Source organism: Zobellia sp. 1_MG-2023, from assembly GCF_030549125.1.
GTDB classification, from domain to species: Bacteria; Bacteroidota; Bacteroidia; order Flavobacteriales; family Flavobacteriaceae; genus Zobellia; species Zobellia russellii.
Map to the genome: position 1 here is coordinate 57,672 of NZ_JAUOSY010000001.1, position 57,671 is coordinate 115,342.

General features: G+C 40.7%; 46 protein-coding genes and 1 tRNA gene (1 of these 47 only partly in view). 14 read left to right on the forward strand and 33 right to left on the reverse strand.

The window, feature by feature from the left end:
- Positions 1-79: 79 nt before the first annotated feature.
- Together Q4597_RS00225 and Q4597_RS00230 are read left to right on the forward strand one after the other, a co-directional pair.
- Positions 80-226, forward strand: coding sequence for a hypothetical protein (locus tag Q4597_RS00225; RefSeq protein ID WP_215438012.1), 147 nt, complete (start codon positions 80-82; stop codon positions 224-226).
- A gap of 53 nt (positions 227-279) precedes the next feature.
- Positions 280-1,308, forward strand: coding sequence for an AraC family transcriptional regulator (locus Q4597_RS00230; RefSeq protein ID WP_303404315.1), 1,029 nt, complete (start codon positions 280-282; stop codon positions 1,306-1,308).
- A gap of 221 nt (positions 1,309-1,529) precedes the next feature.
- Here the strand turns inward: Q4597_RS00230 and Q4597_RS00235 are convergent, their stop codons facing one another.
- Entirely contained in the window at positions 1,530-2,024 is a 495-nt protein-coding gene (locus Q4597_RS00235; protein WP_215438010.1) for a ferritin-like domain-containing protein, read from the reverse strand.
- Positions 2,025-2,250: 226 nt separating this feature from the next.
- On the opposite strand from Q4597_RS00235, the gene Q4597_RS00240 reads away from it, so the two are divergent.
- The gene (locus Q4597_RS00240) at positions 2,251-2,751 is read left to right on the forward strand and encodes a Dps family protein (protein WP_215438009.1); all 501 of its coding nucleotides are present in this window, start codon (positions 2,251-2,253) and stop codon (positions 2,749-2,751) included.
- 72 nt (positions 2,752-2,823) lie between these two features.
- Here Q4597_RS00240 and Q4597_RS00245 read toward each other — a convergent pair whose 3' ends face one another.
- The 6 genes from Q4597_RS00245 to Q4597_RS00270 form a co-directional block, all read right to left on the reverse strand.
- A complete protein-coding gene (locus tag Q4597_RS00245; RefSeq protein ID WP_303404316.1) occupies positions 2,824-3,261 on the reverse strand; it encodes a BLUF domain-containing protein in 438 nt (145 codons plus the stop codon).
- Positions 3,262-3,466: 205 nt separating this feature from the next.
- Entirely contained in the window at positions 3,467-5,788 is a 2,322-nt protein-coding gene (locus Q4597_RS00250) for a BamA/TamA family outer membrane protein (protein ID WP_303404317.1), read from the reverse strand.
- Between the two features lies 1 nt (position 5,789).
- Entirely contained in the window at positions 5,790-10,790 is a 5,001-nt protein-coding gene (locus Q4597_RS00255; RefSeq protein WP_303404318.1) for a translocation/assembly module TamB domain-containing protein, read from the reverse strand.
- 135 nt (positions 10,791-10,925) lie between these two features.
- Positions 10,926-11,681, reverse strand: coding sequence for an alpha/beta fold hydrolase (locus tag Q4597_RS00260; RefSeq protein WP_303404319.1), 756 nt, complete (start codon positions 11,679-11,681; stop codon positions 10,926-10,928).
- Positions 11,678-12,127: a hypothetical protein gene (locus tag Q4597_RS00265; RefSeq protein ID WP_303404320.1), complete on the reverse strand. Its 450-nt coding sequence runs from the start codon at positions 12,125-12,127 to the stop codon at positions 11,678-11,680. The genes Q4597_RS00260 and Q4597_RS00265 overlap by 4 nt, the downstream gene beginning before the upstream one ends.
- 167 nt (positions 12,128-12,294) lie before the next feature.
- The gene (locus Q4597_RS00270) at positions 12,295-12,804 is read right to left on the reverse strand and encodes a peroxiredoxin-like family protein (RefSeq protein ID WP_303404321.1); all 510 of its coding nucleotides are present in this window, start codon (positions 12,802-12,804) and stop codon (positions 12,295-12,297) included.
- 242 nt (positions 12,805-13,046) lie between these two features.
- Between Q4597_RS00270 and Q4597_RS00275 the strand changes: the two genes are divergently transcribed.
- The 10 genes from Q4597_RS00275 to Q4597_RS00320 all read left to right on the forward strand — a co-directional run bounded on the left by Q4597_RS00275 (position 13,047) and on the right by Q4597_RS00320 (position 23,872).
- Positions 13,047-13,865: an SDR family oxidoreductase gene (locus Q4597_RS00275; RefSeq protein ID WP_303404322.1), complete on the forward strand. Its 819-nt coding sequence runs from the start codon at positions 13,047-13,049 to the stop codon at positions 13,863-13,865.
- Positions 13,866-13,903: 38 nt separating this feature from the next.
- Positions 13,904-14,722 (forward strand): SDR family NAD(P)-dependent oxidoreductase, encoded by an 819-nt coding sequence (locus Q4597_RS00280; protein WP_303404323.1) that lies wholly within the window; start codon positions 13,904-13,906, stop codon positions 14,720-14,722.
- Positions 14,723-14,766: 44 nt separating this feature from the next.
- Complete coding sequence (locus Q4597_RS00285) at positions 14,767-15,243, forward strand: hypothetical protein (RefSeq protein ID WP_303404324.1); 477 nt, start codon at positions 14,767-14,769, stop codon at positions 15,241-15,243.
- A 9-nt stretch (positions 15,244-15,252) separates the two neighbouring features.
- Positions 15,253-15,384 (forward strand): hypothetical protein, encoded by a 132-nt coding sequence (locus Q4597_RS00290; RefSeq protein ID WP_256439093.1) that lies wholly within the window; start codon positions 15,253-15,255, stop codon positions 15,382-15,384.
- A 936-nt stretch (positions 15,385-16,320) separates the two neighbouring features.
- Positions 16,321-17,676 carry an exopolysaccharide biosynthesis polyprenyl glycosylphosphotransferase gene (locus tag Q4597_RS00295; RefSeq protein ID WP_303404325.1) on the forward strand — a complete coding sequence of 452 codons (1,356 nt, stop codon included), beginning with the start codon at positions 16,321-16,323 and terminating at the stop codon, positions 17,674-17,676.
- 220 nt (positions 17,677-17,896) lie between these two features.
- A complete protein-coding gene (locus tag Q4597_RS00300; RefSeq protein WP_303404326.1) occupies positions 17,897-19,288 on the forward strand; it encodes a methylmalonyl-CoA mutase subunit beta in 1,392 nt (463 codons plus the stop codon).
- Positions 19,289-19,316: 28 nt separating this feature from the next.
- Positions 19,317-21,425 carry a methylmalonyl-CoA mutase gene (gene scpA / locus Q4597_RS00305; RefSeq protein ID WP_303404327.1) on the forward strand — a complete coding sequence of 703 codons (2,109 nt, stop codon included), beginning with the start codon at positions 19,317-19,319 and terminating at the stop codon, positions 21,423-21,425.
- Positions 21,426-21,669: 244 nt separating this feature from the next.
- Positions 21,670-23,232: a sensor histidine kinase gene (locus Q4597_RS00310; protein ID WP_303404328.1), complete on the forward strand. Its 1,563-nt coding sequence runs from the start codon at positions 21,670-21,672 to the stop codon at positions 23,230-23,232.
- 4 nt (positions 23,233-23,236) lie between these two features.
- Positions 23,237-23,632 carry a response regulator gene (locus Q4597_RS00315; protein WP_303404329.1) on the forward strand — a complete coding sequence of 132 codons (396 nt, stop codon included), beginning with the start codon at positions 23,237-23,239 and terminating at the stop codon, positions 23,630-23,632.
- Positions 23,633-23,798: 166 nt separating this feature from the next.
- Positions 23,799-23,872 (forward strand) — tRNA-Arg (locus Q4597_RS00320).
- 394 nt (positions 23,873-24,266) lie between these two features.
- On the opposite strand, the gene Q4597_RS00325 is transcribed toward Q4597_RS00320, so the two are convergent.
- The 20 genes from Q4597_RS00325 to Q4597_RS00420 form a co-directional block, all read right to left on the reverse strand.
- Entirely contained in the window at positions 24,267-26,648 is a 2,382-nt protein-coding gene (locus tag Q4597_RS00325; protein WP_303404330.1) for a GumC family protein, read from the reverse strand.
- A 115-nt stretch (positions 26,649-26,763) separates the two neighbouring features.
- Positions 26,764-27,975, reverse strand: coding sequence for a glycosyltransferase family 4 protein (locus Q4597_RS00330; protein WP_303404331.1), 1,212 nt, complete (start codon positions 27,973-27,975; stop codon positions 26,764-26,766).
- Positions 27,972-28,802: a glycosyltransferase family 2 protein gene (locus Q4597_RS00335; protein WP_303404332.1), complete on the reverse strand. Its 831-nt coding sequence runs from the start codon at positions 28,800-28,802 to the stop codon at positions 27,972-27,974. Before Q4597_RS00335 ends, Q4597_RS00330 begins: the two co-directional genes overlap by 4 nt.
- Before the next feature lie 45 nt (positions 28,803-28,847).
- Positions 28,848-29,834 carry a hypothetical protein gene (locus tag Q4597_RS00340; protein WP_303404333.1) on the reverse strand — a complete coding sequence of 329 codons (987 nt, stop codon included), beginning with the start codon at positions 29,832-29,834 and terminating at the stop codon, positions 28,848-28,850.
- 11 nt (positions 29,835-29,845) lie between these two features.
- Complete coding sequence (locus tag Q4597_RS00345; protein WP_303404334.1) at positions 29,846-30,982, reverse strand: EpsG family protein; 1,137 nt, start codon at positions 30,980-30,982, stop codon at positions 29,846-29,848.
- Between the two features lie 87 nt (positions 30,983-31,069).
- A complete protein-coding gene (locus tag Q4597_RS00350; protein ID WP_303404335.1) occupies positions 31,070-32,023 on the reverse strand; it encodes a glycosyltransferase family 2 protein in 954 nt (317 codons plus the stop codon).
- A 1-nt stretch (position 32,024) separates the two neighbouring features.
- Entirely contained in the window at positions 32,025-33,125 is a 1,101-nt protein-coding gene (locus Q4597_RS00355) for a polysaccharide pyruvyl transferase family protein (protein WP_303404336.1), read from the reverse strand.
- Positions 33,119-33,883, reverse strand: coding sequence for a hypothetical protein (locus tag Q4597_RS00360; protein ID WP_215913871.1), 765 nt, complete (start codon positions 33,881-33,883; stop codon positions 33,119-33,121). The genes Q4597_RS00355 and Q4597_RS00360 overlap by 7 nt, the downstream gene beginning before the upstream one ends.
- Complete coding sequence (locus Q4597_RS00365) at positions 33,876-35,402, reverse strand: hypothetical protein (RefSeq protein WP_215913870.1); 1,527 nt, start codon at positions 35,400-35,402, stop codon at positions 33,876-33,878. The genes Q4597_RS00360 and Q4597_RS00365 overlap by 8 nt, the downstream gene beginning before the upstream one ends.
- A gap of 98 nt (positions 35,403-35,500) precedes the next feature.
- Positions 35,501-36,229 (reverse strand): WecB/TagA/CpsF family glycosyltransferase, encoded by a 729-nt coding sequence (locus Q4597_RS00370; RefSeq protein ID WP_303404337.1) that lies wholly within the window; start codon positions 36,227-36,229, stop codon positions 35,501-35,503.
- 252 nt (positions 36,230-36,481) lie between these two features.
- Entirely contained in the window at positions 36,482-36,958 is a 477-nt protein-coding gene (locus Q4597_RS00375) for a UpxY family transcription antiterminator (protein WP_303404338.1), read from the reverse strand.
- An 800-nt stretch (positions 36,959-37,758) separates the two neighbouring features.
- Positions 37,759-39,921: a molybdopterin cofactor-binding domain-containing protein gene (locus Q4597_RS00380; RefSeq protein WP_303404339.1), complete on the reverse strand. Its 2,163-nt coding sequence runs from the start codon at positions 39,919-39,921 to the stop codon at positions 37,759-37,761.
- On the reverse strand, positions 39,921-40,418 hold the full coding sequence (locus Q4597_RS00385; protein WP_303404340.1) for a (2Fe-2S)-binding protein: 498 nt from the start codon (positions 40,416-40,418) through the stop codon (positions 39,921-39,923). The genes Q4597_RS00380 and Q4597_RS00385 overlap by 1 nt, the downstream gene beginning before the upstream one ends.
- 15 nt (positions 40,419-40,433) lie before the next feature.
- A complete protein-coding gene (locus tag Q4597_RS00390) occupies positions 40,434-41,048 on the reverse strand; it encodes a hypothetical protein (protein WP_303404341.1) in 615 nt (204 codons plus the stop codon).
- A gap of 99 nt (positions 41,049-41,147) precedes the next feature.
- Entirely contained in the window at positions 41,148-42,581 is a 1,434-nt protein-coding gene (locus Q4597_RS00395) for a c-type cytochrome domain-containing protein (RefSeq protein WP_303404342.1), read from the reverse strand.
- A 3-nt stretch (positions 42,582-42,584) separates the two neighbouring features.
- Positions 42,585-44,045, reverse strand: a complete 1,461-nt coding sequence (locus tag Q4597_RS00400; RefSeq protein WP_215437978.1) for a DUF1501 domain-containing protein — start codon at positions 44,043-44,045, stop codon at positions 42,585-42,587.
- A 3-nt stretch (positions 44,046-44,048) separates the two neighbouring features.
- Positions 44,049-46,382, reverse strand: coding sequence for a PSD1 and planctomycete cytochrome C domain-containing protein (locus Q4597_RS00405; protein ID WP_303404343.1), 2,334 nt, complete (start codon positions 46,380-46,382; stop codon positions 44,049-44,051).
- Between the two features lie 186 nt (positions 46,383-46,568).
- Positions 46,569-47,756 (reverse strand): M20 family metallopeptidase, encoded by a 1,188-nt coding sequence (locus tag Q4597_RS00410; RefSeq protein WP_303404344.1) that lies wholly within the window; start codon positions 47,754-47,756, stop codon positions 46,569-46,571.
- 42 nt (positions 47,757-47,798) lie between these two features.
- Complete coding sequence (locus Q4597_RS00415) at positions 47,799-48,332, reverse strand: YceI family protein (protein WP_303404345.1); 534 nt, start codon at positions 48,330-48,332, stop codon at positions 47,799-47,801.
- A 47-nt stretch (positions 48,333-48,379) separates the two neighbouring features.
- A complete protein-coding gene (locus tag Q4597_RS00420) occupies positions 48,380-49,429 on the reverse strand; it encodes an SUMF1/EgtB/PvdO family nonheme iron enzyme (RefSeq protein ID WP_303404346.1) in 1,050 nt (349 codons plus the stop codon).
- Positions 49,430-49,635: 206 nt separating this feature from the next.
- Here Q4597_RS00420 and Q4597_RS00425 point away from each other — a divergent pair, with 206 nt between their 5' ends.
- Positions 49,636-50,316: a head GIN domain-containing protein gene (locus tag Q4597_RS00425; RefSeq protein WP_215437974.1), complete on the forward strand. Its 681-nt coding sequence runs from the start codon at positions 49,636-49,638 to the stop codon at positions 50,314-50,316.
- A gap of 2 nt (positions 50,317-50,318) precedes the next feature.
- On the opposite strand, the gene Q4597_RS00430 is transcribed toward Q4597_RS00425, so the two are convergent.
- From Q4597_RS00430 to Q4597_RS00455, 6 genes are all read right to left on the reverse strand, one after another.
- A complete protein-coding gene (locus Q4597_RS00430; RefSeq protein ID WP_215437972.1) occupies positions 50,319-50,501 on the reverse strand; it encodes a CPXCG motif-containing cysteine-rich protein in 183 nt (60 codons plus the stop codon).
- 10 nt (positions 50,502-50,511) lie between these two features.
- On the reverse strand, positions 50,512-51,531 hold the full coding sequence (locus Q4597_RS00435; RefSeq protein WP_303404347.1) for a Gfo/Idh/MocA family protein: 1,020 nt from the start codon (positions 51,529-51,531) through the stop codon (positions 50,512-50,514).
- A 105-nt stretch (positions 51,532-51,636) separates the two neighbouring features.
- On the reverse strand, positions 51,637-53,001 hold the full coding sequence (locus Q4597_RS00440) for a TolC family protein (protein WP_303404348.1): 1,365 nt from the start codon (positions 52,999-53,001) through the stop codon (positions 51,637-51,639).
- A gap of 2 nt (positions 53,002-53,003) precedes the next feature.
- Positions 53,004-56,309 (reverse strand): efflux RND transporter permease subunit, encoded by a 3,306-nt coding sequence (locus Q4597_RS00445; RefSeq protein ID WP_303404349.1) that lies wholly within the window; start codon positions 56,307-56,309, stop codon positions 53,004-53,006.
- Positions 56,309-57,445: an efflux RND transporter periplasmic adaptor subunit gene (locus Q4597_RS00450; RefSeq protein ID WP_303404350.1), complete on the reverse strand. Its 1,137-nt coding sequence runs from the start codon at positions 57,443-57,445 to the stop codon at positions 56,309-56,311. The genes Q4597_RS00445 and Q4597_RS00450 overlap by 1 nt, the downstream gene beginning before the upstream one ends.
- A 172-nt stretch (positions 57,446-57,617) precedes the next feature.
- Positions 57,618-57,671, reverse strand: the end of a protein-coding gene (locus Q4597_RS00455) for a hypothetical protein (protein ID WP_215437965.1). 819 nt of this gene lie beyond the right edge of the window; the window shows 54 of its 873 coding nt (coding positions 820-873); the start codon falls outside the window, past its right edge; it ends in the stop codon at positions 57,618-57,620.

The window sequence follows — 57,671 nt, forward strand, 5'->3', positions numbered from 1 at the left end:
ACAAAGCGAAAATTGTGTAAGAGAAAATGAGGCCTTCTCCATGATCTTTGTACCAGAACAAATAATTAATCTGGTATCTATGAAAAATCTAATAGAAAAAGTATCTGAGCAGCTGGCAAGAGTCGGTCGTGTTAGACCTATTAATGAGAGTCCTTCTCATAGTATGAATCCAGAAAGCTTTACAGTAGGAATGGCCCAAAGCGGTCAACAACAGAGAAAAGGATAACCACTTGGTTACATCCTTAGCGTAAAGAAATTAACAACCTTAAAAAGAACACTATGACAACTATTAACTTATCATCTGCAGCAATTAAGAATATGTTTCAACAACTACACCAAAATTTTGGTGGGTCATTGGACGTGAATGTTAAAGAACACATTTTAACTTTGGACAACGAATTAGGTAGGGGACATATTAGAGGTATTACGTTTAAAGGTGGAATTTCTTATTTGGAATTTGATATGGAATTCGCCAATGACTTTACCATAAGAACAGGTTGTGAAGAAAATGCACCTATTTGTTTCGCTTATTGCTCCGGAGGTAGAATTGCGCACAGCTTTAATGACGAAACCAAAAAGAACGTTTTAGAGAACTTTCAGACAGGTATCTTAACCAATGAGAGCAATGCAAGCAACGTTCTATATTTTCAAAAAGATGTACGGGTAAAAACATCTCTTATAGTAGTAAGAACGGTAGCAAGTAACGAGACCGCTAAAAAGAACGGTTTAAACTATAGACTACAGGAGCTTATATTGAAAGGTAAGCCTGCTCAAAATACCATCTACATAGGTTCTTATAACTTAAAAATCGCTGATCAGATTGCTCAGTTAAAAGCTATCAAGCAAGAAGGTATCGTAAGAAGCCTTTTGATAGAAGGATTGGTACATATGATTTTGGCCTTAGAGGTTCAACAACATACAGACGACCTTAAGAACAGAGAAAATCAGACTGGAAGCCTTAACACAAGAGAAATGGAGGCTGTAAAGGATATTTCGGACTTTGTACACAACTATCCTGAAAGACAATTATCCATCTCTGAACTTTGTCGTAAATCAGGTCTTTCTCCTTGTAAATTACAAGAAGGCTTTAAGTTGATGCATGGTACAACGGTTACGGATTACATCCGTGAGGTACGTATTGCAAAAGCCGAAGAACTTATTAAAAACACAGATTTAAATATATCCGAAGTAGTATATAGCATTGGATTTACAAGCCGTAGCTACTTCTCCAAAATATTCAGAAACAAATACAACTGTAGCCCAAAGCAGTATAAAGATAAGCAGAACGTAATGGCAGCTTCTGCATAAAAAACTTACAGGAATAGTTTGGTTGTTGATAAGAAACCGGTATAGTTTATACCGGTTTTTTTATACCCCTAAATGAACTTGGAACATGACGGGTTATATATTTACGATTAAAACGTACGATTTAATCCTTTCACTTTCTTGCAATTATTACAGCACATTAAAAAGCCCAAGCAAGTGTTTAAACACTTGCTTGGGCTTTAATTCTTAAACCAACACAGTAACTAAGCGTTATCTCCTATGGCCTTTTTGTTCAAACGGGTTTCTGCCAGTTTCTCCAAAGTATTGTCCGCGTCATACTCTTCATTAAGCGTCTCCTGTAAGGTTTTGGCAATATCCCTATATCCAAGTTCTTTGGCAAATCTAACCGCCGTTCCATAGCCGGAAATTTCATAATGCTGTACGCGCTGTATTTCCGCAATAAGACCTACATCCATTAACTCATCACCCTGCGCCTTGTCTATAAAATTCTTGGCTTCGTTAATGAGCCCTTTCATTGCTTGGCAGGTTTCACCGCTAGGTGTAATATTCAATTCGCGACAGATATTTTCAATTCTACTCTTTTGCTCTTTTGTTTCCTCCAAATGATTCTCAAAAGCCTGTTTTAAACGCTTGTCGTTTGCATGTTCCACAATATTGGGCAAAGCTGCCAATAACTGGGTTTCCGCACTGTAAAGGTCCCTCAATTGATGTTCGAATAAATCGTTCAACGTCTTCATATTCCTTCTCTTTACAAAGTTTAGTACTCCTTATTTTCTTTTTCCTCACTAAAGTAGTCTTCATTGGTGCAGAATGTTGACCCAATACAAAAAAAGAATGTTGTAATTCATAAAATGAACTACCCCATTTTAGTCTTTACCTTTTGGAGCAATTAATAAACTTTTCCGGTCAACCTACGCAGCCCTTCTGGTGTAAATTGTATGTGTAATCAAAAAAGAAAAAATTATGGAAGTTCAAGAAGCACAAAAAACCGAGATAGGTATAAAAAAATCAAACCGTGAAGCTGTAGTAAAAATGCTTCGCCAATTATTGGCCGATGAGTTTTTACTTTATACAAAAACGCGTAATGCACACTGGAATGTAGAGGGAATTGATTTTCACACTAAGCACGTATTTTTTGAGGAGGAATATGGCAAATTGGAAAAATTTATTGATGAAGTAGCAGAACGTATCCGTATGCTCGGGTTCTATTCCCCGGGTACTCTAAAAGAGTTTTTAGAGCTGTCTCATTTGGAGGAAAACAACCCAGACCAAACCGATAGCGCAAGCTTTATGACGGTCTTGCTAAAAGACCATGACAAAGTCATCAAATTTATAAGAGAAAGTATTGGCGAAAATGCCGAAGCTCATAATGATGAAGGTACTGCAGATTTTATTACCGGTATCTTACAGGCACACGAACAAATGGCTTGGATGTTAAGAGCATCTCTTAAGCAATTTGATTAATAGTAAGTTTAAAGACAAAAAAAACGGCGATATCATTTATCGCCGTTTTTTTTGTCTTTAATTTAATACCCCCTAGATTTCATCCGGGGGTGCAGTAATGAGCAATTTCATACGCTTCCAGAAAAGAATGGCAGTTTTGTTGGAATGCACCGTTAAATCGGCCAGTAAAAACAAGTTTCTTTTAAACTGTTCGTATTCATTTTTGTTCAGGTCATTCTCATCTATGGGATAGTAGACCATGCCCCAATTGGGAAAATTACGTTCCGACACTTCATTTTCCGATAACTGATATACATTGGTATGCCTAGAATCGTTCTTAATATTCTCAAAAAGTGATTGTACCTTTTCCTTCTCACCTTCTAAAATTTGAATAAATCTTCTTTTATAGAATATAAGGCATCCGGTAAGATTGTTCGCACCGTTAAAATTACGGGCCGTCTCCAAAATGGTCTCGATATCTGCGTTCGTAAGTTCTTTTACCGCTTTTGATTCGTAAGTAAGTGTATACATCAATAGAATGGGGATGATTAGCCTGCCCGTGAGTCCCTCACAACACAATATAAATTCTAAATAATTTTATTCTCAAGCTTACCGTTAAGAATACAGCCTTTTTCAGCTTATGTTAAGATAGCAAAAGTAATTAGAATTTACCACTAATCGCTGATAAAACCCCCAAAACGCAGTCGTAACATAAATCCATTCCTCAGAAAAATGCTTAAAAAGGGTAACCAATAGCAAAATTAAAAATAACATTTCCGCTTCCTCCATCTATGAACGGAGTCCGTATGCGCTCGCCTTCCGGTAAGTACGGCACTTGTAAAGGGGAAGCAAAATCAAACCTTATGACAAAACTTTGAATATCTACGCGAAGTCCAAAACCTACCCCAATACCCAATTCTCTTATCCAATCCGAACCAAACTTGCCTTCTGTAGTTAATTGCCGATTAAAAGCTATACTTTCTTCCGATTCTCCTTCGCCGGCTTCGGCCTCATTCGTCAACCATACATTACCCGCATCTACAAAAAGTGCTCCTTTAAGATAGGACCATATAGGAAACCTATATTCTAGGTTTGCTTCCAACTTAAGATTTCCGGACTGATCAAAGAAGGAGCTGGTACTATCCTCGTCACTACGGAACGTACCGGGCCCTAAAGATCGTATCTGAAATGCCCTAACACTGTACGGACCTCCCGAATAGAATTGTTTTACAAAAGGTAAGGTAGATGAATTACCATACGGAATTCCCCAACCGGCATACAATCTGCTGACCACCGCGTTTTCCTTTCCCCACTTTAAATAATACCTAAAATCTATATCCGCTTTGGCGTACTGTGCATATTCCAAACCAAATGCCGTGCTCTTTCCTCCGTTCAACAAACTCAAGGTGTTCCCCGCTACATCCAGCGTTGTGGATGCATAAATGGGGCGGTCCTTATTTTCATCTACCAACTCGTTATAAGTAAATGTATAATTTAGGCCCGCTATAAATTGCTGTTCAAAACTGCTGCTCAAATACGAATTGTTGGCTAGGATTTCCTCGAATTCCTCTGTGGTATCGGTAAGGTTTACGTAGGTTATACTTATAGGGTTTAGCTCATGATACACAAACTTATTTGCATTCCAAGTATACCCAAAAGAGCCGTTAAAAGAGGTTAGCGTATAAAGTTTGCTCCGTTTAAGAATATCACCACCCAAACTTATTTTGGTCTTGGGAACGGCATAGTTAAATCTGCTGGGCGAGAAAGGCACCAATCTTGGCAAGAGCAAATTAGCCTTTAATCCTCCGGCAATACTTGTTAAGCCTGCATTATCTCCTCCGGACAGTTGTGTCTCATAAGCAAAATTACCCGTTAAACTAAAGGTTTCTCCCCCATTAAAGACATTCCGGTTGTTATAGGTTACCGCTATTCCCGGACCGGCAAAACCATTGGATTTTGTCACTGCCTGAAGTTCCGTTCTAAGGGACCTTTTAGTTAAAGGCGATAAAAAGATATCCGCATTAAGCAGTCCTTTGTTATCTACCGATGACGTATCCATTTCGTTAAATCTAATATTCACGAATTTATAACTGCCCAAAGCCGCTAGCCGGTTACTAGTAAGGCGCGCCGTTTCGGAATTGTATTTCTGTCCTTTTTCAAAAAGGATATAAGGCTCCAAACGTTTGGGTTTAAAGAACTCTTCGTCCTGTATAAATTGAATACCGTTTTCCTCCGTTATTTCCGAAACTTGTGGTAGACTGTCATTTTCAATGGAATAATTGGGGTATACTGCAATGGAATCGATGGTATACGGAATAATAGACTTCTCCGGTGTACCCTTTTTCAATCGTAGAAATAAATCGAACTTTCTATTCTCATAGCGATTGGTATCGGCCTCAAAAATGAGAAAATCGGGATTAAAGTTATAATACCCTCTGTTCTTTAGATGTCCATCAATCCGTTCTCGTTCATATTTTAAAAGTTCCAAATCAAAACGTTCACCTGCCTTTAGTTGGGTGTTGGCCATGGCATGTTCTATCTCCTCATAAATAGGCAGACTGTCCTTATCTATTTTCCACTGCTCTAGGGTATAGGGTTTAGGTAGTTGTGCCGTATAATTCACCGAAGCGTATTTTTTGGTACTGTCTATTTCCGTGGAAACCTTACTGTAGAAAAAGCCACGGTTATCCAATCTGTTGAGCATAAGCTCTTCAATACGCTGCGTATTTACATCACTGAGGTATACCGGCTCTTCCCCAAATTTTTTATTCAACCATTTATTTAAAAAACCGGGCTTTTCCCGTTGCGCTTTGTAATGATAATAGAGCCCTAGGCGCATTCCCAAAACCGAAGAATTGGCCGCTGGCCTAATCAAGGTATTCAACTCTTGCTCAACGGGTTTTAACGCGCGCTTTTCCTCTTCTGAATCCACCGTAATTTCCGCCCCTGTGAACAAGGTTTCGTCTTCGGGTATATACTTACCCACGCTACATCCGTACGGGATTGCCAAGCAAAACAGTATACAAATGCGTAAAAAAGGTGTGGTGCTCAATCTCATATTATTGTTCCCCTTTTTGTTCTTCTTTATCGGATTTGGCTTTCTTTTCCTTCTCTTCAACGTTATCTTTTAAGGGATTGAACAGCTGACTGAACTTATTAAACTCCCTATTAAAAATAACGGCCATACCGGTTACGATCAACTGACCGTCAATAATATTCTCATACTCACTTTTTCGAAAACCGCGCAAACGGTACCTTCCGTCTTTGGTGAGCAAATATTCCAAACTCACATTACCAATTATGGGCGTCTGTTCCTGTCCGGACTGCGCACTCCCCTCCACATCTACCGCGCTACCAGCAGTTACGACCAAGCGGTCATCAAACAATTTTTTCTTGGCGTTTATATTGAGTTGCGTCCGGTCTTGCGGACTGTCCCCTTGATAATCAGTAAAGCTATCCAGGTCAAAATCTACCTCAACCCCTGTATTACCGAACACCTTATCCGAAAACGCATTAAGCTCACCCGACAATACCTTATTAACATTATCCCTAGCAATGGCGGCCGTTCCCCCAGAACTTCCATCGCTACCCGAATCAGGATAAAACCTATTGAGCGCCAGTAATGAAAACACTTGTTTGTTCAGTTCCGCCTCTTGACCGTTCAGTTGTTGTACACGCCCATATACGGCACCGCTCAAAGCACCTTGCTCATCTTCGGGCATATCCAGGCCAAAGGATAGATCGGGTTGTAGCAGTTCTCCGTCTACATTCAGATAGACCAGAAAAGGCAATACCTCTTGATATTTTGAACTCACACTAACGTCTTCACTAGAAACTACAGAGGACATTAAAGGCTCCGCAGAGGTTTCTACGCTGTACACCGCAGTAACATCAAGTTTTGCATCGGTAGGATCTCCTTGCCAGGTAATGGTACTCCCCGGATTTATTTCAAACCTTCGCTTTACCAAATTATAAAGATTGGTCTCATAATGTCCGGATTTCAGCTCGTACCTACCCGAAAGATTGATTCTCCCGTTAGGTTCAATATTCAAGTTAAGCGCCGCATCTCCAGAGACTTCAAGATTATCTCCCGTACGTTCGTCTATAATCACATGAAAATCGGCATCCTCTGCAATTTCCAAAACCGTTCGGACATCCATTCCCTGAAAAAAGGACGGGGTTTCTTCCTGATCGTTACGAGTTAAGATAGCATCCGGATTTTCACGGTTTACAAAGAGTACCACCCCATCCCGTTCCTCAACATCCAATTGCGATTCGGGTACCACATAGGTGATATCTGTAATTTTTCGAATACGTAGTTTACCACTTACTTTGGGCAACTCCAAATCGCCCTCCACCTTTATATCGGCATCCAAACTAGCTACTCCGTAATACAGTTCATTATCCTCTTTTGTGGAGTTCAGTACTCTAAAATTCTCTGCATCCAGCTGTAAATCAAAAGAAGGGTTCAAAAGTTCTTCGGTAAGCACGGCACCTTGTATCGTAAAATCGCTGCCATCTGCATCCGCTATCTGAAATGCATCAAAATAAATGCCCTCCGTATCCAATTTCAACTGTTCATCGGCAATCTTAAAAACGGAATTTAATGCGGCCACATTAAAATCAACTTTCGTAAAATCTAGGGTTCCGTCGTATTCCGGAGCGGCAGTGGTTCCCGAGACATTTATTTTTCCTGACAAGGCCCCATGCGAATCTTTAATGGCTCCCTGCGTAAACGCTTCCAAGGTTTGTAACTCTACTCGGTTTAAATCCAAATCCAGGTTCAGTTGCGCCCCATTCTCCGAAGCCGCGTAGTCTCCAATTAAATCAAGGTCTGCACCACCATCTTTTAAGGCAAGGTTAAAATCGTAAGCGGCATTTCCCGAGGAATTTGCCTTTAAGCTTAAATTGCCCAAAGGATTCTCAAGAGCCTCCAAAGCATTGATCTTAAAATCGGCCACAAGCCCCGTTGCGCCAAAAGGGTTCTCAATGATCAAATCTCCTTTTACTAGACCGGAGGCCAAAGTTTCATCCGGATTTAAAAGACTAAGAAAAGTCTGTAACCTAAAATTATCGAACACAATACCTATATGCTCCTTATCTTGACCGGGCAACTGATCACTAAGCGTTAGAGATTGGTCGTTCCGGGTAAATTTCATGTTATTGAACTGTAATACATCTGGTCCAACACGAATCTGATTGTCCGCTGGAACTGACCATTTTTTCTTGTTCAGAACCAAATTGGACGGATCTATATGAATGCGAGTGGTATCTTTTGAAAGGGTGAGTTGCGAAGAAATATGTGCGACAGCCTCACTATCATCCATGGCAATAAAATCCATGAACAGTTTTTTGTTTTTCAGATTACCTTCAATAAAGGTTCGTTTTATAAGAACCGGTTCCGATACGAGACCGGCAAAACCGGCCGTAAAATCCAAATTGGTCGCATTCCCCGTTACTCTAGCGTTTAAACTATCTACGGAACTTCCTTGATAGGCCACGGAAGGCACATGTACGTTTGCGTTTAATTTTCGTGTAGCGGCGTCAAAATCGGCATCTATCAAAACCGAATCCAAACGGTCCACATCCCGTAAAAACACTTCGGTCAGGAATGGCGTTGGAGACAGCTTTAAATTCATTTTCAATCGCACGGAATCCCTTACGGCCACACTGTCCTGTTCGTCTTTAAAATAGTTTTCAAATTGCCGTGTTAGCGCATTGTTCAAGCCTTGTGGACTAGCGTTGGATTTTAGACTGGCCACCAAAAAATCACTAGTTACCGAGACGTTGGTGTTGGTATTATCTATATACGATTTTAGGTTAACAGGCCCCATTTGATACTGCTCATTGTCATAGACCGCCACGCCGTTTTCTATTTGGGCATCTATGTTGTAAGCTTCGGCATTACCCGAGAATTTTCCGTTAAGTTGAAGCCCCGCTTTTATGTTCTCTTTGGTTACCCCTAGTGCATACAAATCGGCCCCAATGACATTAAGGTCTAAATCTAACTGTGAGTTTACCGAGTCCAGAACCACTTGGGTCTTTGCCAAAAGATTCAGGTTTTTGTCTTTAAAAGCAAGGTCTACCGCTCCTTTCCCGTTTTTCATCTCACCTTCCAACTTCAATGCCGAAAAATCGTAATTACTGAATGTCAATTGAGTGAAATCCGTTTTAAGTTTTGCATCCAAATTATTCATCGTTCCCCCACCGGAAACATCCATGGTAAATGAAACGGCACCCAGTTGTGGGTTGTTCAACAACGTATTCAGTTGCAGGCTATCTACTTTTAAATTCCCGTTAAACTCCATCTCTTGCCCATCTTGGTAAGCGCCTTTGGCGGCAATAGTACCTTCTGGAATTTTTAATTGTGCTTGTGCGGTAAGGTCGTTCACTTTTCCACTAGCTTGGGCATCTATAGCAATGGTTTTAGGCAGTGAAATTCCCAATTCTTTTTCCGAAACAAATTTTGCCACATCCTCTTTTACGGTATTGATTGAAATAGTTCTGAAATCAAAATAAAGCGAATCCGGTTGGGTGACGTTTTGCAAGCTTCCTTGTGCAGCAAATTGGGTGGTTTGCCCCCAGTGGAGCTGCATATTTTTTATATCGATTTTTTGTAACGTACCTTCTGCCGAAATTCCACCTTGCAGGGGATGTTCCGCAGCAGTGACCATATAGGCATTATCCGCCAATTCTGGTTGTAGGGTGAATGCATCCTGTACATTTACATATATATCTTGAAGATTTAAATCTACCCGCGTACCTTCCGGGGCATCCAACACGGTTTCTATAGACGGGTATTTTAAACTCATTTGCCCTGCCAAAGAACTGTTGTTAACCGCAAATTGCAGGTCCTCCAAAGCAGCACTGCTATCATCAATCCGAGCATTAAAGTTCAGTTTTTGCAATGTAATACCGCTCTGTTCGGCAAAAGAAAGTACGTTTAATTGCATAGCCACTTCTTGCGGACGGTATTTTACCTCTTCCGCTTGAAGTTTAAAATTAGAAAGTGAAATGGCATTAGGGTTGAATTTGCCTTTTTCCGGCTGGGCCGTACCCATGGTGTAGGCCATGGAATTTTCCTGAAAATCAATTTCATCTACCTGCACTAAAAATTTAGGCCATTCAAAACCTGTAGCACTATTGGTCGTAACGGTAGAATCTGTAGTTTTTGAAGCCGCCGGAAGCTGGAGCGAAATGGCCGAACGCTGCAGCGAAATCCTATCTACTTCTATTTCGTTGGATGCCAGGTTGGCTTTGGGCAGTTCTAGCTTAAAATCCCGAACATCTAGTTTTGCGCTAATGGAATCCGGAACGGAGCTATAGTTGGCTTTTACGTTTTGTAGTTGCAGCAGGTCTACAGCAAAGTACGGCAAAGTGGTTTCCGTAGTATCTTCGGAAACAAAGGGTTTGGTCTGTTTGTAGAAAATATCCGTGTTGGATAATTTCAGTTCATCCAATTCAAATCGCAACTGTTCTAAATCCGTCTCATCTGCGTCTAGCACCAATCCACCTAATTTAATGCGACTGTCTATTCCCAAAAATTGGTCATTATAGACCAACTTAAAATCTTTAAAATCAAGTTCCCCAACGGTTATTTGCATGGGTTCACTTTCCGTGGTAACGGTAGTGGTATCTTCCGCGGCAAAAGCATCTATTAAAAAATTGAAATTGAAGTCCTCGGAATCCGGCTCTCTTGTGATGTTGGCGTTCAAACCTTCCCAAGTGGCCGACTTTAAATTAAGTTCGTTATTGAAAATTAAAGGTGAGAGGGGCAAATTCAATTCCAGATTTTTAGAATAGACCAAGGTATCCCCTTTGGTATCTTCCAAATACAATCCTTCTAAAAAAATATTTCCTGAAAAGGTTAAGTATAACCGATCTATCTCAACTTTTGTATTCGTCTGTTGAGACACGTAGTTGGTAAGCTTACCCACTATAATATCCTGCCCCCACTGACTTCGGATAAACAGTACCAAACCAAAAAACAATAGCGCCAGCACTAAGAACACCCGTCCTAAGCGCCGCAGCCACCTATTTTTTCTTTTCTCCTTTTGCATTAGGAGCAAAGATCAGTAATAAGCACATGACTTGTACGCTTTTAACAATCATAAATTAACTTATTTGCTTTAAATACGAACGATATCTAATACCATCACCTGCAAACGCGAATTTCAGGACTGTTTAACGGGAGTCTATTTATTAAGTTTTTTAATGATGCGGGCCAGTTTCCTTGGCATTTCCATAGGAATTAAATGCCCTACCCTACTCAAAGCTACCGTAGAAGGATTACTAAGATTAGGCAACACTTCTTCATAAATGGCTTCTGTAGAAATCACGGGGTCGTCATTGGAGAAAATTACGTCTGTGGGAATATCAAGCCCTTTTATCCGGTCTGCAATATTATTTTTCATCCCCACGTTCAACCACCATTTCCAAGTAGATTCTTCAATCTGCAATTGGGAATTGACCGCATACAACAATCTCTTTTTACCCATTTTCTTTTGGGTAGCCCCATGTACCGTGTTGGCCGCTTCGGCCCTGTCCGGATGGTTCAACATCCGTTTGCGCTCTTGGTCTTCCATGCGTTCTACAGTAGGTGGCGAAGGCGCAATCAACATTAGTTTCTGAGGTAAGTTCGTATTTTTTATCTGTGCGGCATAGAGTATCAATTTGGCGCCCATAGAATGACCGCAAAGAATATAATCCTTTAGTTTTAACTCATCAATAATCACGTTTATATATTGCGCCATACCATAAATGGAAGGTTCCGCAAGCGGCCTTGTCCCTCCAAAACCCGGCAGATTGAGCATGATACAGGTATACTTTTTCCGCAACCTTTTGGCCAACCATTTCCAACTTCCGGCATCACCTCCAAAATAATGCACAAAGACAATGGTTTTCTTTCCATGGCCTATTTTTTCATACCGCAATCCTGTATATTCTTTCATCTTTCTAATTCGTTCAGGCTCTCTTTATTAATCCTGATATTTTTTAATCTCTTTCTATGTTTTTTAAGCAAAACCTGAAGTTTAGAAGGCAATAGTGGGTCCGCAATCATATAGTTCGCTTCTTCCAACACCTTATCATCCTCTTCTATAAGCATAGTTTGAAAAGTTCCCAAATCCCCACAGGACTGCAAAGTATTGTTTCCATACCAAGTAGATAATGCGGTACAGCGTGAAGAAGGTACAAAAGGCACGATCAAATCCGGATTCATAAAGAAATTCACCAATTGTGCTTGTACCAATTGCATTTCTTCAATTCGGGATGCGACCAAGGAGCCTCCAAAAGTTAATTCGGACCGCTCTTTTAGAAGTGTTAGATTGGGAATTGCTCCACAGATTTTGTTAAAGTAGATTTTTACTTTCCGATAAATTTTATAATTCAACTCCATAATCCTATTCATTTAAGTTCGTAGATTGTTTTTAAAAGGAGAAGGGCCTCCTCTCTTAAATTTACGAAATACTTTTTATCTCTCCGAATAGGACTTGCATTAAGGTCAACCTATTATTGTTTAAAGACCACTCAACCCATCACTTGGAGACAGCATCGGGAAATGAATTACTCACCCCCCCTAGCTGGGTAATCGTTCTTTTCTATATAGTCTATGGCATTTAGAATATCTTTCCAGTTGGGGCGTGCAAAAGGCATAGTCTGAATAGCACTTGCATACAAGGTATTATCCGGTCTTACCAGAAAAACTCCGGGTTCCGAAAACGTATCCGGTTCGGAATCTTTAATTCCCTCTGAAACGAACAACCCCCAATTTCTAGCCTCTTCAATAGATAATCCGTAGGCAATGGGCAGTTCGGGAACGTCCCATTCCTCGCCAGCTTTCTTGGCCCGCTCTTCCGTATCACTGCTAATGGCCACCACATGGGCGCCCCTATCCGTAAAGTCCTTCAACTTTTTGGCAAGATCTTCTAAATAATTTTTGCAAATAGGACAATGCAACCCCCTGTAAAAAACAAGAACAGTAAAGGTCTCGCTATTCTGCGTGGCTAAATTCCATCGGGTATCGTTAATTAGTGGAAGCTCTAATTTAGGTACTTCTGTTTTTGGCTTTATCATCTTTTATGTATTTTAAATTTCTGTATCTCTCATAACTAGGGTACCCCCTTATCGTTCTCACAAATTAACAGGAACCCCAATTTGCAAATAGCCTTAATAACAAAAAATAATGCCGTAAAACATTATCCAATTCGCTTATTACAAAGGCCTTCCCTTTTAATTGCATTGAGCTATCAATTTTATGTATAGGACTATTCTGGCAGGACAAGACCTGGTAATTTTATGGTCTAATTACTACAGTTATGCAAAAACCCAATAAAAGACTTGAAAACCAAACCTGTATCGTAACCGGCTCCAGTGGCGGTATCGGTAAAGCCGTGGCACTGGCAATGGGTGCAGAAGGCGCCAACGTGGTCGTGAATTATAGAAGCTCAAAAGAAGCTGCAGAAGAAGTTGCCAACGAAATCAGCAAGAACAAACTTAGTGGCGAAGCCATTGTTGTAAAATGCGATGTAAGCAAAGAGCAAGACGTAAAAGCTATGTTCAAGACTACTATTGAGCATTTTGGTACTGTAGATGTATGCGTGGCCAATGCCGGTATGCAAATAGACTATCCATTACACGAAATGCCGTTGGAGGCCTGGCAAAAAGTGATAGATGTAAATCTAACAGGGCAGTTTTTATGCGCCAAAGAGGCCATAAACGAATTTTTACGCCGGGGTATGCGCAAGGACATTTCCAATTCTTTGGGAAAAATCATTCATATGAGTTCGGTTCATGAAGTTATCCCTTGGGCCGGCCATGCCAATTATGCGGCATCTAAAGGCGGACTTTTGATGTTGATGGAAAGTATTTGCCAGGCGTACGCTCCCCATAAAATACGATGTAACAGTATAGCACCGGGAGCAATAAAAACAGATATCAATAAAGACGTTTGGAGCACCAAGGAAGGACGAGAGAATATGCTAAAACTCATCCCTTACAAACAGATTGGTGTACCCGAAGATATAGGGAGTGTAGCCAGTTGGTTGGCTTCGGACGAATCTGAATACATAAACGGAACCACCATTTTTGTTGATGGTGGAATGACATGCTACCCAGGTTTTACTACAAACGGATAGCATACAACTATATATAATCATTATTTAAAAGAAACAGTATGGATTTAAACATAAAAGGAAAAACGGCCTTGATAACAGGAGGCGACTCAGGATTAGGAATTGAAACCGCTAAATTTTTAGCTCGGGAAGGGGTCAACATTGTACTTTCGGACAAGGACAATGGCAACGAATTAAAAGATGCGGTCAAACAAGTTGAAAAAGACGCCCAGGATGGTGCTAAAGTCATGGGCATTGCTGCGGATATATCCAAAAATCAAGAGGTATTGGATTTGGCCGATAAAATTGAAACCGAATTTGGTGGTGCACACATCATTTTTCATTCGGCGGGTGCACGGGGCGCAGCTGGAGATTTCTTGAAATTAACGGATGAAGATTGGATGAATACCATTCAAGTAGACTTGATGGGTGCCGTTCGTGTGGCACGAGCTTTTGTTCCACAAATGCAAAAACTAAAATGGGGACGCATGGTTATGGTAGCCAGTGAAAATGCGTTTCAGCCATACGTAGATGAGAGTCCGTATAATGCCTGTAAGGCCGCAATTATAAATCTCTCCAAATGTTTATCTCGATCCTATTCCAAAGAGAACATTCTTTTCAACTGCATTTCTCCGGCCTATATTGAAACGCCCATGACGGATGCCATGATGGAGGAACTGGCCAAGGAAAAAGATATCTCGGTGAAGGAAGCCGTAGAATGGTTCGTAAAGAACAAAAGACCGCACATTGCAATGGAACGTAGAGGAAAACCGGAAGAAGTGGCCGCGGTAGTAGCCTTTTTGTGCTCTGAACATGCCAGTTATGTAAACGGAACCAACGTACGCATAGATGGTGGTGCCGTAGAATCGGCTTTTGGTTGATTAATACCGAATAAAAAATTAAACTTTAATCCAAAACAATTATCATGGAACGAGAACGCACTTCATGGGAAAATGCCTTGAGCGAATTGGTAGCCGAAACACATGCCTGCCAGCGCATGTATGGTACATTAGTACAATCAGATCGGTATCCTACATGGCTCTCCTATTTTAAGAAACGCCATTTTGAAGAAGTAGATTTCGAGAAAATCCTAACGGATGAGTATTATGCGGTAACCGAAAGGAAAATTGCCCGTATGGCCCATATAGAACATCCTATTTTTGAATCGTTGGAAAATCAGTTATTGGAAAAGAACCTATCGGATAAGGAGATTAATCTATTGATTACTTCCAAGGAAGAGGCGCTAATATTAAAATATCAAAATCTATTGGCGTTTGGTAGCTTACCAAAAACTACAAGTGCACTGCTCCAATCCCAGGCCGAAGATTTAAACAGCACTTTGCAAAATTTGCGAATGGATTACAATACCAAATATAAATCGGGACCTATAAAATCCCAATAATAAAGAATTATGAAGAATATTCTAAAAGCGATATTGGCCGGTTGGGGAGCCAAAAAAATAGGAGGCGGCAAATGCGGTTGCATTGGTAGCATTGTAGTTTTTATTATCCTTTATTGGATTTTAGGCTATGTAATCAACTAAGTAAATTAAATGAGTCAATTTCGGTATCTATTGAATCAATAGCACTTGGGAATGTAATGCATCTTTGTAACTCATAAGTAGGTTGAATAACCGTTTCAATATTGAAATGGGTATTATATAACTCGGAAGGGAGCGTTGGGGAACGCTCCCTTTTTTATGTCCGATATCCAACCTTTTAGATGGAATTACCTATTAATTTTTTGAATCAAAATTTCAATTTTTAGCATCAAAAAGCGAAATAAAACTCATGCACCTTTGTAACTCATAAGTAGGTTGATAAACTATTTCAATATTGAAATAGAATTTAAAACTTGAAAAGGGAGTGTTGGGGAACACTCCCTTTTTTTTGTTTATCCATTCAGAATTTTCAATCAACATATACTCCTCTATGCTACCTTTTTTAAATTCCCCATTGTTGCGCTATTTTTTCATAGAATCATCAAAAAATTATCTTACAAATCTGCACATTCACAATAAACCTTTGTACCCACACCTAACCACGTATTTCAAGCATCCAAAAATGCGATGAACGCACACTAAACGCCTAGTTCGGGATTTAATTAATTTTATAGGAAAAACCGGAAACTTCAGAATACTCCGTAAGTACTACAAACATTACAACCAACTGCGATTTAGCGAATTAAAATCGATTTTAAGAGTATGGGATAATGATTAAATAACACTTTTAATTTTGGCTGTACTACCCGAAATCCTATATTTGCGCCTGCAATTTTAACCTCCCCCAAAATTAAAAAAACGCCCTACAGCGCTAGATGTAAAACATTATTAAACTTGTAAATCTACTGTTATTATGTTATTGCCATTTAGTCAACTTTTACCAACAACTTTTTTTGGAAATGCCGGATGTTTTTTACAATCAACGGCTTTAAATCCTAGGGCCAGTTTCACTACCCATAATATACAGCAATAGAGGTGATGAAAAGCTTTAAAAATTCGGACTGGGTTATCCCAATTTCCATATTGGTTCACTTGTGTATCATTAATGGTTTACTGTTCTGCTTAACACCGGAAACCTACACTAATGTATATTATATTTTTCATTACAATGTGTCTTGGCTGCTTATCACCTATGGTCTAAGCTACTACACTAGAAAAAGAAAGGAACGGTTTTTCACCAACATTCATAAAGTTGTTCAACTCTATTTAATTTATGGTCTTGCCTATTTTGCCCTTTTTGGAATAACAGGTAGAATTTATGAATCGCTGGAACAGCAATTGTTCATCTATTTGATTATATGCGCGGCATTAACGGCCTATCGTGTGGTTTTCTTCTGGCTACGTAGAAAATACCGCTTATGGGGCGGCAACTCCGTTAAAGTAGTAGTTCTAGGCCGTGACAAAAATTTAAAGAAAATACGCAAGGTATTTGATGAACCTGAGTTGGGCTACCGTTATATGGGATATTTTGATGATAAAAAATCCAATAGTCCCACATTTCTAGGCCCTGTTGAAGATTGCTTTCTTTATATTCTAGAGAATAATATAGATGAAATTTATTGCGTTGCCTCCAAGTTTAACAACAAAGAATTACGCAACCTGATAGACTTTGCGGACAACAACCTTATCCGCGTGAAAATTATACCGGATAACAAAGAAATCTATTCTAGAGGCATGTTTATTGAGCTCTATGAAACCGTGCCCGTACTCAACCTGAGAAGGGTGCCTTTGGATACGTTGTTTGCCCGCGTAGTAAAACGTACGTTTGACCTTCTCTTCTCTTCTTTGGTTATTGTTTTTATACTGTCATGGCTCGTACCCATTATGTTCATTCTTATAAAATTGGAATCACCGGGCAAACTATACTTTAAACAAAAAAGACATGGGCTTAAACGGCAGACCTTTTGGTGCTATAAGTTCAGGTCTATGCGCCCCTCCAAGGATGCGGACTCTAAAATGGCCACCAAAGGAGATATGCGCGTAACCCGTGTAGGCAGGTTTATCCGAAAAACCAGTATAGATGAATTGCCGCAATTCTTAAATGTGTTTTTAGGCGATATGAGTGTGGTAGGCCCAAGGCCCCATATGGAACTGCACACTTGGGACTATGAAGTGAATGTAGATAAATATCTGGTACGCCATTTTGTAAAACCGGGTATTACCGGACTTGCTCAAATAAAAGGCTACCGTGGGGAAATCGGAGAGAAAAAAGACATTCTAAACCGTACTAAACTAGACATTTTTTATGTAGAAAAATGGTCCTTATGGTTAGACGTTAGAATTATTTTCCAAACGGTTGTAAATGCCGTACGCGGGGAGGAAAACGCATATTAAAACCAACACCTAGCTTATAGTTCTTAGTTCTTAGTTCTTAGTTCTTAGAACAAAGTCCTTTCCCAGTTAATAAAGACCTATTGCTCATCTCTTACCTTATGGGATTCCGATTTACATCAGCACGTTGCTTATTTCCGTTCCCTAGGAAACTTCCCCTCCATATTTTTTGAATCGCACCTAAAATCGTACTTTTCATGAACATTAGGCTTATTCCTTTGACATGAAGCAAAAACTGTTCGACGATTTTGAAAAAGTATCCGCGAAAGCGTGGAAACAAAAGATACAATACGAACTTAAAGGTGCCGATTATAACCAAAACCTGGTTTGGGAATCTCCCGAGGGCATTAAGGTAAAACCCTTTTACCATGCAGATGACCTTCAAAACCCAATTGCCCACACCACAGAAAAACAAACCCCTTGGAAAATAACCCAATCCATAACGGTCAATGATAGTTCCAAGGCCAATAAAAATGCACTTAACGCTCTAAAAGGTGGTGCGGAAAGTATCCTTTTTACACTCCCTTCGCCCGCTATAGATTACAAAACACTTTTAGCTCAGCTCCCTACGGGTCAAAAGATTAATGTTCATTGCGAGTTTAAAAGCATCTCTACCGCAGATAGTATAAAACTAACAGAAAGCCAACCTGTGGAAGCAGCGGCCGTTTCGTTTCAAATTGACCCTATTGGGCAGTTGGCCCGTACCGGAAACTGGTTCACGAACATGGCCGAAGACCTGCAACTGACTCATAAGCTATTACAGGCATCCGCTTCAAAAGAACGCAAGAACAGTATTAGCATAGATGCGGCACTATACCAGAACGCCGGAGGCAATAGGGTTCAACAGCTGGCCTATGCCCTGGCCCACGCCAATGAATATCTTAACTGGTACGGTTCTACTATGGAAACCATTACGTTTAAAGTGGCCGTGGGCAGCAATTATTTTTTTGAGATTGCCAAAATCAGGGCCCTACGCCGACTTTGGAAACTACTAGCCACAGAATACGGGATTACTGCCAATTGCCAAATTGAGGCCGTACCCTCCAATAGGAACAAAACCCTTTATGACTACAATATGAATATGATCCGTACCACTACGGAATGTATGGCAGCTATTCTGGGCGGTGCCAATCGGGTGTGCAATCTTAATTACGACTTCATCTACCACAAGAACAATGCGTTTGCGGAACGTATTGCCAGGAACCAACTCCTTTTGCTCAAAAAAGAAAGTTACTTCAACACCTTGCAAAACCCCGCGGAAGGTGCCTATTATATTGAAAGTATTACGGACCAGCTGGCAGAAAAGTCGCTGCTACTCTTTAAGGATATTGAAGCAAACGGTGGATTTCTAAAACAATTAAAATACCATACCGTCCACAAAAAACTAAAGGAGAGTGCACAAAAGGAGCAAGAGCGCTTCAACACTTCCCAGGAGATACTGGTAGGCTCCAATGCCTATATAAACGGAAGCGAAAGGATGAAAGACCAACTTGAAGTCCATCCTTTTGGAAAACAACGTCCTGTAAAGACCCTAATAGAACCCATTTTGGAAAGACGTCTCTCAGAAGGATTGGAAAGAGAGCGATTACAAACCGAAGGCTGGCAAGCACGATAATCCGTTGGGTAGTATATAAGAGCGATACATGAGAAAAGACATACAACATATTTCCTATAAAAAGACGGCACCGGATACCACCGCAACCCAACAAGCGGATTTTGAGCATCTGGATTTTGCGGCCGGAATACCCCCATTTTTACGCGGACCCTACAGCACCATGTACGTACAACGCCCGTGGACCATTAGACAGTATGCGGGATTTTCCACCGCAGAGGAAAGCAATGCCTTTTACCGAAGAAACTTAAAAGGGGGGCAAAAAGGACTTTCCATTGCTTTTGACCTGGCAACACACCGCGGGTATGATAGTGACCATGAACGGGTAGTTGGCGATGTGGGCAAAGCAGGGGTCGCCATAGATACGGTAGAGGATATGAAAATTCTCTTTGATGAAATTCCTTTGGATAAAATGTCCGTTTCTATGACCATGAACGGGGCGGTACTGCCCATTATGGCCTTTTATATTGTTGCAGCGGAAGAACAGGGTGTTGCTCCAAAAGCTCTCACCGGCACCATTCAGAATGATATCCTTAAGGAGTTTATGGTACGGAACACCTATATCTATCCACCTGCGCCTTCCATGGCTATTATTTCGGATATTTTTAGGTACACCAGTAAACTCATGCCCAAATTCAACAGTATCAGCATATCCGGTTACCATTTGCACGAAGCAGGTGCTACGGCCGAACTGGAACTGGCATACACTTTGGCCGACGGACTGGAATACATTAGAACCGGATTAAAAGCGGGACTTGATATAGATAGCTTTGCTCCTAGACTATCATTCTTTTGGGGCATTGGTATGGACCACTTTACTGAAATTGCCAAATTGCGGGCGGGCAGGATGCTATGGGCCAAACTCGTAAAACAGTTCAACCCCAAGAACAGTAAATCCATGTCTTTGCGTACGCATTGTCAAACCAGTGGTTGGAGCCTTACCGCACAGGACCCTTTCAACAATGTGGCCCGTACCACCATAGAGGGCTTATCCGCAGTTTTGGGCGGAACACAGAGCCTGCACACCAACGCATTGGATGAGGCCATAGCCTTGCCTACGGATTTTTCGGCACGTATTGCACGAAACACCCAACTTTTTCTAAGGGACGAGACTAAAATCACCAAAACGGTAGACCCTTGGGCAGGCAGTTTTTATGTTGAAAAACGTACGGAAGACCTTACCCATAAAGCGTGGGAGCTGATTCAGGAAATTGAGGAAATGGGCGGGATGACCAAAGCCATTGAAGCCGGAATACCCAAGTTGCGCATAGAGGAAACCGCCGCAAAAAAACAGGCCCGTATAGACAGTGGCAAGGATATTATTGTGGGCGTAAACCAATACCAAACCAATGAAGATGACGGACTTCAGATATTGGAGGTGGATAATAATGCGGTACGAAAAAAACAATTGGAACGCCTAGAGCGCATCAAACAGCAGCGGGACGATGAAAAAGTATCCACGGCACTCCGCAAACTTACGGATGCCGCACACACCAAAATGTTAACCGAAGAAAATCATACTACGGACCCATCGCGGTCGGATGAAAATTTATTAGCTTTAGCTATAGAAGCCGCTAAGCACAGAGCTACTTTAGGAGAAATTAGCAGTGCACTAGAAACGGTATTTGGCAGATACAGAGCAACCATTCAATCTATTTCAGGGGTGTACTCAAAAGAAATACAGGAAGACGAGAGTTTTAAAAAGGCCTGCAGGCTTTCCGATCAGTTTGCGGAACAGGATGGGAGAAGACCCCGTATCCTCATTGCCAAAATGGGACAGGACGGGCACGATCGTGGCGCCAAGGTTATTGCCACGGGCTATGCTGATCTGGGTTTTGATGTAGACATAGGCCCACTTTTCCAGACACCTGCGGAAGTAGCCAAACAAGCGGTTGAGAACGATGTTCATATTCTGGGCATCTCTTCTTTGGCCGGCGGTCATAAGACCTTGGTTCCCGAAGTTATTGCCGAGCTCAAAAACTACGGCCGTGATGATATTATGGTGGTCGTGGGCGGTGTCATCCCCAAACAGGACTACCCCTATTTATTCGATAAAGGAGCCATTGCGGTTTTCGGTCCGGGAACTAAAATTGCCGAAGCTGCCATACTCATTCTAGACATCTTATTGGACAATTCATAAAAACCACCTTTATTTTTAACAAAACACGGTCAAATACATACTCCTAATAGTATTTTGATAATCAGCCATGTATAAAAAATCTAACAATTTCACTTGAAATTCGTAGTAAAAATACTACATTTTAACAACCCGTTAACACCATTTTGCCCATAAATTGAACTATATTTAAGATTACTACCAAACCACTAACACCACTTTTTTCTTGAGAACACTACATTTAAAATACCGGAATACACATTAGATTATGGGAAAAAAATTGATATCCATATCCAGCGTGCTATTTTTAATTACTTGCGTAATTATATGGAACCTCTCCGTACAGCGCATTAAGCTTTTTCATAAGAATATTACCCTAGTTGAAGAAATTAAGGCAAAAAACAAGCTTAAAGATGCAGAATCTCGCCTCTTTGAACTCTATAGCATCAGCAAGAAAAACGTCATTTTCTTGAGAGACCTTATAGAAACGGACCTTAAAGCGAACGCTCCATTAGAGGTTCCCCAAAAGAAGCTAAGCCAATTTCTAAAAATAGACCCAAACTACTTTCAGGCGCGCTTTATAGATTTGGAAGGCATGGAAGTCATACGGGTAGAGCATAAAGATTCGGTTATGGCCTCTACTTCGCAATTTAAAGGTAAGCGGGACTATTTTAAAAAAACCATGGAGCTGAACAAAGGAGAGTTTTACATCTCCAACATGGACCTCAACATAGAAAATGGCAAGGTTGAGGTTCCACATAGACCCACAGTGCGCTTTTTTACCCCTATCTACACAAACAACGTGCTTAGTGGCATTGTAGGGCTTAACCTGAATGCCAAAAATTGGCTGGACACTTTTAACGACCAAGAGATTACATTCTTGAATTCCAAAAATGAAGTTTTCCATAGTGCAGATGACGAAAAGCTATATGCACAATCTACCATAGACCTTGACAAAAAAGACCGTCATGGAAACGCTTTTTATTACCAAAGGAAAGTAAGTTTGGAAGGCAACCAGACTTGGACACTCTATACCAAACCGGATATTCTATCCATTCAGAACCAAATGGCAGAGTATAAGAAATCTACTTATATCACGGCGGCCATCCTCACCATTGGTATTGTCCTGTTCCTATGCATCATTTATATGCTCTACAAAAAGAACAGCTATATAGATACTCTAAACCAGACCATAAAAAATAGACTTAGCGAACGCGATACGCTTTTAAAAGAGATACACCATAGGGTAAAAAATAATCTACAGGTCATTACCAGTTTGCTCAGTTTGCAATCTAGTTTTATTAAGGACGATAAAATAAAAGGTTTGTTCAGGTACAGCCAGTATCGCATCAATTCCATGGCTATCATCCATGAGATGCTTTACCGCTCCAAAGACCTTAGTCGCATTAACTATGGGGATTATGTACACCAATTGGCCTCAAAACTTATAGCATCTATGCGAGGGTCCGAAAAAAAAATAGATATTAAAATTGAAGCGGAAGAATTGCACCTGAACCTGGACACCTCTGTACCGCTGGGCCTTATGATCAATGAAATCATTACCAATTCTTTAAAATACGGATTTAAGAACAAGGACGAAGGCCTTATTTCCATTAAGTTTGAAAAATTAAAATACCCCAATTTCCTGTTGCACATTGGCGATAATGGAACGGGCTTTTCGGATGAAATTGATTTTAGGAATACCAAATCGCTAGGCCTGAAATTAATCCATATGCTCACCTTACAATTAAAAGGCACCGTAGAAAAAGACAACACAGAAAGTGGCACACACTATATAATAACCTTTCAAGAAATTGAACAGATATCCTAACACTATGAAACTAAAAGTCCTAATTGTAGAAGATAACCTGATCATACAAATGTTTATTGAGCATATCATTACCAATGTGGGCAGTACACACGTTAAAACTGCGGATAACGGCACCGATGCATTAGCTGTTGTGGACCATTATATGCCAGATGTAGTTCTGTTGGATATTGGCTTGGGCGGAAACCTCAACGGAATTGAAACGGCCACCATTCTTAAGGAGAAGTACAAAATTCCTTTTGTGTACATCACCGGAAACTCGGATTTTAGCACCTTGGAAAGCGCCAAAAAAACCGAACCGCTACACATTCTAAGGAAACCTATAGACGAGCATGAGCTCAACAAGGAATTTGAGATTATATGCCAGAAATTATTGGAATCCAAACTGGAAAACTCCCAATAAGTGGCTGAACACCCCTGACCATGACCGATTTTCTGAAACGGCAAACACTTTAAAAATTAGGCTACTACGGCATTCTACGTCATTTTTTTTCACCGAAGAACAATTATTGAACCCTTGAAGCTTATTTTTCTAGGAAAATAAACTATCTTTGCACCGCTTTTGAAATGGTCGCGTAGCTCAGCTGGATAGAGCATCTGCCTTCTAAGCAGACGGTCCCAGGTTCGAATCCTGGCGCGATCACTTTAAATTAGAAACCACGTCCTTAGGGCGTGGTTCTTTGTTTTATGGAAAGATGCAAGACCACCGGTCTTGTGATCTTGGAATAAAATGAAGAACTAGAGCGATAGCTCGTGGTTTACAATTTGCAACATTGAGCTCCCTAGGAACACCGAAAGGTAATCCTGGCGCAATCACTCTAAATTAAAAAGGCTTCCAATTTCTTGGAAGCCTTTTTTATGATCTTTTTCGTGTAAACGTAGATTTACATGTATACCTTCATTTGATTACTTTCTAGACGCCTTATTTGCTTTTTCAACAGTTACCCCTACATATAAAAAAAGCGCCCAAAAGGGCGCTTCGTTCGTTACGACATACACGTATTGTATGCGATTTTATCGTGCTATACTGGCTTGGTCTATTTTTTTGCTTTTTCGTTACCGTACATATAACCATACTTAGAACCGTAAGTGGCATCTGCAATCTTAACATCGTTCAACAGGAAGCTCATATTCTTTAATTTTCCTTCTGCTTTTGCTTCCAATGCAAATTCCAAAACTTTCTTTTCGGTTTGGCCGGCTCGTATAAGATAGAGTGTTAGATCGGCATATTTACTGATCAGGAACGTATCGGCAAGGATCATGGCAGGGGCAGTATCTACAATTACATAATCATAGGTACTTTTTAACTCTTCCAACATGGCTCCCATCTTATCTTTTCCTAATAACTGTATAGGATTAGGCGGTACAGGTCCGGAAGGCAACACCTTTAAGTTTTTGTTTAGGCTGGAATCTTCCAAATAACTGGACAGTTCTGTATTGGAACTTGCCAAATACGTACTTAATCCCTCCGTACTTATAGGTTTATTTTCATGTCTGTGTAGTTGCGGGTTCCTTAAATCACCTCCTACCATAACCACACTTTTCCCGGACTCCGCAAGTATCAAGGACAGGTTAATGACCGTAAAGGTTTTTCCCTCTCCCTGTGCAGAAGAGGTCACATAAATACAGGAACCTTTTCCAGATGTGCCCTTATCGGGCATTACATAATTAAGATTGGCCCGTAAAATACTGAAAGACTCGGATAGTACAGACCTTTCGTTTACTGAAACTACTGTAGAGTCTGCGGCCATTACATGAGGAATTTCGCCCACTACAGTAGTGCCTTTGGCAACATCTTTTAGTTCCTCCCTCGTATTTATTTTGTTGTTTAAAAACTTATTGGCGGTAATAATAAGGAAGGGAACGAACAGCCCACCCAACAAGCCTATACCTAAAACCATCTTTTTGTTTGGGGAAATAGGAGCGTTTAAACTATACGCCTTATCCACTATTTTTGCTTTGGGCGCCTTTGCCGCTAGTGACAGGGAGTTTTCTTCCCGTTTTTGCAACAAGAACAGATACAGTGCTTCTTTAATATTTTGTTGTCGCTCAATACCTCTAAACTCACGTTCTTGAGAAGGCACTTCGGAAATTTGGGAACCCAAAATACCGGCCTGGCGGCTTAGGTTATCTTTTGTGATCAAAAGGTTGGAGCGTCTTCTTCGCAAACTTTCACTAATGTTTTCCTTTATTTCTTGTAACTGATTCCCCAAATTTACCACCAAAGGGTTGGTTTCAGTAGCTCCCTTTAACAAACGGTTTCGTTCCAATACTAGTTGATTGTACTCATCTACCAACTGTACCATTCCAGACTCTGCCAAACCCATATTGGCCGGTAACAAATTTAACTTACTGGAACTTACATGCTCAATCATGGCATTGGTCATTTCCAGTTCCGTTAACACCTCTTGTTGCTTGTTATTATAATCACTCACGTTTTGAATGATGATGGAAGATTCCGCTTCAATATTCGTAAGCATATTAGCGGTCTTAAACTTCTCTTTTCCCGTTTCTACGGAATCCAATTCCGAATTGATAATACTCAAGCGTTCATCAATAAAGAATGCCGTATTTCTCGCAATCAGATTTTTATCTTCAATGGCCTCTTGGTTGTATTCAAAAATCAATTGATCCAAGATATCCTCTGATTTTTGCCGAACGTTGCCTTCTATGTTCAATTCAATTAAAGTTGAGTTGTCATCCATTAAGGCTACCCCTAATTGCTCCCTTAATGATGTAGCTACTTGATCTACTGAATAGAAACGTACCTCCACATTCATATCCAGGTCCAAATCCTCCGTAGCCAAGGTATCCAATACCACATTGGGTTCTACAACAAAATCAGCAAAGCCCATTTCAATAATATCGCCCAATTTGTGGTTTGCCTTGTAATCACTCTCCGCTTGTTCTATGGTTACCGTATTTTCATCTACCTTTTGTATCTCCAACACGTTTTGTTCCGCCAGTATGGTTTTTTGCAACGCCACCTCATCCAAACGTACCAAACGCAATCTGTACGGGGCATCTGTATAGAGTTCTTTTGCCCCAAAACCTTTGGGCTCAAAATAGCCAATATTCAGGTCCAACGCCTTTACCGCATTGGTCATTAAACGTTTTGACCGGATAAGGCCCAACTCATTTTCAATACTGCTGGTACCCAGCCCTCCTAACATGCCCAAGTCTACAAAACCACCTGCATCACCACCGGGAGATTTGGTCTCTTCGTCTTCCAAAATAACCGAAGCTACCGCTTTGTATACGGGCTGCTTAAGTTTTAAATACCCCACAGCCAATACCAAGGCCAACACGACACTCAATACAAACCACTTCCAAAAACGCAGATACTCTTCTATGATTTCCCTAATCTCGAAAGGCTTTTTTTCTGAAACAAAACTTTCTTTATCGTCATTATGACTCATATAACTTTCTTTTATAACTAAAAAACAAACTACTCATTAAACATCGCCAACATTCTATAAATCCAAACAATAATCAAATATCGATTATAAAATGCATACACGTATTAAATGATATTTATTTTGAAACACATTTTTCTAAATGTTGCACATAATTTAAAGCAACCTTTTCATCAGTTAAATTACTTGCAGTTAAAAATGCTTGATACGAAATTTCTTTTATCTCTTGTTCAGAAAGACTATTTATTTTGCGGATAATACCTTGCAAGTCCTCTACGTCTCCTGCGTTGCACAAAAATCCGTTGACACCATCCTTTATTACCCCATCCATACCTTCGTTTCGAGAAGCAATTGTTATACATCCGTTTGCCATAGCCTCTAAATACACTAGACCGAACGCCTCAGTTTCACTAATCATTACAAAGACATCTGTGTTCATCAAAACTTTATTGACCTCTTCCCTAGGAACTCTACCTCTTAAAAATACCTTATCATTAACTCCTAGTTTTGTAGAAAATTTCTGTAATGATTTCTTTAAATGACCTTCTCCTAAATAATTTAATTTCCACTCAGAATTAATATTTTCCGGTGCCGAGAGAGCATCTAAAATAGCCTCTGGATGCTTTCGTTTAATAAGCGTACCAACAAACGTATAGGTCTTATTTTTTGTAAAAGATTTTTCCCATTTTGAGGGAATAAATTCTCTAGGCACACCTGAATAACAAAAGAAATCCTTGACACCTGAAATATTATGATCAGCAACGAAAGCTTCTTTAATGGGTCTAGACCTGTACCCCACTAAATCTAGATTACTTACATATTCCGGCCATTTTTCTGGATAATCACGCTTTAAAACTGGTGTATTTTCATGAACCACTAAACAAGTTGGCACTTTATACTTCTCCTTTAAATAATGCAAAAGTGCTGCTTGTGGAGTCAACCAATGCCCAACCACTATATCTGGCATAAAATCATTCTTTTCAAGAATTTGATCTATTTCCTTCTGCTGTAATTTATAGTATTTATCTATAAACTTTTTTTTAGGCATTAACTTCATGATGTTCCTTCTAAATACCTTAACACCGTCTACTTGATAATTAACTTCCTTTGGTTTAAAAGTGGGAAAATTGTAACCTACTATACTAGCCAACAACTTATTAAAGGATTTAAGAAACAAATATATACCTGAAGGAAAAACGGTTTGATTATGGACAACCATTACGGAATGCCCCTTTCTGGCCCATTCCTTCGTAAAATAATAGACAACGGGCGTTAGATCTTTTGGTAAATCGGAAGCAGGAAAATGAGAAGTTAATACAAGTATTTTCATTTTAAATTCCATATTTTAGGTAGAAACACTCGTAAATGATTCGTGAAATAATGAAAACATGCTATCACTAAACCATTATGCCTTCTTTCGTAAACAAAGAATTCTTCTGGGTTATTTCCTAAAGGCGAACGAAAAGCTTGCCAGCGTTTTTTAAATGTTTTTTCTGGGTTGCACCAGGTTGCCAAACTCTCATGGGTATCGCACTGCCCCAATATTCCTGGAGCTACTATATTTTCTATTCCTAATTTTTTCGCCCTTTTCCCGTAATCAAAATCGCCTAAAGCATGGTGAAAAACAGGGTCATTGGCCCCTACCTTTTCATATACATATTTTGGGATCAAAACAATATTACCATTAAAATAGGCACAGGAACCCCCCTGATTTTGAGGCTCCACCAATTGTCCATTTTGGGCTCTTCCGCCGTAGGTAATGGTTTTTGTATCCTTTAAAGAAGAGGTGGTTCCCACTATTATGGCCTTATTTGATTTGCTTTCGGAAGTTTGTAGTAAAGTGGTTAAGGCCTGGGCATTTAAAATAGTATCATCATTTAGCCAAACATAAAAATCATATGACTTTACTTGCGCAGCGCTCTCCCAAGCCAAAAGCATTCCCCTATTCCAAAATAGGTCTCCTTTACTAGTAATGATATGTACTAAAGGGTATGATTCCGCTACAGCCTGAGCGGTACCGTCCGTACAGCCATCATCTACTAGATATACGTCTAGGACGTATTCATCAGGTATTTCCTGAGCGAACAAGTTCTGTAACGCTTCAAGGGTTTTGGCTTTACGGTTAAATACCGTAAGTAGGACTGCTATCGTTTTCATTTAACTTTTATTTGACAAGTTTTATAAGATTGTACATCATCTTATTTACCAATAACATGCGTCTTCCACTTTATCCGCATTGGCAGGTTTTTGCTTATCTGTAGGCCTTATCCAATTTTCATTCTTAAAAAAGTCTAAATACAGGTTGCCCGGCAACCCCCACTTCGTGGCATAATCCGTAGCCTCCCAGCGATTTCCTTTAATCCCAAATAGCAATTGTAGAGCGCCACCTATATGAATGGCTTTCTTTCCTTGCCGTTTTACATGAGCAGCCAAAGGAAAGCCATAGGCTCCTGCACCAATTAAACAGATGTCATAATCTCGTTTATCAATTTCATCTTTCATCCATTGTAAGGCATCAAACCAATCGGTAAACCCATTGCTTTCGCCTCCCAGACTCTGTACCGCGGGTAGGGTCTGCAGCTCAAACTCCGGCAAGACCTTCGGATTATCAAATAAAGATTCTCGCTTTTTATATTGTTCTTCTATCAATTCCGCAAAAGGATGTACCACCAACACCTTTTTTCCTTTTAACGCCCTACTCCATGGTTTTTGAGATGTATAGGGCTCTAGCAGTACCAATTTCACTTTTTGCGCATTCCTGATTTCATCCTTGTAATAAGATTCCTCAGGTATCCAACTTCCCAAGACATCTACTTCCCTTATATCCTGCTGCATCAATTCACAAAACTGTTGGATTTTAGCCTCTGTCGGTGGAAAAAAACCGCTCCATCGTTGCATTTGCTGCATCCGATTTTCTTCCCACCACCACGGTAGCGATTTGTTACGTATATATTTTATCCAATTCTTATCCTCTCCATTTATGCCCAAATAATTTATCATGACATTCATCTCTGTAGCTCCAAAACGTGCAATCATGGATGGCGTTTCTTTTTGTAACTCATCGTATATTATTTGGGAAGCAACATCAGCATCCTGTTCGCAATCCAATTGAACTATGGAATCCACGCCAAATACCTTACTATATAACTTCCTAAAAGCTTTAAGTCCAAAAATTACTTTCTTGTTCATAATGTGAAATATCAAAAAATAAAATCAAAAATTGAATATCCAAATAAGCTCTGAAGAGGCGGAAAAAACCCACCACGTCTTAACCCGTCAAAACTCATTAAAAAACGTACACCAAAAAAGAGCACAATGGCCCAAGCGTAGAGGGTATTGAGTATTTTCTTATCTAACATAACGTAGGGTAATACAAATGGTAATAGGTACATTCTAGAAATGTACAGACGGGAAACCAAGCCCTCGGATGTACTGGCCAACATAACACATGCCACCATTAGCACCAATAACACATTTGTGTAAAAATTAAATACCTTTTTTTTAGTTGTCCATATCATGTATGAACAGATGGCTATCAATACCGCTGCAGTAATATACAAGGGGCCCATATTGAACACGGTATCATCTAGCGCACCTGTAGAATTTTTTTCCAAGCGCTTAAACCCATACGCCAAAAACCCAATACCACTTACTAATTTCCCTATTAAAGGCAGCAGCATAAACCCTACCGCCACTCCTGCTATTGCATATAAGAACCGTTTTAAATTTCTGCCCTCCAGTTTATTATGAAGTGGTTTTATCAGAAAAAATATTAAATAAAGAAAACTAAAGGTGTGAATAAAACAGGCACTTAAGAACAAAAACCATAGGCTCTTTTGTTGGGTAACCCTAACAGCAAAAACATACATTACTATACTTAGAGCAAAACATTGTCTGGTGATATTATTCAGGTTACTGATATATTCTGAGAAAAAAATAAGCAATGCCAATGAAGCAACTAGCGTAACCGGATCACTATTGGTTTTTTGCCAGAATATGAATATGGCATAGCTAGTAATTGCAATTGTCAGTACCGTAATACCATTAATAAAACTAAAATAGTCACCCGAGGTTAGGTAAAACCCTATATAATTTATAAAATTCCATACCGGTTCCTTAAACCCAAACACATAAGAAAAAAACGGCATAGTGCCTGCTTGTTCAAACAGCCCCCAATAGGCCTCGTTATACCAATCTGACGGCTGCCCCGGTTTCCAGATACGTGTAGATTGTACCAAGCATGCATAGAGTGTTATTAGAGCAAATAAAAGGGTATCCGTTAAACTATCTTTCTTGTTATGGACCAATTTAACGAGTATAAAGGTGAGTATCCCCATAAGAGGATATACCGAAAAAATAATTACCCCAAAAAGAATAACAAACCTTAACAATCTATTGTATTTCTAGTACCCATTAATTCTTAATTACTCTCCCAAATATGGATAGCCGTGCATACGCCAACGTATCTTAGTCAAGTATATAAACAACACACTCACTTGCTTGAGTTTTTTATTGGCGTACCACTGAAACTCAAACGGACTGAATTTACCAAGAATATCCTTATCCAAATTTTTAAGGAGATAATCAATCATATCATATTCTCCCTTTCTAATAAAGTTCAAGATTTCATGTCTTAACTCATACCGTAAAAATACCGGATAGCTTTTGTTTTTGGACGTACTGTTTTTCCATTTATCGTGAACATGATTATACCGATCTACAATATGCGAAATAACTTTGCTCGTAGAAGTTTGAGTAGCCTGACCGGGAACCATACCCACATATACGGTTAACGGAAACCCTATATATACCATGGGTGTTATTAGAGCCAAAGCAAAAAAACAAGCATAATCTTCATTTCTTTTCATTCCTACAGGAAAACCACCTGACTCCAAAAACTCTGTTTTTCTTGCCACTGCGGCACTGGTATGTAAAAAGACATGAGGGTTTTCAAAAAAATCTCTAACGGCTATAGTATCCGTATATTTTTTAGCAAGTCTTGGTTCAATTTCATCATTGTTTCTTACCACACCTCCCGCACAAATCATTCCCGCCTCTGGATTTTCAGTAATAGCGTAGTTTACTTTTTCCAGATAATCAGGTTTCCATTCATCATCACCATCCAAGAAAGCTATATACTCAAACTTACTTTCTTGAACCCCATTATTTCTTGCCGCACTAACCCCTTGGTTTTCTTGAGTTATAATTCTTATGCGCGGGTCGTTGGTAAACTGCCTTATAACATCAACTCCATTATCCGTAGAGCCATCATTAACGATCACAACTTCAAAATCTACAAAACTTTGACCAATAACCGTTTCTAAAGTATTGACAATGGTATGCGCTTTATTATATAATGGAATGACTACAGAAATCATATTAATTCAAGCTAAGTCTTAAAAACTCCTGTCCTTTTGATTTTTCTCTTTCCATCAGTGCATCAACCTCGTGCCAATCTATCTCTTTATCTATGATTTCTTTTAATTTTTGCTCATCTTTCCCCATAACTATCCGCCCACTCAAACCTAGCGGATTTAATAACGATGCAATTCTTTGATTTTCATACGGAGTTATAACGATAAATGGTTTGTGCAATATTAACGAGAACACAACCGCATGAAAGGAACAACATATCATAAATTGACTGTAGTATACATATCTTAACCATTCTCTTGGAGCAACTATTGTGTTTTTAGCATTTTCTAATCGCACGCAAGTACCAGGATTCCTTAAATTTACCAAGTCCACACCTATATGTGTTGTCACGAACTTTACTGCTTGGCGCAATTTTTCATCAAATCTACTTGGCACCAAAATATATGAAGCAATGTATTTCTTTTTCCATTGTTCGTCATCAGATATGATAAATTTTAAATATTCATCTTTTGACAGCAAAAAAGTAGGGTCAGGAACATGATATATTTTTTTATGCTCGCTGAACAAAGATTGTATAAAATTTACCGCTTTGGTCTCCCTCAAACTAACTGAGTTAAACCTTTCAACCAAATCGTGAATTTCTTCATTCAAAAATTCAGGAACATCACACTGCCCCATACTGGCAGCGTATGAAATCTTCTTTATCTCTTTACCTCCAAAATCCAAGTAAAAAGCTCTGTTAATTGTATTTCGAGATGAAACATTCCAAATTTGGTCACTCCCAGCTATATATACATCACATTTTGGTGGATTGTTTTGAATTTCTTTCAAGGTGTAAAAAGTGCTCTCTCCCCTATTCAACAAATCTCCAAAATCCGCTCTTCTACGGAATTTTGCTTCATTATAAATATCCATCCACTTATTCCACATGACCAAAGGACTTTTAGCAATAAAGGAACGTATCGTCAACTTTCCTTCAGTTCTATAATCTATGAATTCAACGTTGTGCCCTAAACTTTGTAAATACGTCTGTAATGCATAGGCTTGAAGCATTGCTCCATTATTTAATGCATCTTGAGTGGTCATTATTCCTATTTTCAACATAACTCGTATAATTTAATTTCTTTATAACAAACATCAATTGGCTTACCCAAACTATCCCACAAAATAAATACTAAACCATCCCCGTTTAACAAAGAATTTTTCTCTTGTACACTCAAGATTTCAGTACCATCGACAAAATATTGAAAACTTCCATGGTTAACGTGAATTTGAAAATCATAGTAACGGCCCAATTCCAAACTAATTTTAGCTGAACATATATCATTTACAAAACACCCATTGGAAACAACTTCAAAACTTAATAAGTTATTATCTTTCAAGTTAAATCGATATCTTTTTCCAATATCTTTATAATTGAAAGCGATTTGAAATTCAGAATTTTCTGTTTCCAATTTCGCCTGAAAGGATAAAACATAGGGCTTTTTCAAACTCCGGTTAAATTTTAGATATATCCAATCGTTTTTTCTATTCTCGCTAAAACATTTTATTTCATTTTTATAATATTGAACTTTATCATTTGCGCACTTATTATCAATAAAATATTTTGGATTTTTTCTTTTCATAAAATCTGGAGAAAACAAATCATTCCACATGAAGAAGCCAATGTTCTTTATGTAATTCCAAGTCTCGTCTTTATAGTTGAAAAATCCACCAGTATCTTGAACATCATATAGAATTTTAGTAGGCGTACTCGCAGTCGTTTTTTTACTACAACTAAAATTCTCTCTAATTCTTGAATCATTTTTTTTCTCGAGGAAGGGTTTTATCCTATAACCTATTGAATTTAATACTCTATTCATTTTTTTTCCTAAGTAAGTTGACTATACTATGTATTTTAGCTTTTTCTATTTCTGTAAGTCCAAAAAACCAAATACAAATAACTAAAAGTGTAATTGTAGTCGTTCCCGTGACCAATAGTCTTGTTACTCCCTCCTGTAATAACAAGACTAGTATCAATCCTGAAACTAAAGAAGGTATAACGGCTAAACTTTTAAAGACTACCTTTTCTATGTATTCCTTACGAGAAAGACCTATCAGGTGCTTAGAATAATATAAAACAACGCCAAATGTTCTAACTAATCTTTGCACAATAAAAGTTAGATAAATAAAGTAAGGCGGAAAATCATATTTGAAAAGTATAATTGAAGCCACCAATGGCATTAATAGCAATAGTGATACTGAAATTTGATATTTGGTTATATTTCCTGTTGCAGAAATAGCAGTCGGCAACGTTATGAACAACTGATCAATCAAGGATATTACTAAAATCAAGCGACAAAAGATAACCGTGTATTCCGGAACACTTTTTAACCAAAGTTTAAGAATCAGAGGGGTTTCTATAATTATTGGAATTGCAATTATGGCTAATAAAAAAAAAGAGATTTTACTCCCCACAAACAACGTTTTATGCATTGCATCGCGGTCATTCGCACCCTCACTTTTAACAATTACAGGGTTTAATGCTTTCATCATATTATTTGAAAAAACACTCACCTGTCCATTTATTTGCATTGCGACACCTTGTGCAGCATTTACTACTGTACCAAAAAACATGTTTAAAACTAGACCTTGTCCATAATAGGCAAGCATTGATACGGTTGTTCCCAAAAAACTCCAACCCGCAAAAGAAGTCATTTCTTTCATCAAACTCTTTTCAAAGTACTTTCTAGGCGCTATAACGCATTCTACATATTTTCTATGGCAGTACACTTGCATAATGGTACGGCTAATAAAAGGGATTACCGCCATAAGAATACCGTACAGCACCAACTTATCTCCTACATAGTATACAATAATGAGCGCTACGGTTAATTTCAGCAACGATTCCAGGATGCCCACAATGGAGTAATACAACATGTTTTCATGTGCATTTAAGACCGCTTCATAAGGCACACTCATTACCGTAAAGGCCGTACTTAAAATTAAGGAACCATAAATGACCTTAGCAGCGAACACCCGATCAGGAGGAATGTTTAAAATGCCATTAAAAAAGAAGTAGCCCGCCACCAAAAGTATGAACACCAAGCCTATGGCAATCCCAAAATGCAGTACGGAACTAACATTAAAAATGTATTTCTGCTTTTCTTTATCGCCCTTACCCTCGTAAAAGGACATAAACCGTTGGGTAGCGCTAGACATGGCCGCATGTAAAAAGCCCAGCATGGCAATGGCACCTCCTACTAAGTTAAAAATACCAAAATCCGAAGCTCCTAAAGCGTTTAACACCAAACGGGTGGTATAGAGGGAGATAAACATGGTTATCGCCATCTTGGCATATAAAAATCCGGTATTTTTTATAACCCTATGGGCTGTAGACATATAGTATGGTTGTTCCGTGTATCTTTTTTATCCCTAAATAAGATGGGAACTATTTTATATTAATTCTGTAGACACCTCCAGACCTAAACAAGGTGTCCTTATTTTTTATCGGTACGCGCTACCAAATGATAGGCAAAGACCCCACCATAATAGAAATAGCGTTTCCACATTCGTTTGGGTTCCTTTACAAAACGGCCCAACCACTCCAAACCTAAGTTTTGCCAAACTTTGCCCGGCCGTTGTACCGTACCGGCATAAAAATCAAAGACGGCCCCAATGGAACAAACCACGCCTCTTTCTATACGAGCGCTGTTCTGGTTTACCCATTTTTCCTGTTTTGGGGCGGTCATGCCTACAAATACCACATCTGGATTAAATTGGTTTATGGCATTTAGAATTGCGGTATTGTCCGCTTCCGTAAACTCCGGTTTATAAGGCGGTGAATAGGTACCCACCGTTACCATAGGATATTCTTCTGCAGCGCGCTTTTTAATTTTTTCCAAAACCACCTCTGAGGAACCCATATAAAAACAGCGCCCTCTAGTTTGCTGTAAATGCTGTAACAGGAACTCATGAATATCCGCTCCCGCAATTTTCTGGATCCGTTGCTTTTTTAACCATTTAGCGGCCCATACAATACCTACACCATCTGGCAGTAAAATATCCGAATCTTTCAAAGCCTCTTTAAAGGCCGCATCTTCTTGGGCTATACAATACGAATATTGATTAATGGTGTTTACCCTTAACTTGGGGGCAGACCAGTCTACCGTTTCTAGCTTTCCATTAAAAACAGGATACCCTAATACTTCTAAATTTCCTATCCCCATACGCTTTGGATTAATTGAAAGTTCAACAAGGTTACTTCTGCTTCTTTACATCTGCCGTACCTAACTGTACCGGGGGGCTTGTAAAGATTTGCAAACTTCTTTATGGCCTACAAACCTTAGCATTAAAAACGGCTCCGCCGTTGCCTGTCCCATAGGACACACAAACAGCGCTTTACTTTTTTACTTCTATGACCGCTGATCAAATGGATTGCTTTACCGCAAATCTCACTTTACTACCGGCCTATATTTACTTTACACTACCTCTTTTAATTTGGCATTGACCACAATACCCATATCTTCCAACACCAAGGAAACCCTAGTTTTACCAATGTGGCGCACAACTGCTTCCTGATCTTTTAAAAGACCTCTGCGAATTGTGGTACGATCGCCCGGTTGCAACTGGGAATACATTAACTCTTCTACAGCGTCATTGCTTACCCAATCCTTAAGCACCTCTATTTCTTCATTACGCACAATGGCCGGTTTGCCCAACCAAAACAAATAGCGCTCCACCCCATGTACCGAAAAGGCCATAGACCGATTTTTCTCGGTACTTTTAATAAACACGTACGATTTAATTAAGGGAGTCTCTACTGTTTTCTTGCGATCGCTCCAAAAGCGGACCTCCTTTACAATGGGGCAGTAGACCTGTATATCCATTTTTGTAAGACCCTCGGTTACCTTCTTTTCGTAACCTTGCCTAACTTTCAATACATACCATTGTTCCATATCAATACTTTTTTTCAATACTTGGCAAAAACATTGTTAGGGGGCTGCATAAGTACACAAAATATGTGGGAAAAACCACTTTTCAATATTAAAAAAAGGTATCTAACCGTTTGCCGTTCAATGCGTTTTAAGCTGTGGTTTTTTCATCGAAAAAACAGTTACGTTAATCGATAAAATACACCACTTACTTGGTCAACTATTACAAAAAACAGGCGCAAAACGGGTTAAAATATCCCTACACATAGCACCACTTATTTCAAAAAAATAAAACCGTAAATCGGTTAAATTCAGCAGCAAATCTAACACAAAAAAAGTCCTTAAAAGGGTATGCTACCCACTAAAACCAGAACCGGATTTTTTACGTTACAATTATGTTAAAATTGAATCCTGTTTATTAAGAAATCACCAAAAAACCAGACACATAACTTCGTTTTTTTACCTGTATCGAAGTATTATTGCCTTATTTTTAATTAACATTTCGTTAACATTTTGGCCTGTTGAAAACAGACTCTTTTACTTAGCCTAAATTCCTACAATCCCATGACAGCCCATACCCACCACGCTTTTAAAGGCTCCCCACCTCCTCCAACCCTAACTAATTGATTGTAAACTCATAAAAACTGGAATCTAATCACTAAAACCATGATTTACGCAAAGGAATAGCCAGAAGCCACTTTACGTAAGCCCCATCTGTTTACCAAAATACTACCCTGAATTTGAGCCCGCCAAGTCCACCTCACTGACTCTTTAGAAGAAAGAAGGCTTCCAATTTCTTGGAAGCTTTTTTATATGCCTATTGTTTATGTTAACCGCAGCGGTATAGATTGCAAACGTTTTCCCGTGAGCCTGCGTACGGCATTGGCGATTGCCGCACCTATGGGACCCATTGGAGGTTCACCCACCGCACCAGGTTTGTCCGTACCTTGAAGCAGCACTACATCTATTTCTTTTGGAGCGTGTTTCATTAGCGCCATTTCATACGGGCCATAGATGGTTGGGGTCAACGAACCATCTACTACTTTCATCTGTTCAAAAAGTACGGCACTCATCCCCATAATCACACAGCCTTCGCACTGCGCTTTTATCTGATCCGGATTTACGGCCAGACCGGGATCCAATACTACCGTTACTTTGTGCACTTTAATACGGTCATCCGTTATCGAAACCTCAACTACATGCGCACAGGGCGTACCCGCATCTACCGATGCTGCAATACCCATGGCCCTATTGTTTTTAACTTCTTCGGTATATCCTGATTTTTCGCCTGCGGTACGTATGACTTCCTTTAAACGTTTTCCGGCAGCATCGTCCTGAATATGCGCCAAGCGGAATTCTACAGCATTCGTTTTCGCTTTAATTGCCATTTCGTCCATAAAGCTTTCAATGGCAAAAGTATTCGCTAACAACCCCAAACTGCGCCACCAACTTGTGGCAAAAGGTAAAGTTACATGCCAATATACCGAACGATGATTGGGCACGCCCGAATACTGCAAGAACCCACCTCTGATCGCCCCAATATCCGCACCAATAACGGTGGGAACCATATTAGGTATCAATGCCGAATTATTGCCTACATCGCCACTCACAAAATGATGTTCCAAGCCGGTAAGCTTACCAGCATCATTTAAACGGCCCTTTAAAATATGATGGGTGGGCGGGCGGAACATATCATGCTGAAATTCTTCTTCCCGACTAAAAATATATTTTATGGGTTTGCCTACCGCTTTGGACATGACTGCCGCCTGTACCGCATGCGGCGTATGCAACCGTCTGCCAAAACCACCTCCCAAATAAGTGGGGATTACATTTACTTGCTCCTCATCCCAACCCAAACGGCTAGACACTTCCTTACGGGTAATACCAATTACCTGGGTAGAGATCATAATGGTAGCTTTCTCCCCTTCCACCAGAGCCACTACCCCATTGGGTTCTATCTGGGCGTGCGCACCAATGGGACTCCTAAATTCCATCTGCTCTACCGCATCGCCTTCAAGGGCTTCCCCTTCTTTCTGAATTATAGAAGATTTTCCGTTACCTACGGTCATCATGGCCACTATAGCCTCTTGTTGTAAATCTTCCGGGGCTTCCCAAACCACCTCAATGGCCTTCTTGGCATTTTCCGCTTGGATATAGGTTTCGGCTACGACACCTACAAAATCGTCCTCACTTACAATTTTTATAACGCCGGGCATTTTTTCGGCTTTATCCGTTGTAGCACTTACAAACTTGGCTCCAATTTTTGAAGGTCGCACCACGGCTCCGTATACCATATTGGGCATTATGGCATCTATCCCGAACATGGGCGCCCCATATACTTTATCCGCCAAATCTACTCTAGCCACGGGTTTCCCCACGAACTTATACGAACTTATATCTTTTAAAACGGGTGCATCCGGAACCGTCCAATCCGTTACACCTTCCGATATTTCCGTAAAGGACAGGCTTTTTCCGTTTCCTGAAACAACACCCTCATTTACGGAAAGTTCAGAGACCGGAACGCCTAATTGCTTTGCTGCTTCTAACTTGATCATCTCGCGAAAGGTAGCTGCCAATTCCCGCAGCGGTTGCCACAGGCCGGAAATAGAGGTACTCCCTCCTGTGCTCACGCTATCTATATTACCCGTGGCCGTAGAGGCATGCACCACCTTGATATTTTCCATGGGTATTTCCAATTCATCCGCTGCCATTTGCGCCATACCGGTAAAGGTACCTTGGCCCATTTCTACTTTAGGCGAGTGTAGGGTGATGATATTATTCTTACCCAGTTCAAACCAGAGCATAGGGTTGTCCGTACTGCCCATATAGTCCAGGTCCATTTCATTTACCTTTTCCAAAACGGCCCTTCTAATGGGATTCCGCAGTATATAGGTCCCTACGGCTAGCACCCCCAAGGTTCCAAAGCCCCCACGGACCAAGAATTTTCGTCTGGATATTTTCTTTTTTGAAGAATCGTTATCTGCCATTACTTCGCGTTTGTGGGTTGGTTCATTGGGATGATCTCTTGTTGTTTCTCCGCCGCCCTATGAATGGCTTTTCGCATTCTATAGTAGGTTCCACACCTACACACGTTGATAATGTTATCATCAATTTCCTCGTCCGTTGGATTGGGGATTTTGTTCAGCAAAGCCGCCGTAGCCATCATAAACCCAGGTTGGCAATACCCACACTGGGGCACCACTTCTTCTATCCAGGCCGTTTGTACGGGATGTGGATTTTCCGCATCTCCCAAACCTTCTATGGTAGTAATTTGTTTTCCCTCCGCCAATTTTACGGGATAGGAACAGGAACGTACTGCTTCTCCGTCTACATGTAGGGTACAGGCTCCACAAGCTGCCTTTCCGCAACCAAACTTAGTACCTTTTAAACCCAGCATATCGCGAATTACCCAAAGTAGGGGCGTAAGCTCATCGGCAAGCTCAACGCTACGCGATTCGCCATTGACAATCATTGAAATTTTCATGGTCAGTCTATTTTTTTATTGGGATGGAATGGTGTGGCCGTTTGAAAACCACTCTTCTACCGCACTGATAAATTCTTCTTTTGATACCGGTGGAAGTTCACGCGGCTCTCCTTTTACATTCGTGCCCGGCTCCCAGGCCCAAAGTACCAAATCATCTTCCGTTAAATGTTTTCTGATTTCCTCCGGGGAACGGCCACCGTTACGCTCTGTATCCATCATGGATTTTGCGATTTCAAACCGATTTAAACCTTGCCACCGCATGGAGTGTGGTGCCAAAGACCAATGCGGTGCTCCCGGAGCGCCGGAATACGGATTGTTTTCAGATTGATGACAGGTAGCACATTTGGTAGCCTTAAAACCTTTATCATTTTCTCCCCTGGCCATATCAAAATAATGGGGGTGACTATCCTCTCCCTGTTTGGGAATATTATCGCTTGGGTGACAATTCAAACACCGTGGGTGTGTTAACACATCCATCATCTTATGAAAAGCTATATCCGAGGCCGGTTTGTTTTCATCTTTGCTAACCGGTACAGACTCATAATTGGTTTCCGCAGGTGTATACACTGAAGCCAACACCAAGCCCACCATCAATAAAAAGAAAAGGAATACGTATTTTTTTAAATTCATAGCTGAAGTAGGCCTAATTGCCTATAGCTATAAAGTTACTCATTAATTGTAGAAATCCTGAAGTCCTGTGCTATTGCGTTAGCATATCTACCAAAAAGACTATTTTGTTGCCGTTATAGAGTCCGTTGCCACGAAAAAAGCTTCAATTTCCGGGGCAATGCCATAGTTTACTTGCAGACCCTTGTTTGTATCCTGTAACTCCTGAATCGCATTTTTAGAGATTCCGGTTTTATAGACATACAGTTTTTTTAGGTCCGTCATATTCTTAAATACAGCCAAGCTCTTATCCGTAATGTCGGTTTCGTACACTTTTAAAAGTTTGAGTTTTTTTAAGTTCGATAGTTTTTCCATCTCGGTATCGGAAACGGGCGTTTTATCGATTTCCAGCCATTCCAAATTCTGGCATTTGGCTACCACCTCTATTTCTTGGGCACCTAGCGGAAGTCCGCTTAGGTCTAATTCCACAATATTGTTCGCAATGCGTTGCAACGCCAAGATAGGTTTTACATCATACTCCGGCGGCAAATACATATCTATGCTAAGTGCATTGGAATTGCTCGCCACGCGTTCTATGGTAAGATAATCGGAGGCAAGGTTCTGTAACGTACTATCGGCCACAAAAGGCAGTTCCGCCCATTTGGACATGGGGTCCGGTTCCATCAACCCCTTAACGAGGACGGCCAAAGGTTCACTTTTAGGAAACTGATCCAAACGCAAGGTATCCGAAGCCCCCAACGCTACCCAACGTTCCAAAATTTCAATTTCACTTGTTGTCAAGGGCGTTTTTCCTTCTGGTGGCATGTGTTCCTCATTTTCCACGGGCAAATGCAATCTACTGATCAATTCACTTTTAAGCGGGTCTCCCGGAACTAGGGTATTCCCGCTTTCACCGCCTTTCAACAATTCAGAAAAATTGGTCAAGAGCAACTCCCCCTTTTTCTTATTGGAGTTATGGCAGGACACACATTTATCGTCTAAAATTGTGGCTACCACATCCGCATAGATTATTGGGTTCTCCGGAAGTTGCTTTTCTTTTTTTGAAGTTGGCAAGGCCAGAAATTCTTCGCCATGCGTAACCATTCCCCCATAATGACCGGTAAGTGCCACCAGAACCACCACAACCACCTGAAGGCCTTTTACATAGATTTTACTGCCCAGACCTTTATTGGCCAAAGCGTACCAGAGGGCTGCAATAAGGGCCACGGCCCCACCCATCCATTGGTGCCACAAAAGCAAATCTCCCTTTACCGGGGTTTCCTTGCCCAAGAAAAAACCTAATATAGCGGTTACCAAAGCTGATAATACCCCAATTACCAAAAGTTCATGCGGTACCTTTTTCCCGGTCAAACCCAGAAAAACGGCAATTAGCAAAAGTACAATCGGAAAGTGAAGCACCAAGGGATGCCAACGCCCCAACCACGCTACCAAATTAGGCAACACGATACTGGAATCGAAAACCAAACAAAAAATAAGAAATACGGATAGGCCTAAAACACTATACTCTACCCAACGGCTTTTTAAAAAATTGGTCATTGGTTATGCTAAAAGGTCATTGATTACATTTCCGGCTACATCGGTCAGTCTAAATCGGCGTCCTTGATATTTATAGGTCAATTGCTCATGATCTATTCCCATGGCATGCATTAAAGTGGCGTGGAAATCGTTTACATGTACCGGGTTTTCAATAACATTGTATCCAAACTCATCGGTCTTACCATAATTGAGGCCGGGTTTAATTCCTCCACCGGCCATCCAGATACTAAATGCCCTTGGGTGGTGATCCCTACCAAAGTTTTCCGGATTAAAATTACCCTGACAATAGTTCGTCCTACCAAATTCACCGCCCCAAACTACCAAGGTATCCTCTAGCATACCACGTTGTTTTAAATCCTGAACGAGTGCCGCCGATGCTTGATCTACATCCTTGGCCTGACCTGCCATGGCATTGGGCAGATTGCCGTGTTGGTCCCAACCTTGATGATACAGTTGGATGAAGCGCACACCATTTTCCGCCAACCTACGCGCCTGCAACGCATTTGCCGCGTATGTTCCGGGCACCTGACAGTCTTCACCGTACAGTTTAACAATAGACTCCGGTTCTTTTGAAATATCCATAACGTCCGGCACCGACATTTGCATGCGGTACGCCATTTCATATTGGGCAATACGGGATTCTATTTCATCATCTCCCGTTTCTACATGGTGCATTTTGTTCAGCTGGGAAACCTCGTTCAATAAATGCCGTTTGTCCGATCTTGAAAGTCCGTCCGGGTCGTTCAGATACAGTACAGGGTCCTTTCCGGACCGCAATAGCACACCTTGATGCTTGGAATCCAAAAAACCACTGGACCATAGTTTGGAGTACAACCCTTGACTATTTCCTTTTCCACGTGAAGTAAGCACTACAAAAGAAGGTAGGTTCTTGTTCTCACTGCCCAACCCGTAACTCATCCATGAACCCATACTGGGGCGCCCAGAAATCTGACTTCCCGTTTGAAAGAAGGTAATGGCCGGGTCGTGGTTAATGGCCTCAGTATGCATACTGCGCACTACGGTAATATCATCGGCAATTTTAGCAATATGCGGGAAGTAATCACTGATCCATGTTCCACTTTGTCCGTATTGCTTAAAATTGGTAGCCGCGGGCATCAACGGAAATTTATCCTGCCCCGAGGTCATTCCTGTTAACCGTTGTCCGTTTCGAATGGAATCCGGTAAATCCTCGCCCATACGTTTTCGTAACGTAGGTTTATAATCAAAACTTTCAAATTGAGAGGGTGCACCCGCTTGAAAAAGGTAAATGACCCTCTTGGCCTTTGGAGCAAAATGCGGAATACCCAATGGTTGGGTTACAGGTGGTGCCCCACCTCCTTTCAACAGATCGGGAATTAATAATGACCCTAGTGCCAACGAACCAATACCCACACTCAATTGTGAAAAAAAATGCCGTCTGTTTACTTTTAACGGATCCTCCTTTTTGTTTTTGTCTTCTTTCATGGCCTATTCTTTTGTAATGGTTTCGTCTAAATTGTAAATAACCTGTGCCGTAAGCATCAACGCCGCTGTTTTCACGGGACTGACCTGCAACTGCTCAAAATCGCCAACGGCAACTAATTTTTCAGCGCTTTCCAAATCATCTTTATATTGCTCCAAAGCATCATAATAATAATTGTTCAATGCCAATAGTTCTTCTTTTCGCGGGTTACGCACCAAAATGCGTTTGAAAAGAGTAGCTACTAAATTGGGATTGTCCGGATCGGCTTCTATACTTCTTTGTGCCAACACCCTTGCTGCTTCCAACACCTGTACATCATTCTGGAGCACCAATGCCTGTAGGGGCGTATTTGTTTTTTGCCTACGTACTTCCGAAAAATCTCTCGTAGGCGCATCAAAAATGGTCATATTGGGTGGTGGTAACGTACGTTTCCAAAACGTGTACAACGAACGTCTATACAAATCCGCTCCTTGATCGGGAACATATTTCGTAAGGATACCACGGTTACCCCCGGCATTGGTTTCTTCCCATAGACCTTCAGGTTGATAGGGCTTTACACTGGGGCCTCCCAACTCGGGATTAAGGAGACCACTTGTGGCAAGAATATAATCCCTGATCATTTCACCACTCATTCTAAAGCGCGGTGCACGGGCCAACAGTTTATTTTCCGGGTCCGCCTTTTTTAGCTCCGGGCGCATTTCCGATTTTTGCTGATATGTGGCCGAAAGCATTATTTTCTTCAGGAGGTATTTGATATCCCAGTTGTGCTCCATAAAATCTACCGCCAACCAGTCCAGTAATTGAGGGTGCGTAGGCAGGCTGCCCTGAACTCCAAAATCCTCGGAAGTCTCTACCAACCCCTTACCGAACAACATGGCCCAAATACGGTTTACATATACTCTTGCCGTGAGCGGATTGTTCTTGTCTACCAACCACTGCGCCAGCCCTAAACGGTTCTTGGGCAAGTCTTCCGAAAAGGCAAAAATGGCCTCGGGTGTTTTTGGCAATACCGAATCTGTAGGTTGATCATACTGACCTCTATCTAAAATATAGGTAGTTCTAGGCGCCGAATCGTTCATGACCATTACATTAATAGTTGGCAGACTATCCATATGGACAAAAGACAATACGTCTTCCGTTTCCTCTTTAGAAATGGTCAGATAGGGAGCATCTGCAAAATACCTTTGCTTTGCCGCAGGTGGCGCGGTCATTTGAAGTCCCTTTTCATTGACTTGATTGAAAAAGGCGAACATCTCAAAATAATTGGCCTGCGAAATGGCATCATATTTATGGTCATGACATTGTGCGCATTCTAGCGTAATTCCCAAAACTCCTTTGCCAAGGGTGTTGGTACGATCCAGAACATAGTTAGTCCTATATTCCTCCTGAACAATGCCTCCTTCCTGTGTAATGGGATGGTTACGGTTAAAGCCCGTAGCAAGAATTTGTTCTTTTGTAGCATTGGGCAACAGGTCTCCCGCTAACTGCCAGGTTAGAAATTGGTCATACGGCAAGTTTTTATTGAACGCATGAATCACCCAATCGCGCCAGGGCCACATGGTGCGGTAACTATCATCTTGATACCCGTGGGAATCCGCATAACGGGCCACATCCAACCAAGACTGCGTCATACGTTCGCCATAGGCCGGAGAACTCAAAAATGTATCTATTATTTGCTCAACATCGCCATTGGTGGTAAGTTCTTCCAACTGTTCCAATTGAGGCGGGAGGCCGGTTAAATCCAAACTTATCCTGCGTATTAGAGTTTCTTTGGCCGCCTTTTCCGAAGGGCTCAATCCCTTTTCCTCCAATTTCTCCAAAATAAAACCATCAATTTCATTTTGCGCCCACTGTGTATTTTCCGTTTGCGGGGCAGTCATCTTTTTAGGTGAAATATAGGCCCAATGTTTTTCGAATTTAGCCCCTTGTTGAATCCATTTTTTTATGAGCTTTTTTTCATAGGAATTCAAGTCCAATTTTGAATCTGCCGGTGGCATGATAACATCTTTATCTTCAGAAATAATTGCCTGATAGGCGACACTTTTTCTTAGGTTTTTGGAGACCAAAGCATAATTACCCGGATTTTCGGGAAGTTCGGAAAATGCCCCTTCTTCCAAATCCAAACGCAAACCTGCCTTTCTTTTATTGGCATCCGGACCGTGACAGGTATAGCAATTATCGGAAAGGATAGGTTTGATATGAAAATTATAATCTACCGTTTCCGGTAATTTCATATCGGCATATTCATCGTTAGCAGAATCGAATACTCCCTTCTTGTACAAAAAAAGAAAACCGATCAAACTGGCCAAAACTACCGCAACTATTATCTTATACTTCATTTTTTGGAATGGTACATTACACACTTAATGTTATTCCATAAAACTAGTAGTTAATAGGTATAGCTACAATTCTATCAGTTGTACTTTTTCGTCATTTATTATCATTTTTTGAATACATCGCCCCTATTTAAGCCATATCAACAAATACAACAAGATTTGACTATGAATATGAAACCAAAATACAGATTACACTGAAAGTGTTCTTAGGGCCAGCCATGCCATTAACCCGCCCCCTAGTTCCAAAGCAGATTCATCAATATTAAAAGTAGGTGTATGCAGACCGGATGTAATGTTCTCTTGCGTATTTCCCACCCCTAGCATATAAAAACATGCGGGGTTGTGCTGAGTGTAGTATGCGAAATCTTCCGCTGCCATCCATTGGTCCAATTCCTCAACATTTTCTTCGCCTAAATAGTCCTTTGCCTGGATTCTTAGGTTTTCGGTCAAGGTGGAATCATTTTTTAAATGCGGGTACCCATGATTGATTTTCAGTTCGCAACTGCCCCCCATGGCTTCAGCCATTGTAGTGACCAATTTCTCCAGCTTTTCCAAAGCTGTTTTCCGCCAATCTTCATCCATAGTCCTAAAAGTACCCTCAATGGAAACTTCATTGGGAATAACGTTGATCGCACCATTAGCGATTACCTTACCGAATGAAAGTACGGACGGAATTTTAGGGTCCGCCACACGACTGACCAATTGCTGGGCGGCAACTATAATGTGAGAGGCGATCAGAACCGGGTCAATAATTTTTTCAGGCATTGCGGCATGACCTCCCTTTCCTTTTACGGTTAAAAAGAGTTCGTCCATACTGGCCATGAACTTTCCGGAGCGAAAACCTACTTTCCCCACAGGAATATCTGGCCGTACGTGCTGCCCTATATGGGGAATACTGCCTAAAACAGTATATGCTTTTTCCTTGATCACGCTTATGGCCCCTCCCGGACTAAGCTCTTCCGCAGGTTGAAAAAGTAATTTTACACTTCCCTGAAAATCACCTTTCAGTTCCATTAAAATTTTAGCACAAAGTAAAAGGGAAGCACTATGGGCATCATGACCGCAGGCATGCATAACACCATCTGTGGTGGAAGCGTAAGCTATAGTATTTTGCTCATGAATCGGTAGGGCATCAATATCCGCTCTAAGCAGCACCGTTTTTCCTTTTTCACGACCGTTAATGGTAGCCAACAAACCAGTTCCTGCAACCGATTCAATGTCCATAATACCCAATGCCAGCAGTTGTTCCTTTAAAAAGGAACAGGTATTGTATTCTTGAAAAGAGAGTTCCGGATATTGGTGCAAATGCCTACGGACCTCCACAAACTCCGGAGCGAATTTTGCCGCAAGACTCTTAATTTTTGCACGATTCCCCATAAAAAAGATTTTAAAGCAGATTACCCAATTGAACCGAAATGCTTACTTCTTTGAAAAAAGCAAATCAAAATTAACGGTAACCTCATCCCCTACTACTATCTGGCCAAACATGGCCGTTGGGGGTTCCATACCGTAATCTTGCAGCACCAACTTCTTTTGACCTTTAATTTTAAGTCCTTCCGATGCCGTTTCCATAGTTACTGGAATCTCTACCGTTTTCTCCGCTCCGGCAATGTTTAAAGACCCCACTAAAGTAGATGTACCCTTTACCTCCTTAAGTTTAAAAATAACCTTGGGATGCGCCTCTTTCTTTAAGGCCTCATGCATTTTTTTGTCCATTGCCGCACCTCTTTCACTTTTAATATCGTCTACGGCAACCTCTAAATCAATTTCTTTGGGTGCAGTACCGTCATAAGTAAGGGTTGCGGACACCGAATTTGCGGCCACTTCCCATTCATGAACGGTAGAAGTCCCGCTTATGGTCAATGTACTGGTATCCGAAAGCGTATATTCATCCTGAGCCCGACTTACAAAGGTAAAAGCCACTAGAAGTACTAATAGAAATGTATTTTTCATGGTATTTAAATTGGCCAAAACATTAATGGCATTTTATATTCAATTTTCTATTCATCCAAAACGGTCTGCCAGAACTTTTTTTGTTCTTCCTCGGTAGGTTGAACTTTTGGGCTTACCAATCTAAAACCTACATAGTTGGAATCTGTAAACCACCAAAAACTCTTTGGAATCTGTGGATCACGCTTCTGCTGTTTTAAGCTTGAAGCCGTTCTGGCCGATGAACGTAATTTATCCGCATCATCATCCCAAGAACCACCCCTATACGAGCGTGGGTGTATTACTGTTGGAGTTACCCAAGGATTCTTCTTGTCCGTTGTGGTATAGGCATCTGCCTTGTATTCATCCAACGTCCATTCCGCCGCATTCCCGTGCATATCATACAAGCCCCAAGGATTTGGTTTTTTGGACCCCACCTTGGCATATTTACTTTCCGAATTCTTGTAGTACACCGCATACTCGTCTATTTGAGCTACGTCATCACCAAAACTATAGGCACTTTGTGTACCTGCCTTAGCAGCGTATTCCCATTCGGCCTCCGTGGGCAATCGGTAAAATTTTCCGGTAACGGCACTTAGCCATTTGCAATATACCAATGCCGAATATGCAGACATGCTTACCGCAGGAAACCCGTCTTTACCCATACCATACGATGGATCTTCATACGGCGGACTGGGACGTGTAATAGCATCAATTTTAATTACACGGTCATCATCCAATTTCACAAAAAGTTCTTTGTTCTGTTTGAAGAAAAGTTCAAACAAGTCCCATGTCAATTCATGCTTCGCCATATAAAAAGCGTCCAGCTCTACCTCCTTTTGAGGACCTTCATCGGCCTTTCTGTTCGCTTCCGATTCCGGACTACCCATGGTAAAGGTTCCGCTAGGAATCAATACCATATCAAAACTCTTATCGGTTTCGGGAACGGTTTCGGTATAACCGTTAGAAGCCTCTACGGGTACTTTTTCCATTACTTTTTCTTCAGTTTTTTCTACCACGGTTTCCTGAGTGGCCGTAACGGCTTGTGTAGATTTGCAAGATTGTAGGACTGCCCCTATGAGACAAGCAGACAAGGTAATTTTGGTTAACTGAATTTTCATTGGTAAAATGGTTTTGTTAAAAATAGTTTTTTTTATCTACAATAGTCAAGCTCTACCCATTTTAAACCTTACTAACCCCAACCTCTTAACAACAGCTGTACTATTTGTTTAAAAAACTAGCAAACAACAACGCCCCACAACCCCTGCCATTGCCCTACAACTACCCAAAATAGCCTATATTTGTGCGAACGCTATAAATTATAAAAATGAAAAAACTACTATGCATAGCAGTGACCCTATTTGTTTCGGCAGGGGTTTTCGCACAAAAAGAAAACACAAAAGAATTAGAGAAGTTTACGGAGCTTAAGGTATATGACCGCATTGTGGTAAGCTTGGTAAAAAGTAACGAGAACAAACTTGTTATTACAGGAGACGATAAGGATGAAGTAAACATCTCCAACAAAAATGGACTCCTAAAAATAAAAATGGAGTTCGATAATTTTTTAGATGGGAACGAAGCCAAGGCCACTTTATACTATACAGAAGAGCTTGCCCTATTAGATGCCAACGAAAATGCAAAAATACGTTCGGACGAGACCATTAAAGGCGACCGCGTAGAAATCAAAACCCAAGAAGGTGGTAAAATAGATTTAAAAATAAACATCAAAGACCTCTACACTAAATCTATCTCAGGAGGGGAAGTTACCCTTACCGGTTCTGCGGACAAACAAGAGGTTATGGTGAATACGGGAGGAAAGACGTATAACAAACAACTAGACACCAATGAGACTACCGTAGTAGTCAATGCCGGAGGAAGGGCAGATGTAAAAGCTACCGATAAAGTAACGGCCAAAGTACGTGCCGGCGGTTCTATCTACATCTATGGTAATCCTAAAAGTATTGAAAAGGATAAAGTTTTTGGCGGTAAGATCAAAGAAATGGATTAGGGCTACTGCTCTATATCCACTGCTTCAAAAGCTACGAGTTCATTATCTTGAAATTGCGGGGTTACCTCAATAGGGTTGCAACATACCTCGCAATCTTCCACATAGGTTTGTTTTGAAACCGAGGGGTCCATTAGCATGGAAATTTCTTCCCAACAATAGGGGCATTGAAAAAAGTGTTCGTACATATAGACCTTTTTAAAGTTGCACCTGTTTTTTACTTTTGGACGATCGATAGATGGCATTTACTAAAGCGACCGATTTCCGCGCCTCTGCACCATCCACCATAGGTTTCCGGTTTTCCCTGATAGCGTTTACCATATCCTGAAGAACCACTTTATGATTGTGATGCCCAATGGCCGTAGGGTCTGCCGCGCCGCTTCCCTGTTCTTTTGAAGTTAATTCCGGAGCATCTTCTCCTTTTACATTCCATGCAATGATTTTCCCGCCTTCCATAATAATGCTTCCTTTCTCACCATATACCTCAACGCGTTCCGGGTAGCCTGGAAAAAGGGCCGTACCTGCCGTAATCGTTCCCATGGCCCCATTCTCATAATTTACCAATACCGCACCAACATCTTCCCCTTCTATTTCATGTACTCTAGTTTGTACATTGGCAAAGACCGAAACTGCAGGCCCCATAAGGTTCTGCAATAAATCTACGGTATGAATACCTTGGTTGATAAAAGCGGCGCCACCATCTAATTTCTTGGTTCCTCTCCACTTGCTATTGGCGTAATACGCCTGTGAACGGTACCAGTTGATACTGGCATTGCCCATAAGCAATTTTCCAAGCTTACCGGACTTTATCGCATTTTCTACCTGTTTGTAATCCGTGCTACATCTGTTTTGAAGTACACAGCCCAAAAGTACCTTTCGCTCTTCGCATAGGGCAATCAACCCATCTATTTTTTCAGTAGTTACCTCAAGGGGCTTTTCACTTAGGATATGTTTGCCCGCCTTAGCGGCAGCTTCTATTGCTATACTATGTTTTCCACTTTCATTACAAACACAGACCAAATCTATTTCTGGGTGTTGTATGAAAGTATTAAGATCACTATAGATGGGCAATCCAAAATCAGCTTGCAGCTGCTCTACCCTATCCGCAGATTTTGTACAAAGCCCTACTATTCGGACACCTTCCAGCTCCGAAAGACATTTTACATAGGTATGTACGATTGAACCCGTGCCAATAATTCCAACGCCAATATGAGACATATGATAGTTCTATTTTTGTAAAACTATACTACGAAGAAATTATTTGAAAGGCAAAGAATCCGTGCATTTACGGATGCCTTTTCAGTACGGTTTTAGACGATACGATTAAAATTCAACGTTAAGAAGTTGCCCGGTAAGCTGAAGCAATTGAAGTTCCGCAAGCTTGGCATCATACTTGGCCAAGTTCTTATTGGTCTGCGCATTCAAAAGGTTAATTTGCGCCTGCCGGAACTCTATGGACGTAATCCTCCCCAATTGAAACTGCTCTTTTGAACGTTCAAAATTATTTTGGTTGGTAATTACATTCTGTTCCTGAATCTGATAAATGGTCAATCGGTTTTCGTAGCTCGCCAGAGCATTAAGAATATCACGATCCACTTCTAATGTTACTTGCTCTTGCAACAACTCTTGGTTTTCATAGGCAATTTTGGAATTCTGCACCAAGGTAGTTGTTCTTCCGCCATCAAAAAGGTTCCAAGTAAGACTGGCCCCTAAGCCCAATGTAAGGCTGGTTCTGTTGCTCCCGGGAATAATTTGGCCCGGCAAAAAGGAATTGGGTGCACTTTGGTTCAAATTCCAACCGTACGAGCCCGTAAGCCCAATAGTAGGAAGGTAACCGGAACGATTCACCTTAATATCATACGCATTAATGGCCAAATTACGCTTGGCCTGCAGTATGGTTACGTTGTTCTGCTTGGCCTCGTCTATGAGCTCATCCAATTGCAATCTGGGCACAAAACGAACAATAGTATCCACTTGAAAATCCTCGGTCAAGCTTTGATTGACAATAACATTCAAATCCCTTTTAACATTGGCCAATTGCTGTTTGGTGTTCAATAGGTTAATACTATCATTGGTAACATCTACTTGAGCATTTAGAATGTCCAGTTTGGTATTCTGGCCGTATTCAAAAGCGTACTCCGCCCGTGTAATACGGTCCGTAGAAATTTCCAAAGCCTGTTTCAGCACATTTTCGTTCTCCGTAAGCCTAGCTACTTCAAAATAAATACTGAACAATTGCAACAAGGTGTTCTCTATGGTCTCCCTGGCTTGTAGTTCTGTAAGTTGATACTGCTCTTTTAGTCTTTTGTAATTGTAGAGCCTTCCTAAACCATCAAACAACGTATAGTTCAAGTTCAATCCGCCATTGAAGGATTGCGATTCCGCATGGTTTATTTCCAGATCAGGTCTGGGCTCACCGGAGCTTTCAAATTGTCCCGGATATTCCGTATTGCTATTTAAATCATTGTAATTGGCGCCTGCCGTACCCGTAAGACTCGGTAAATAGCCAGAATTGAGTATACCCTGATTGTTATCAGCAATTTCTACTTGATTACCCGCTACCTTAATTCCAAAGTTGTTTTCCAATGTTAAGCGTACCGCTTCTTCTTTGGATAAACGCTTCTCTTGAGCTGTAACTCCTAGGCTGATAAAAAGAAAAATTAAGGGGACTATAGCTTGTTTGATCATTCCTATTCTGGTTTCTTAATATTGCTGTTAGGTGAGGCACTATTGCTTACTTCCGAACCTTTCATTACATCATGGGAAGTTCCGTTTAACGGCAGCCTAGGCTGCTCCGCCATATGCGCTTCTTCCTTCTGCTCCTTTATAGCACGTTCTACCTCTTCCTTAGTGACATCATCACCGGTTTTCAACCATTTTGTGGTTACTTTAATACGGTTACTGAACGCTAAGAACAGCGGCAATAATAACAAGGTCAGAACAGTGGCAAAAGCAATACCATAGGCAATGGATATGGCCATGGGCTTTAAAAACTGGGCTTGCCTACTACGCTCCAACAAAAGCGGAGCTAGACCTGCAATAGTAGTAATGGACGTCAAAAATATAGCCCTAAAACGTGAACGGCCCGCCTCAAAAATGGCATCGTCAAATTTCATTCCACTACGCAAATTGCCATTAAACTTACTTATGAGTACCAAACCATCGTTCACCATAATGCCTATTAAGGCGATAATACCCAATAACGATAGAATATTGACGGGAAAGTCATGGATCCAATGCCCCCATGCTACTGCGGTTAAACTAAACGGTACCAGCAAAATAAGTAACAACGGCTGACTGAAACTTCTAAACGTAAACGCTATAGTGATGTATATTAACAATAAAACCGATAGACCCACCACGGTTATGGAATCGGACATTTTTTTGGCCTCCCTGTTCTGACCTTCGTACGATGCCGTTACCGTTGGATATCTGGACTGTATTTCCGGCATTACGGTGGTACGGATTTCGTTCATGATATCCGTGGCACTTGTTGTTTTTTCATTTTTAATGTCCGCCGAAACCTGAATTTCCCGTTGTCCTTCCAAGTGGTTTATGGCCACGTCTCCCCTTTCAATGATATAGGTTGCTATTTCCTTTAACGGAACTTTATTTCCGTTTGGAGTGGTGATTCGCATTTCATCCAAATCCGTAATGGAAGAGCGGTTCTCCCTATCGTAACGTACCCAAACCTTAATTTCATCTTGCCCTCTTTGAAAACGTTGTGCTTGAGACCCAAAAAAGCCCGCACGCACCTGATTCATTACCGTACGTAGGTCAAGCCCCAATAAATACGCATTCTCTTTTAGCTCAAGTCTTATTTCCTTAATACCTGCAGGGTCATTATCCGCAACATCTTTTAGCAGGGCATTGTTTTCCAGCACGGCCTTTAGCTCTTTTTTGGCCGCCTTTAGTTCGGTGATATTATTCCCCAAAAGCGAAACCGATACCGGATTACCGCCAAAGTTTCCTCCTGAGCCATAAATAAGGCTTTCAACCCCTAATACAGGCCCCATTAACTCTTGCAATCTATTGGTTACCATATCCGAACTAATGGCATCCGGACGTTCCTCACCAGGTAAAAGGTTAATATCCAGAGAAGCGGCAGACGTACCCGGACCAATTCTCTTAATTGTATTTTCAAAAAGGACTTTATCCGTTCCCTTTAAATACTTCTCAGTTAGCTCCTGGTTTACAATTTTAGACTTCTCCTCTATCAAAGAAATAATAGAATCAGTAATTTTTTCATTGGTTCCGTTGGGCATCAATAAATCTACGGAAACCCTGTCACTGGCAACTCTTGGGAAAAAGGCCGTTCTAACGATTCCGCCACCCACAGACCCCAATGTAAGTATCAAGGCCATAACAAAGAAAGCGAACATCAGTACTTTATAGCGCAGACCAAAACGTAAAGCAGGGCTGTAAATCTTATCGCGCATCCAAACCATGAAACGGTCTCCCATTTCATTAATGACCCTTAATTTGGCAAAAGCTCTCCCTATTGCCGTTTTTGGTTTCTTTTCTATGACCGTAAGTGCTTTTGAATGGGCCAAATGCGCAGGAAGAATTATTAGGGCCTCTACCAATGAGACTACCAAGGTAAGGATTACGATTACGGATACCTCACTAAAGAATTCACCTATTCTACCATCTAAAAACAGGAAGATGGAAAAGGCCAATATGGTAGTGATGATTGCCGAAATAATAGGTGGTATTACCTCCATGGTACCATCAATAGCGGCTTGTATTGGACTTTTTCCTTTTTCGTAATGCTGATAAATGTTTTCCGCAATCACGATTCCGTCATCTACCAGAATACCGATTACGATAATCATACCAAAAAGCGATAACACGTTAATGGTAACATCAAAATACCCTGCAAATACGAACATTCCCAAAAAGGAGATAGGTAGACCGAACGCCACCCAAAAAGCCAAACGTGTATTTAAGAACAACGAGAGGAATATGAGTACCAAAATCATACCCACAATAGCATTCTCCGTCAACAACTCCGTACGTTGGTTCAAGGTAATACTACGATCACTGACCACACTTAACTTTATGTTGTTGTGCTTTTGGTTAAAGTCCTCTATATATTCCTTTACCTTTTCGGCAGAACCCAAAAGATCTTCTGTATTGGTACTCGTGATGGAAGCACTAACGGAAAGGTTCCCATCAAAATAAGAAGCATTTGGCGATTCTTCAAAACGGTCACGAATGATGGCCACATCTTTTAACCGCACCGTACTGCCCGAAGCATCCGCACGGATAATCATATTAGATAGCTCATCTCCGTAATAAGACCTATTGTTGGCCCTGATCAAATATTCTTCGGAGTCGGTTTTAATATTACCTCCAGTAACCAAAATATTGGCATTGGCCACCGCCTGAGATACTTCATTAAAAGATATATTATAAGCCAATAAACTATTTTCGTTTACGGCTATCTCTATTTCTTCCAATGGATAACCACTCATCTCTATTTGAGAAATGCCATCTATGGTACGCAGCTCGTTCTCTACCTGTCTCCCTACTTGTTTTAAAGTAGCCAATGGAATCTGTTCCCCACTTATGGCAAACGTTATGGTCTCTCTAACGGCTTCTAGTTTGGAGACAATTAAAGGCTCCATTCCGGTAGGAAAAGAGGGCACCCTATCTACGGCATTCTTTACCTCCAAAAGCATGAAATCTATATCGCGCCCTTTTTCGATTTCCACATTAATAACCCCACTGTTCTCCCTTGCGGTGGAGGTAACCCGGTCTACACCTTCAAGACCTTTTAAGTTATCTTCTATCTTAAGAACAATACCCTCTTCTACCTCTTGCGGTGAAGCGCCGGGATAGGTTATGTTTATTGATATATTCTTAGAATCCGAAAGCGGGAAATAGCTAGATTTTAACGAAAGAGCGCCGGCAATACCAAACACCATAAACGCCAGTACAAAGACATCTACGGCAACGTGATACTTTATGAAATAAGAGATTATGTTTCTCATTAGTCTTTGGTTTTTGTGTTACTCTCGTCAAAAACCTTAACTAGCATACCGGCATAAGCTCCTACTACCGGTTTTGAAACAATGGTTAATCCATCAGGTACATTTTTTAGGACCACCTTTCTATCGGAAAAATATACCGGCTTTACATCAACCACATCTAAAATGGTGTCCCGTACCACAAAAATTTGGTCATTTTCTAGTAAAAGACCCCTGTCTATTTCAATTGCGTTTTCCTCCTGTCTGGCATCTAGATTGGCCTCCAAGTACATTCCTTCCCTAAGATTTTCATCTTTAACATCTATATAGGCCCTTATAGTCTGTGATGCCAAATCTACACTTCCGTTAATACGGGCAACTTTTCCTGTATACGTTTTAGTTCCATTAAGATTGATAAGCTCTACGCTTTCGCCCACTTTTAAAAGATCACTATAGTCCTTGCCAATGGCGACCTCCAACTCATACACGTCTGTATTAATGAATTCTCCCAATTTTTGACCGGACCTTACCAAAGTTCCCTCTGTAACCAAAGCCTCGGTTAGGATACCGCTAAACGGAGCCGAAATTCTATACTTAGAAAGACGTTGCTCCAAATTCTTTACATTATAGTAGTTGGTAAGAATACCACGACCGGAAATAAAATATTTCTCCTTTTCATCTGTCATTTCGGGCAAAGCAGGAGTCGTGTTCCCCATATTAAAATCGCTGAGGTATTTTTGCCATTTAGGGAATATCTCAGGATAATCCAACCTTAAATCCGGCATTATAGAAGTAATTAGATTGTAAAGGTTGCTTTTTGCCGATTGTACACTTGCCGAATATTCCGCAGCATCTATACGGATAATGGTTTCACCGGCCCGGTAGGTCTGTCCCGCTTTAAAAAGCTTGTTCCCTTTTCTAAACACTCCCTGCACCTCTGAGTAGAGTTCTACCCTTTGTTTAGCGCTTAAATTACCATTTGCAGGAATTACTATGGGGATACTTCCGTTTTTAACCGTATCTACAAAGACAGTCTTAATTACTTTTTCAGGTTTTGGTCTAGGGGTTCTTTTACTGTTTACAATTGATACTGCTGCGTAAACCGAAACAATAATCAGCAAAACACCTAGTACGGTCAAGAGGATCTTTCGTGTATTCATAAGTTAGTTGGGCTATATAACCAGATGGTTGGACTACAAAGCTATCTAATAGTTTAAGTGAGCTTTGTTAAATGTATCTTAAATGTATTTTTTTTGAAATACCCAAAAAAAAAGGGACGCATAACTGCGTCCCTTTAACCAAACTAACTAATAAATTATGGAAATCTATTTTCTATTCTTCGTCTTCAAACTTTGTATCGGCCATTCTAGTTCTGCCGTACTCAAC

Bases quoted from the DNA above. Each gene is read 5' to 3' on its own strand.
- Q4597_RS00225 (WP_215438012.1), top strand. From the start codon at position 80: ATGAAAAATCTAATAGAAAAAGTATCTGAGCAGCTGGCAAGAGTCGGT.
- Q4597_RS00230 (WP_303404315.1), top strand. From the start codon at position 280: ATGACAACTATTAACTTATCATCTGCAGCAATTAAGAATATGTTTCAA.
- Q4597_RS00235 (WP_215438010.1), bottom strand. From the start codon at position 2,024: ATGAAGACGTTGAACGATTTATTCGAACATCAATTGAGGGACCTTTAC.
- Q4597_RS00240 (WP_215438009.1), top strand. From the start codon at position 2,251: ATGGAAGTTCAAGAAGCACAAAAAACCGAGATAGGTATAAAAAAATCA.
- Q4597_RS00245 (WP_303404316.1), bottom strand. From the start codon at position 3,261: ATGTATACACTTACTTACGAATCAAAAGCGGTAAAAGAACTTACGAAC.
- Q4597_RS00250 (WP_303404317.1), bottom strand. From the start codon at position 5,788: ATGAGATTGAGCACCACACCTTTTTTACGCATTTGTATACTGTTTTGC.
- Q4597_RS00255 (WP_303404318.1), bottom strand. From the start codon at position 10,790: ATGCAAAAGGAGAAAAGAAAAAATAGGTGGCTGCGGCGCTTAGGACGG.
- Q4597_RS00260 (WP_303404319.1), bottom strand. From the start codon at position 11,681: ATGAAAGAATATACAGGATTGCGGTATGAAAAAATAGGCCATGGAAAG.
- Q4597_RS00265 (WP_303404320.1), bottom strand. From the start codon at position 12,127: ATGGAGTTGAATTATAAAATTTATCGGAAAGTAAAAATCTACTTTAAC.
- Q4597_RS00270 (WP_303404321.1), bottom strand. From the start codon at position 12,804: ATGATAAAGCCAAAAACAGAAGTACCTAAATTAGAGCTTCCACTAATT.
- Q4597_RS00275 (WP_303404322.1), top strand. From the start codon at position 13,047: ATGCAAAAACCCAATAAAAGACTTGAAAACCAAACCTGTATCGTAACC.
- Q4597_RS00280 (WP_303404323.1), top strand. From the start codon at position 13,904: ATGGATTTAAACATAAAAGGAAAAACGGCCTTGATAACAGGAGGCGAC.
- Q4597_RS00285 (WP_303404324.1), top strand. From the start codon at position 14,767: ATGGAACGAGAACGCACTTCATGGGAAAATGCCTTGAGCGAATTGGTA.
- Q4597_RS00290 (WP_256439093.1), top strand. From the start codon at position 15,253: ATGAAGAATATTCTAAAAGCGATATTGGCCGGTTGGGGAGCCAAAAAA.
- Q4597_RS00295 (WP_303404325.1), top strand. From the start codon at position 16,321: ATGAAAAGCTTTAAAAATTCGGACTGGGTTATCCCAATTTCCATATTG.
- Q4597_RS00300 (WP_303404326.1), top strand. From the start codon at position 17,897: ATGAAGCAAAAACTGTTCGACGATTTTGAAAAAGTATCCGCGAAAGCG.
- scpA (WP_303404327.1), top strand. From the start codon at position 19,317: ATGAGAAAAGACATACAACATATTTCCTATAAAAAGACGGCACCGGAT.
- Q4597_RS00310 (WP_303404328.1), top strand. From the start codon at position 21,670: ATGGGAAAAAAATTGATATCCATATCCAGCGTGCTATTTTTAATTACT.
- Q4597_RS00315 (WP_303404329.1), top strand. From the start codon at position 23,237: ATGAAACTAAAAGTCCTAATTGTAGAAGATAACCTGATCATACAAATG.
- Q4597_RS00325 (WP_303404330.1), bottom strand. From the start codon at position 26,648: ATGAGTCATAATGACGATAAAGAAAGTTTTGTTTCAGAAAAAAAGCCT.
- Q4597_RS00330 (WP_303404331.1), bottom strand. From the start codon at position 27,975: ATGAAAATACTTGTATTAACTTCTCATTTTCCTGCTTCCGATTTACCA.
- Q4597_RS00335 (WP_303404332.1), bottom strand. From the start codon at position 28,802: ATGAAAACGATAGCAGTCCTACTTACGGTATTTAACCGTAAAGCCAAA.
- Q4597_RS00340 (WP_303404333.1), bottom strand. From the start codon at position 29,834: ATGAACAAGAAAGTAATTTTTGGACTTAAAGCTTTTAGGAAGTTATAT.
- Q4597_RS00345 (WP_303404334.1), bottom strand. From the start codon at position 30,982: ATGGGGATACTCACCTTTATACTCGTTAAATTGGTCCATAACAAGAAA.
- Q4597_RS00350 (WP_303404335.1), bottom strand. From the start codon at position 32,023: ATGATTTCTGTAGTCATTCCATTATATAATAAAGCGCATACCATTGTC.
- Q4597_RS00355 (WP_303404336.1), bottom strand. From the start codon at position 33,125: ATGTTGAAAATAGGAATAATGACCACTCAAGATGCATTAAATAATGGA.
- Q4597_RS00360 (WP_215913871.1), bottom strand. From the start codon at position 33,883: ATGAATAGAGTATTAAATTCAATAGGTTATAGGATAAAACCCTTCCTC.
- Q4597_RS00365 (WP_215913870.1), bottom strand. From the start codon at position 35,402: ATGTCTACAGCCCATAGGGTTATAAAAAATACCGGATTTTTATATGCC.
- Q4597_RS00370 (WP_303404337.1), bottom strand. From the start codon at position 36,229: ATGGGGATAGGAAATTTAGAAGTATTAGGGTATCCTGTTTTTAATGGA.
- Q4597_RS00375 (WP_303404338.1), bottom strand. From the start codon at position 36,958: ATGGAACAATGGTATGTATTGAAAGTTAGGCAAGGTTACGAAAAGAAG.
- Q4597_RS00380 (WP_303404339.1), bottom strand. From the start codon at position 39,921: ATGGCAGATAACGATTCTTCAAAAAAGAAAATATCCAGACGAAAATTC.
- Q4597_RS00385 (WP_303404340.1), bottom strand. From the start codon at position 40,418: ATGAAAATTTCAATGATTGTCAATGGCGAATCGCGTAGCGTTGAGCTT.
- Q4597_RS00390 (WP_303404341.1), bottom strand. From the start codon at position 41,048: ATGAATTTAAAAAAATACGTATTCCTTTTCTTTTTATTGATGGTGGGC.
- Q4597_RS00395 (WP_303404342.1), bottom strand. From the start codon at position 42,581: ATGACCAATTTTTTAAAAAGCCGTTGGGTAGAGTATAGTGTTTTAGGC.
- Q4597_RS00400 (WP_215437978.1), bottom strand. From the start codon at position 44,045: ATGAAAGAAGACAAAAACAAAAAGGAGGATCCGTTAAAAGTAAACAGA.
- Q4597_RS00405 (WP_303404343.1), bottom strand. From the start codon at position 46,382: ATGAAGTATAAGATAATAGTTGCGGTAGTTTTGGCCAGTTTGATCGGT.
- Q4597_RS00410 (WP_303404344.1), bottom strand. From the start codon at position 47,756: ATGGGGAATCGTGCAAAAATTAAGAGTCTTGCGGCAAAATTCGCTCCG.
- Q4597_RS00415 (WP_303404345.1), bottom strand. From the start codon at position 48,332: ATGAAAAATACATTTCTATTAGTACTTCTAGTGGCTTTTACCTTTGTA.
- Q4597_RS00420 (WP_303404346.1), bottom strand. From the start codon at position 49,429: ATGAAAATTCAGTTAACCAAAATTACCTTGTCTGCTTGTCTCATAGGG.
- Q4597_RS00425 (WP_215437974.1), top strand. From the start codon at position 49,636: ATGAAAAAACTACTATGCATAGCAGTGACCCTATTTGTTTCGGCAGGG.
- Q4597_RS00430 (WP_215437972.1), bottom strand. From the start codon at position 50,501: ATGTACGAACACTTTTTTCAATGCCCCTATTGTTGGGAAGAAATTTCC.
- Q4597_RS00435 (WP_303404347.1), bottom strand. From the start codon at position 51,531: ATGTCTCATATTGGCGTTGGAATTATTGGCACGGGTTCAATCGTACAT.
- Q4597_RS00440 (WP_303404348.1), bottom strand. From the start codon at position 53,001: ATGATCAAACAAGCTATAGTCCCCTTAATTTTTCTTTTTATCAGCCTA.
- Q4597_RS00445 (WP_303404349.1), bottom strand. From the start codon at position 56,309: ATGAGAAACATAATCTCTTATTTCATAAAGTATCACGTTGCCGTAGAT.
- Q4597_RS00450 (WP_303404350.1), bottom strand. From the start codon at position 57,445: ATGAATACACGAAAGATCCTCTTGACCGTACTAGGTGTTTTGCTGATT.